This window comes from Paracraurococcus ruber (assembly GCF_004353985.1).
Taxonomy (GTDB): Bacteria; Pseudomonadota; Alphaproteobacteria; order Acetobacterales; family Acetobacteraceae; genus Paracraurococcus; species Paracraurococcus ruber.
Window position 1 is genome coordinate 1 of record NZ_SMOA01000024.1, and the last position, 45,896, is coordinate 45,896.

Annotated in this window: 39 protein-coding genes and 1 pseudogene; 31 read left to right on the forward strand and 9 right to left on the reverse strand. The window is 73.2% G+C overall.

Annotated elements, in window-relative coordinates:
* The 5 genes and pseudogenes from E2C05_RS32855 to E2C05_RS07210 all read left to right on the forward strand — a co-directional run.
* Positions 1–1,509, forward strand: a pseudogene (locus tag E2C05_RS32855) (hypothetical protein); the annotation flags it as partial.
* Between the two features lie 80 nt (positions 1,510–1,589).
* Positions 1,590–3,122 carry a L,D-transpeptidase family protein gene (locus tag E2C05_RS07195; RefSeq protein WP_133218936.1) on the forward strand — a complete coding sequence of 511 codons (1,533 nt, stop codon included), beginning with the start codon at positions 1,590–1,592 and terminating at the stop codon, positions 3,120–3,122.
* Position 3,123: 1 nt separating this feature from the next.
* Positions 3,124–3,696 (forward strand): DUF882 domain-containing protein, encoded by a 573-nt coding sequence (locus tag E2C05_RS07200; protein WP_240046625.1) that lies wholly within the window; start codon positions 3,124–3,126, stop codon positions 3,694–3,696.
* Between the two features lie 391 nt (positions 3,697–4,087).
* Positions 4,088–4,450, forward strand: a complete 363-nt coding sequence (locus tag E2C05_RS07205) for a surface-adhesin E family protein (protein WP_205082757.1) — start codon at positions 4,088–4,090, stop codon at positions 4,448–4,450.
* Positions 4,451–4,638: 188 nt separating this feature from the next.
* Positions 4,639–5,001 carry a response regulator gene (locus E2C05_RS07210; protein ID WP_133218939.1) on the forward strand — a complete coding sequence of 121 codons (363 nt, stop codon included), beginning with the start codon at positions 4,639–4,641 and terminating at the stop codon, positions 4,999–5,001.
* A 305-nt stretch (positions 5,002–5,306) separates the two neighbouring features.
* On the opposite strand, the gene E2C05_RS07215 is transcribed toward E2C05_RS07210, so the two are convergent.
* Both E2C05_RS07215 and E2C05_RS07220 read right to left on the reverse strand, forming a co-directional pair.
* A complete protein-coding gene (locus E2C05_RS07215; RefSeq protein ID WP_133218940.1) occupies positions 5,307–6,281 on the reverse strand; it encodes a Bug family tripartite tricarboxylate transporter substrate binding protein in 975 nt (324 codons plus the stop codon).
* Positions 6,282–6,525: 244 nt separating this feature from the next.
* Positions 6,526–7,752: a CaiB/BaiF CoA transferase family protein gene (locus E2C05_RS07220; RefSeq protein WP_133218941.1), complete on the reverse strand. Its 1,227-nt coding sequence runs from the start codon at positions 7,750–7,752 to the stop codon at positions 6,526–6,528.
* 256 nt (positions 7,753–8,008) lie between these two features.
* Here E2C05_RS07220 and E2C05_RS07225 point away from each other — a divergent pair, with 256 nt between their 5' ends.
* The 5 genes from E2C05_RS07225 (at position 8,009) to E2C05_RS07245 (ending at position 11,530) form a co-directional block, all read left to right on the forward strand.
* Positions 8,009–8,422 (forward strand): SWIB/MDM2 domain-containing protein, encoded by a 414-nt coding sequence (locus tag E2C05_RS07225; protein WP_133218942.1) that lies wholly within the window; start codon positions 8,009–8,011, stop codon positions 8,420–8,422.
* 82 nt (positions 8,423–8,504) lie between these two features.
* The gene (locus E2C05_RS07230) at positions 8,505–9,029 is read left to right on the forward strand and encodes a VOC family protein (RefSeq protein ID WP_200305292.1); all 525 of its coding nucleotides are present in this window, start codon (positions 8,505–8,507) and stop codon (positions 9,027–9,029) included.
* A gap of 10 nt (positions 9,030–9,039) precedes the next feature.
* Positions 9,040–10,002, forward strand: a complete 963-nt coding sequence (locus E2C05_RS07235) for an ABC transporter substrate-binding protein (protein ID WP_158291987.1) — start codon at positions 9,040–9,042, stop codon at positions 10,000–10,002.
* Entirely contained in the window at positions 10,002–10,796 is a 795-nt protein-coding gene (locus tag E2C05_RS07240; RefSeq protein ID WP_133218944.1) for an ABC transporter ATP-binding protein, read from the forward strand. The genes E2C05_RS07235 and E2C05_RS07240 overlap by 1 nt, the downstream gene beginning before the upstream one ends.
* Complete coding sequence (locus E2C05_RS07245; RefSeq protein WP_133218945.1) at positions 10,793–11,530, forward strand: ABC transporter permease; 738 nt, start codon at positions 10,793–10,795, stop codon at positions 11,528–11,530. The genes E2C05_RS07240 and E2C05_RS07245 overlap by 4 nt, the downstream gene beginning before the upstream one ends.
* A 25-nt stretch (positions 11,531–11,555) precedes the next feature.
* On the opposite strand, the gene E2C05_RS07250 is transcribed toward E2C05_RS07245, so the two are convergent.
* Positions 11,556–12,719: an FAD-dependent monooxygenase gene (locus E2C05_RS07250; protein ID WP_133218946.1), complete on the reverse strand. Its 1,164-nt coding sequence runs from the start codon at positions 12,717–12,719 to the stop codon at positions 11,556–11,558.
* Positions 12,720–12,784: 65 nt separating this feature from the next.
* Between E2C05_RS07250 and E2C05_RS07255 the strand changes: the two genes are divergently transcribed.
* Positions 12,785–13,648, forward strand: a complete 864-nt coding sequence (locus E2C05_RS07255) for an amidohydrolase family protein (RefSeq protein ID WP_133218947.1) — start codon at positions 12,785–12,787, stop codon at positions 13,646–13,648.
* A gap of 14 nt (positions 13,649–13,662) precedes the next feature.
* On the opposite strand, the gene E2C05_RS07260 is transcribed toward E2C05_RS07255, so the two are convergent.
* On the reverse strand, positions 13,663–14,586 hold the full coding sequence (locus tag E2C05_RS07260; protein ID WP_158291988.1) for an NAD-dependent epimerase/dehydratase family protein: 924 nt from the start codon (positions 14,584–14,586) through the stop codon (positions 13,663–13,665).
* 83 nt (positions 14,587–14,669) lie between these two features.
* On the opposite strand from E2C05_RS07260, the gene E2C05_RS07265 reads away from it, so the two are divergent.
* Complete coding sequence (locus E2C05_RS07265; RefSeq protein ID WP_240046626.1) at positions 14,670–16,175, forward strand: ABC transporter substrate-binding protein; 1,506 nt, start codon at positions 14,670–14,672, stop codon at positions 16,173–16,175.
* 12 nt (positions 16,176–16,187) lie between these two features.
* On the opposite strand, the gene E2C05_RS07270 is transcribed toward E2C05_RS07265, so the two are convergent.
* Positions 16,188–17,066: a TauD/TfdA dioxygenase family protein gene (locus E2C05_RS07270; protein WP_133218949.1), complete on the reverse strand. Its 879-nt coding sequence runs from the start codon at positions 17,064–17,066 to the stop codon at positions 16,188–16,190.
* A gap of 196 nt (positions 17,067–17,262) precedes the next feature.
* Between E2C05_RS07270 and E2C05_RS07275 the strand changes: the two genes are divergently transcribed.
* The 9 genes from E2C05_RS07275 (at position 17,263) to E2C05_RS07315 (ending at position 29,818) form a co-directional block, all read left to right on the forward strand.
* The gene (locus E2C05_RS07275; protein WP_240046627.1) at positions 17,263–19,707 is read left to right on the forward strand and encodes a glycogen/starch/alpha-glucan phosphorylase; all 2,445 of its coding nucleotides are present in this window, start codon (positions 17,263–17,265) and stop codon (positions 19,705–19,707) included.
* A 130-nt stretch (positions 19,708–19,837) separates the two neighbouring features.
* Complete coding sequence (glgC, locus tag E2C05_RS07280) at positions 19,838–21,109, forward strand: glucose-1-phosphate adenylyltransferase (protein WP_133218951.1); 1,272 nt, start codon at positions 19,838–19,840, stop codon at positions 21,107–21,109.
* A gap of 2 nt (positions 21,110–21,111) precedes the next feature.
* Positions 21,112–22,539 (forward strand): glycogen synthase GlgA, encoded by a 1,428-nt coding sequence (gene glgA, locus E2C05_RS07285; protein ID WP_133218973.1) that lies wholly within the window; start codon positions 21,112–21,114, stop codon positions 22,537–22,539.
* A complete protein-coding gene (glgX, locus tag E2C05_RS07290) occupies positions 22,532–24,556 on the forward strand; it encodes a glycogen debranching protein GlgX (protein ID WP_133218952.1) in 2,025 nt (674 codons plus the stop codon). Before glgA ends, glgX begins: the two co-directional genes overlap by 8 nt.
* A 118-nt stretch (positions 24,557–24,674) precedes the next feature.
* On the forward strand, positions 24,675–25,688 hold the full coding sequence (locus tag E2C05_RS07295) for an ABC transporter substrate-binding protein (protein ID WP_133218953.1): 1,014 nt from the start codon (positions 24,675–24,677) through the stop codon (positions 25,686–25,688).
* Entirely contained in the window at positions 25,685–26,452 is a 768-nt protein-coding gene (locus tag E2C05_RS07300) for an ABC transporter ATP-binding protein (RefSeq protein WP_133218954.1), read from the forward strand. The genes E2C05_RS07295 and E2C05_RS07300 overlap by 4 nt, the downstream gene beginning before the upstream one ends.
* A gap of 50 nt (positions 26,453–26,502) precedes the next feature.
* Entirely contained in the window at positions 26,503–27,297 is a 795-nt protein-coding gene (locus E2C05_RS07305) for an ABC transporter permease (RefSeq protein ID WP_408901612.1), read from the forward strand.
* Positions 27,294–28,646: a cytosine deaminase gene (locus E2C05_RS07310; protein WP_240046628.1), complete on the forward strand. Its 1,353-nt coding sequence runs from the start codon at positions 27,294–27,296 to the stop codon at positions 28,644–28,646. Before E2C05_RS07305 ends, E2C05_RS07310 begins: the two co-directional genes overlap by 4 nt.
* Positions 28,647–28,669: 23 nt before the next feature.
* Positions 28,670–29,818, forward strand: a complete 1,149-nt coding sequence (locus E2C05_RS07315) for an aminotransferase class V-fold PLP-dependent enzyme (RefSeq protein ID WP_133218956.1) — start codon at positions 28,670–28,672, stop codon at positions 29,816–29,818.
* Between the two features lie 98 nt (positions 29,819–29,916).
* Here the strand turns inward: E2C05_RS07315 and E2C05_RS07320 are convergent, their stop codons facing one another.
* The gene (locus E2C05_RS07320; protein WP_133218957.1) at positions 29,917–30,504 is read right to left on the reverse strand and encodes an NAD(P)H-dependent oxidoreductase; all 588 of its coding nucleotides are present in this window, start codon (positions 30,502–30,504) and stop codon (positions 29,917–29,919) included.
* A gap of 74 nt (positions 30,505–30,578) precedes the next feature.
* Between E2C05_RS07320 and E2C05_RS07325 the strand changes: the two genes are divergently transcribed.
* The 4 genes from E2C05_RS07325 to E2C05_RS07340 all read left to right on the forward strand — a co-directional run bounded on the left by E2C05_RS07325 (position 30,579) and on the right by E2C05_RS07340 (position 33,905).
* Positions 30,579–31,010 carry a cupin domain-containing protein gene (locus tag E2C05_RS07325; RefSeq protein WP_133218958.1) on the forward strand — a complete coding sequence of 144 codons (432 nt, stop codon included), beginning with the start codon at positions 30,579–30,581 and terminating at the stop codon, positions 31,008–31,010.
* A gap of 210 nt (positions 31,011–31,220) precedes the next feature.
* Positions 31,221–32,237, forward strand: coding sequence for an aromatic ring-hydroxylating oxygenase subunit alpha (locus E2C05_RS07330; protein WP_133218959.1), 1,017 nt, complete (start codon positions 31,221–31,223; stop codon positions 32,235–32,237).
* Between the two features lie 91 nt (positions 32,238–32,328).
* On the forward strand, positions 32,329–33,000 hold the full coding sequence (locus tag E2C05_RS07335) for a cyclase family protein (protein ID WP_133218960.1): 672 nt from the start codon (positions 32,329–32,331) through the stop codon (positions 32,998–33,000).
* Positions 33,000–33,905, forward strand: a complete 906-nt coding sequence (locus E2C05_RS07340) for an amidohydrolase family protein (RefSeq protein ID WP_133218961.1) — start codon at positions 33,000–33,002, stop codon at positions 33,903–33,905. The genes E2C05_RS07335 and E2C05_RS07340 overlap by 1 nt, the downstream gene beginning before the upstream one ends.
* Positions 33,906–33,971: 66 nt before the next feature.
* Here E2C05_RS07340 and E2C05_RS07345 read toward each other — a convergent pair whose 3' ends face one another.
* Positions 33,972–34,808 carry a TauD/TfdA dioxygenase family protein gene (locus tag E2C05_RS07345; RefSeq protein ID WP_133218962.1) on the reverse strand — a complete coding sequence of 279 codons (837 nt, stop codon included), beginning with the start codon at positions 34,806–34,808 and terminating at the stop codon, positions 33,972–33,974.
* A gap of 304 nt (positions 34,809–35,112) precedes the next feature.
* Between E2C05_RS07345 and E2C05_RS07350 the strand changes: the two genes are divergently transcribed.
* Positions 35,113–35,406 (forward strand): hypothetical protein, encoded by a 294-nt coding sequence (locus tag E2C05_RS07350; RefSeq protein WP_133218963.1) that lies wholly within the window; start codon positions 35,113–35,115, stop codon positions 35,404–35,406.
* Between the two features lie 83 nt (positions 35,407–35,489).
* On the opposite strand, the gene E2C05_RS07355 is transcribed toward E2C05_RS07350, so the two are convergent.
* Positions 35,490–36,602, reverse strand: a complete 1,113-nt coding sequence (locus tag E2C05_RS07355; protein ID WP_158291989.1) for a glycosyltransferase family 2 protein — start codon at positions 36,600–36,602, stop codon at positions 35,490–35,492.
* A 579-nt stretch (positions 36,603–37,181) separates the two neighbouring features.
* Between E2C05_RS07355 and E2C05_RS07360 the strand changes: the two genes are divergently transcribed.
* The 5 genes from E2C05_RS07360 (at position 37,182) to E2C05_RS07380 (ending at position 44,163) form a co-directional block, all read left to right on the forward strand.
* Positions 37,182–38,642, forward strand: coding sequence for a UbiA family prenyltransferase (locus tag E2C05_RS07360; RefSeq protein ID WP_133218965.1), 1,461 nt, complete (start codon positions 37,182–37,184; stop codon positions 38,640–38,642).
* A 7-nt stretch (positions 38,643–38,649) separates the two neighbouring features.
* Positions 38,650–40,032, forward strand: coding sequence for an FAD-binding oxidoreductase (locus tag E2C05_RS07365; protein WP_133218966.1), 1,383 nt, complete (start codon positions 38,650–38,652; stop codon positions 40,030–40,032).
* Between the two features lie 11 nt (positions 40,033–40,043).
* Complete coding sequence (locus E2C05_RS07370; protein WP_158291990.1) at positions 40,044–40,796, forward strand: SDR family NAD(P)-dependent oxidoreductase; 753 nt, start codon at positions 40,044–40,046, stop codon at positions 40,794–40,796.
* A gap of 148 nt (positions 40,797–40,944) precedes the next feature.
* Positions 40,945–42,798 (forward strand): bifunctional sugar phosphate isomerase/epimerase/4-hydroxyphenylpyruvate dioxygenase family protein, encoded by a 1,854-nt coding sequence (locus E2C05_RS07375; protein WP_133218968.1) that lies wholly within the window; start codon positions 40,945–40,947, stop codon positions 42,796–42,798.
* Between the two features lie 87 nt (positions 42,799–42,885).
* Positions 42,886–44,163 carry an MmgE/PrpD family protein gene (locus tag E2C05_RS07380; protein ID WP_158291991.1) on the forward strand — a complete coding sequence of 426 codons (1,278 nt, stop codon included), beginning with the start codon at positions 42,886–42,888 and terminating at the stop codon, positions 44,161–44,163.
* A gap of 269 nt (positions 44,164–44,432) precedes the next feature.
* Here the strand turns inward: E2C05_RS07380 and E2C05_RS07385 are convergent, their stop codons facing one another.
* Positions 44,433–45,413, reverse strand: a complete 981-nt coding sequence (locus E2C05_RS07385) for a Bug family tripartite tricarboxylate transporter substrate binding protein (protein WP_133218970.1) — start codon at positions 45,411–45,413, stop codon at positions 44,433–44,435.
* Positions 45,414–45,896 lie beyond the last annotated feature (483 nt).

Here is a 45,896-nt window from a genome sequence, read left to right on the forward strand (position 1 = left end):
GATCCGGCGACCGCCGGCACGGGCACCGCGCCGGCCGGCAGCGGCACCGCGGCGGCCGCGAGCACGCCGGCCAAGGCCGCCGCCGGCACCGTGACGGCGGTGTCCGAGACGCCCGGCGGCACCAAGGCGGAGGCTGGCACGACGCTGCCCGTCCCGAAGACCGACACCGCCGCGCTGCCGGCGACGACGACGGGGACCGACAAGGGCGCGGCGGTCCCGTCCGATGCGGGTGATGCCGGCCTCGGCCTCGCTACCGGCGTGCTGACGAAGGTGACGGACCTGTTGACCGGCCTCGCTACCGGCCTGGGCCTGCCCGGCAAGGCGACGGGCGTCGCCGAGGCCCCCGCGGGCGTTGCGGTCACGGGTGTCACGGGGACCTGGGCCGGCCTCGGCGCTGGCGCGGTGGACCCGCTGCACGCGGCGGTGGCGACCGCCACCGGCGGCCAGGGCGGCGCGGCGCAGCCGACCCCGGCGGCGGGGCAGGCGCCGGTCGCGACCACCGGCGCTGCGACGCCCGTGCCCCCGGCTGCCTCGACCACCCTGCCGGCACCGGCCAATGCAGCCACCACGGCGCCGACCCTGGCGACAGCGACGGACGCGCATGCGACGCCGGCGACCACGGCGCCGACCCCGGCGACCGTGACGGAGGCGCATCCGATCCCGGCGACCACGGCGCCGACGCCGGCCGTGCCGGCGGCGACGGCTGCGGCGCAGGCGCCGGCGGCGGGCCTTCCCGTCCAGCCTGTCGCCACGGCCGTGCCCGCCGAATCCCATGGCGTCCCAGCCGCGGCGACGGCGGAGGCGGCGGCACCCGCCCATGCCGTGCCGGTGCAGGCGGCCACCCCGGTGGCGACCGCCGAGATCCATGCCGGTCCGGCGACGGCGGAGGCACAGGCCCCGGCGGCTGCCGCGCCCCTGCAGGCCACTCTCCCGGCCGTGGCGGTGGCGGTGCTGGCCGTCGCGGCCACGCCGACCGCGGAGGCGCATGCGCCGGCAGTGACCGCGGAGGCGCATGCGGCGACCCCGGCGCCGGCGGCGGGCACCGGCACGCAGGTCGCCGCCGCATCGCTTCCGACCGCGGCTGCGGAAGCGCCCGGTTCCAGCCATGCCGCCCCCCTGGCGACCGATGCACCGGCCGCGGCCGGCCATGCCGCCACGGCCGCCGCCCAGGGCGGCCAGTCGCCGGGCGCGGTTGCCGTCGCGGCTGCCCCGGCGACCGATGCGGCGCATGCCGCGACCCCGCCCGCGAAGGCGCTGCCGGATGCCGCGCCCGCGGCGCATGCCCTGCCGGCCGATCCGGTGCTCGCCGCGCTCGATCCGACGCAGGCGGCGCTGTCGCTGACGCTGCACGACCCGGTGGCGGCACCGGCCGACCACCCGCCGGTGCTTGCGGCGGCGTCCCTGGAGCATCCGCTGCTCCAGGCCATGCCGGCGGCGCTGCCCGACCTGCATCCCGCCGAGCATGCGCTGGCGGCGGCGCTGCCGGTGCACGACGCGCTCTTCGCGTGACGCAGCGGCGGGGATGGCCGGCAGGCCATCCCCGCGCAACGCCCTTGGCGCGGCCGGCCCGCTGCCTGTATCACCGCCTTGTGCGATCTCTCCTGGCCCTGACCCTGACCGGCGCCGTCGCCCTGGCGGTGCCGGCCGCGCTGGCCGCGCCGCCGGCCGCGCATGGTGGCGTCCATGCCGCGGTGCAGGGGCCGGAAGCGCTCCTCCGCCTCGCCGACCGCCTGCGCCGCCTGGGGGAGGACGGGCTGGACCCGCGCGACTACGGCATCCCGGCCGATGCCCTGGCCGAGGCCGACCCCGTCGCCTGGCGGGCGGCGCTGCGGCAGGCGGCGACCGCCGCGCTGGCCGACCTGCTGCATGGACGCGTGCGGGACCTGCCGGGCCGGGTGGACCTGCGCCGCGACACCGGCGCGCTCCCGCTGGCGCCCTGGATGGCCGAGCTTGCCGCCACGCCGGAGCCCGCCGCCCTGCTCGACCGCGCCGCGCTGCTGCCCGGCGAGGCGGCGGCGCTGAAGCGTGCGCTGGCCGCCGCCCGGGCGCGCATCGCGGCGGGTGGCCTGCCGCAGGTGCCGCCGATGCCCGGGACGGAGGCGCTGGAACCCGGCATGGCCGACCCGGTGCGGGTGCCGGCCCTGCGCGCCCGCCTGGCCGCCACCGATCTGCTGGTCGCCACGCGGCAGCCCGAGGATCCGCTGGTCTATGACGAGGCGCTGGTCGCCGCCGTCCGCCGCTTCCAGGCGGCCGAGGCGCTGGAGGCCGATGGCCGCATCGGCCGGCTGACCTTCGCCGCGCTGAACCGCCCGGCCGAGGTCGCGGTGCGGCAACTGCGCGTCGCGCTCGACATGCGCCGCGCCGCCGCGCCGCCCGAGGCCGGGCGGCGGATCGAGGTGAACATCCCGCACCAGCGGCTGCAGGTGGTCGAGGCCGGGCGGGTGCTGCTGGACATGACCGTCATCGTCGGCCGGCCGGCGCGGGCCACGCCCATGCTGCGCACCCGGCTCGCCGCCGTGCAGTTCAACCCGCCCTGGGGCGTGCCGGAGCGCAATGCGCGCGAGGACCTGCTGCCGAAATTCCGGCAGAACCCGCGCGCCATGATGGAGAAGGGCTTCCGGGTCTACGGCTTCGCCGACGGCCAGCGGGTGGAGATCGACCCGACGACCATCGACTGGCGCAGCGTGAACCCGGAGCGCTTCCCGTATGTCATCCGCCAGGATGCGGGGGAGGCGAATGCCCTCGGCCGGATCAAGTTCGTGATCCCGAACACCGAGGACATCTTCATGCATGACACGCCCGACCGGCACCTGTTCCGCCGGGCGGAGCGTGCCTTCTCCTCCGGCTGCATCCGGCTGGAGAAGCCGATGGAGCTGCTCGACATCGTGCTGCAGGGCACCGCCGGCTGGGACCGCGCCAGGGTGGACAATGTGCTCGCCAGCCGGCAGACCGCCGCCATGCCGGTCGGGCGGCCGATTCCCGTCCGGCTGCACTACACGACGGTGGTGGTGGAGGGGCCCGAGGTGCGCATCCGGCAGGACCTGTATGGCCTGGACGAGGCCTATGCGCGGGCGCTGGACGCCCCGCGCCTGCCGCGCATGGCCGAGTTGCGGACGCGCTGAGGTGGCGGCCTGCCTGTGCTGCGCCGGCGTGTCGCGGCGCGGGTTGCTGCGCGGCTTTGCGGCTATCGGCACCGGCCTCGCCTGCGCCGCGGCGGGCGGCGGCCCGGCGCTGGCCCAGGCGACCGGCGGCGCGCCGCGCGCGCTCCGCATCCATCGCATGCAGACCGACGAGGTGTTCGACGGCACCTATTGGCGGGATGGCCGCTACGACCGGGAGTCGCTGAAGCAGCTCGACTGGCTGTTCCGCGACCCGGCGCGGGACGAGGCGACCCCGATGGACCCGCGGCTGTTCGACGTGATGCATGTGGTCGCGCAGGAGATGGACGCGCAGGAAGGCTTCCAGGTGATCAGCGGCTATCGCAGCCCGGAGACCAATGCGCAGCGGGCACGCGAATCCCGCCGGGTCTCCCGCGCCTCCCTGCACATGTCAGGCATGGCGGCGGATTGTCGGCTGCCGGGGCGGGACAGCCTGGCGCTGGCGCGGCTGGCGGCGGAGATGCAGATCGGCGGCGTCGGGCTCTACCGCCGTGACGGCTTCGTGCATCTGGATTGCGGCCCGGCACGTCGCTGGTAGGCGCGGCGCCGCCAACCCAGGGCCATGGCGTATCGCGGCCCGGCTTGAACCCGGCGAAGGCGGCCCCTGCGCGCCCCGGTGCCGGCCCCGCCCGCCGCCGGGGTCGCGCCGATTGCGGCACCGGCCGCGCGCCGCGGCGGTAGGCGCGTCGCCTGCCGCGGCGCTACCCTTCCGCATGGCGATCGAGTCGCGCGGCCGGGCGATGCGCCGGCCATCTTGCAGACCGGCTGGGGATCGCATCCCGGCCGCGGCGGCGGACAGGGTCGCGGCGTGGATGCCGGGACCGGCGTCGTGGCCGCGCCCCGCCGTGCTCGTGGCGCTCGCCCTGCTGGCCGGCTGCGCGCCGGCCGCCCTGCCTCCGGCGGCCCCGCCCGAGCCTGTCCCGCCCCGGGTGGATCTGGCGCCGCGCGCCGAATGGCGGCGTATCCCGCTCGAGCGGCGCGGTGCCTATGCCGCGGCCTATGCCGCTTCCGCCCCGGCCCTGTGGGGGGAGGGGCTGCGGCGGGTCTGGATCGTGCTCGACCTGGGCGAGCCGATCCGCCTGCCGGAAACCGGCGGCCACGCCCGCAGCGTCGCCTTCCTGGCGGATTACCGCTGCGAGGCGCGGTCCTGGCGGCCGATCGAGGGCACCTGGTACCGGCGGCCCGATGCGCGGGAGCCGGAGCTTGAGGAGCGCCCGCGCGACCCGGCGGAGCGGGCGGTGCAGCCCGGCACGCTGGTCGCGGTCTTCCTCGAGGCGGCCTGCCGGGCCTGACGCGCCCGGACTCCGGCCATCGGCCGCAGCGGCCGGCAGGCCGACGCCCGGGCTTTGGCCGGGCGCGCTGCAGCGCGCCGTGGGTCCCGCATCGCAAGCCGCCACGTCGCGCCCGGGCGCGGAGCCGGGCGCCGCGGCGGCGAACCCGGCCCTGTCCCAGGCGTTACGGTCTTGATGGGGGGACGGGCATGCGGGTTCTGTTGATCGAGGACGATGCGCTGGTCCGCAGCGTGCTGTCCGAGACGCTCGACGGCGACGGGTTCGAGGTGGACGGGCTGGCGAATGCCGAGGATGCGCTGATCCTTCTGGGTGCCGGCCAGGTGCCCGACGTGCTGGTGACGGATGTGAATCTGGGCCCCGGGCTGGACGGGTTCGACTTGGCCGACCTGGCGCGGCAGCGTCACCCGGATGTGGAGGTGATCCTGATCAGCGGCACGACGCCGGATCTGGCGCGCCGCGCCGCCCGGCGGCACGAGCATTTCCTGCAGAAGCCCTTCGCGCCGGAGCAGCTGGCGGCGAAGATCCGCGAGGCTGGACGCGAGATCGGCTGACGCGGCCGGGGCCGGGCGCGGGCGCGGTCGGCCGGCCTTTCGATGCGCGGCGGGCGCGCGGCGACGGGCAATGCCGCCGCGGCGAGACGGGGACGGGATACCATCACGCCGTCCCGAAGCGTCCCGGCGCGGGCCGGGACCCAGGGACCACGGCCGCGTCTCGCCCGGCCGGCGCGCCGGCCGATGCGGTCATCGCGGCCGGCGCGCCGTCGTCACGCCAGGGGGACGCGCCCTGTCGGCATGCGGCGCCGGGCCTCCGGCCGGCCTGACCCCGGTCCACCGGAGGATGGCGGCGGCATCCGGCCTCATTGGTCGATGCGGATGTCGTGGTCCCGGATCACCTTCCCCAGGCTTGCGGTATCCGCCCGCAGGCGGGCGCGGAAGGCGTCCGCCCCGTCGCTTCGCAGTTCGGCGCCAAGCTCCCCGACGCGGGCGCGGATCGCGGCCTCCTGCATCACCTCGCGGATCGCCGCCTCCAGCCGTGCGATGGTGGCCGGCGGGGTGCTGCCCTGGACCAGCACGCCCTGCCAAGTGCCGGCCTCCGCCTGCGGCCAGCCGAGCTCGGCGAAGGTCGGCAGGTCCGGCAGGGATGGCAGCCGCCGCGGGCCGGAGACGGCCAGGCCGCGCATCCGACCGCCGGTCACATGCGGCATGGACTGCGTGGCGCCCTGCATGGTCAGGTCCGCCTCCCCGCTGGCGACCGCCAGCAGGGCGGGCGCGCCGCCGCGATAGGGTACCTGCAGCATCTCCCCGCCCCAGGCCGCGGCCAGGGCCACCGCGACCAGGTGAGTCAGCGTGCCGGCGCCGGAATTGGCGAAATTCAGCTTTCCCGGATTGGCCTTGGCATAGGCCGCGAGGCCGGCGGCATCCTGTGCCGGCAGCCCGTTGCGGACCGCCAGGATATAGGGGGCGTAGATGAGCATGCTGACCGTCGCCAGGTCGCGTTCCACGTCGAAGGGCAGCCGGGCGAAGAGGAAGGGGTTGGTGGCCAGCACGCTGACATCCAGCAGCAGCAGCGTGGTGCCGTCGGGCGGGCTCTTCGCCACGTAGTCGGCGCCGATATTGCCGCCGGCGCCGGCGCGGTTCTCGACGATCACCGTCTGGCCCAGCTGGCGGCCGAGCGGGCCGGCGATGAGCCGGGCCAGGATGTCGCTGGTGCCGCCCGCCGCGTTCGGGACGATGATGCGGGTGGTGCCCTGGCCCTGGGCCCGGGCCAGGGACGGGGCCATCAGGAGGGGCGGGGCGGCCAGCGCCGCGGCGATCAGGTGGCGTCTGCGCATGCTGGTCTTTTCCTCCAACGCGCGGCCGGCCGGTCGCGGCGCCGCGCAGCTTGTCCTGGGGAAGGCATGGGGCTGCCGAGGGCCAGGCGCGATGGCCCCGGTAGCCCTGTCGCGGCGCGGCGTGACCGCCGCGCCGCGTGGCCCCGCTCCACGCGCCAGGGGCGACGGCGTTGCGCGTCCGGATGCGAAGGCGAGACGCCAAGGCGTCCATCCCCGCATCCCGCGGCGCCGGCCAGCCCGGCGGTCAGCCGCGGCGAATGGCGCGGCGGGATGCGAGATCCTCGATCTCGGCCGCGGTGTAGCCGAGCTCCGCCAGCACCTCCGCGGTATGCTCGCCGAGGCGGGGCGGGTGGCGGCGGATGGCGGCGGGTGTCGCGGCGAAGCGGGTGGGCGGCTTCGCCATGCGGAGCGTCCCTTCCGTCGGGTGCTGCATCGGCTGGAACATGCCGACCGCCGCGAGATGCGGATGCGAGGGCAGGTCGCCGATGGCGGAGAAGGCGGTGGCCGGGATGTCCAGCGTCTCGCACAGGGCCAGCCAGTCGGTGGTGCTGCGGCCGCGCGCGATGTCGGCGACCGCGGCATAGACGCGGTCGATCTGCGCGTTGCGCTTCACCGGGTCGTCCACCGAGAGCGCCTCGATCAGCTCCGGCCGGCCGGCGGCCTCGAAGAAGGCGCGCCAATGCGCCGCGGTATAGGGCAGCAGCGTCATCCATCCATCCTGCGTCGCCACCGGCTTGCGGTGGCGCAGGCGCTCATAGCCGGGCTCGCCCCGCGGCGGGTCGAAGGCATGGCCGCCCTGGTGCTCCACCGCGACGAAGGCCGTCAGCGTCTCCAGCATCGGCACCTCGACGAGCTGCGCCTCGCCGGTCCGCTCGCGGTGCAGCAGCGCCGCCAGCACGGCGGAGAGCAGCGCCATGCCGGTGATCTTGTCCGCGACCAGGGAAGGGACGAAGCGCGGCCGCCCTTCCTCCTCGCCCACGATGTCGGCGAGGCCGGAGGCGGCCTGGATCACTTCGTCGAAGGCCGGGCGGGCGCGGTGCGGCCCGTCCTGACCGAAGCCGGTGGCGACGGCGAAGACCATGCGCGGGTTCAGCGCCCGGCATTGCTCCGGCCCGAAGCCGAGCCGGGCCATGCCGGCAGGGCGGATATTGGTGACCAGCACGTCGGCGGTCGGGATCAGCCGCCGCAGCACCTCCGCCCCCTCCGGCGTCTTCAGGTCCAGCGACACCGACCGCTTGTTGCGATTCACCCCGAGGAAGACCGAGGCCATGCCGCGGTTGCGGAAGACGCCGGAGTTGCGGACCAGGTCGCCTGAGGGAGTCTCCACCTTGATCACCTCCGCACCCCAGTCGCCCAGGGTCTGGGTGGCGAATGGGCCGAGGACGACGGCGGTGAGGTCGAGCACGCGGATGCCGGCGAGCGGGCCCCCGGGTGAGGCGCCGTGCGGGCCGTCGGGCGTCGAGTCGGTCATGCCGCCCCGCCCCTGCGGGCGGCCGGATGCTGCGCCATGGACGCCTCCCTTCGTGGTTTTTCGGCGCAGGCAGCGCCGCAGTGTGAACGAATCCTAGCGGGCGCGCGCGGCGTGGGCTAGGCGATGGGGCGGAGGGCCGCGAAGGGCGCCGGCGCGGGACCGAGTCTGCACCCGAACCGGATGGCGTTCGCACACGTTCCCACCCTCGCGGCGGGGCGGCAACGCCCCCCAACACGACCAGATCCTGGAGGGACAGATGGCGACCGGAACGAAGGGCAAGGGGGCGAAGGCCCCGGCCAAGGCCGCCAAGGCGGCGGAGACCAAGGTGGCGAAGCCCGCCAAGGCCGCGCCCGCCAAGGCCGCGAAGGAAACCAAGACCGCGAAGGAGCCCAAGGCCAAGGCCGTGAAGGCGCCGAAGTCGGGCGACAAGCCGAATGCGCTGCAGCAGCCCCTGACCCCTTCGGCCGAGCTGGCCGCGGTGGTGGGCGCTGGCCCGATGGCCCGCGGCGAGGTGGTGAGCAAGGTCTGGGAATACATCAAGGCCGGCAACCTGCAGAACCCGCAGGACAAGCGCGAGATCCTGGCCGACGACAAGCTCAAGAAGATCTTCGGCAAGGACAAGGTGACGATGTTCGAGATGAACAAGCACCTCGCTGCCCATCTGAAGTAACGCCGGGATGCGGCGCCCCGTCGGGGCGCCCATCTGGCACGCGCATTGCTAGCCTTTCCGCAGAGTCCGGGGAGAGGCCAGCATGCCGGAGACATTGCCCGCCGAGCCGCCTGCCGAGCCGATGGTGGCGGGCCTGTTCCATGTCGCGGTCAAGACCAACGACCTGGACGCGACGGTCGCCTTCTACACGCGCATCCTGGGCCTGCGGAACGGCTTCCGGCCCGATTTCGGCTATCCCGGCGCCTGGCTGTACGTGCCCGTGGCCGGCGGCCCGGCCATCCTGCACATCTATGCCGGCGGCCCGGCGCTGCTGCCCGACGGCATCGCCCCGTCCGGCACCGCGGCGATCGACCATGTCTCGCTCGCCTGCCGCGGCTTCCAGGGCTATGTCGCGCGCTTCCGCGCGGCCGGGCTGGACTGGCGGGAATTCCTCGTCCCCGGCACCACGCTCTGGCAGTTGTTCGTCTACGACCCGTCCGGCGTACAGTGCGAGCTGACCTTCGAGGGCGCGGGGGAAAGCGGGCCGCCGCCCGACATGTCGCCCGGTCGCGCCTATGTCGCGGGCAGCAGCTTCTTCGACCCCGCCACCTATCCCAAGCTGCGCTGAGGAGGCCGCCATGCACCGCCGCGCGCTGCTGCTGGGCAGCCTCGCCAGCCCTTTCGTCATCGGCAGCGCCCGCGCCGCCGATGCGGTGAAGGTGGCGACCTTCGACGCCGCCTCCACGCTCCCCTATTTCGTCGCGCTGACGCGGGGCTTCTTCGCCGATGCCGGGATCGCGCCGCAGGGCACCCCGCTGGCGACCCATCCGCTGATCGTGCAGGCGCTGGTCAGCGGCGATGCCGAGGCCTGCACCAACCTGGTGACGCTGGAAGCGGCGAACATCAACAGCCGTCGCGCCAACACGGTTCTGTTCTTCTCGGTGAACGGGCAGAATGCCGAGCACCGCATGGAGCAGTTCGTGGTGAAGCCGGGCAGCAGCGCGAAGGCGCTGGCCGACCTGAAGGGGGCGCGCATCCTCTCGGCCCCGGGGCCGGGCAACATGGCGGCGGCGCGCGGCGTGCTCTCGGCGGCCGGGCTGCAGGAGGGACGGGACTACACGCTGGTGGAGCAGCCCATGGGCATGCATGTCGGCGCCATGCAGTCCGGCCAGTTCGACGCCGCCTATACGCTGGAACCCGTGGCGACCATCGGCGAGCGGGCCGGCGCCATGCAGCGGCTGGAGGCGGGGGTGATCGCCACGCATATGCTCGGCCGGCGGGACGCGAAGGCTTTCGCGAGTGGCGCCGGCTTCTCCGGCCGCTTCCTGGAGAGCCGGCCCGATGTGGCGCGGCGCTATGCAGAGGCCTGGGGGCGGGCGGTGCAGGCGATCCGTACCGATCCGACGACGCGGCAGGTGCTGACCAGCCACCTGAACACGCCGGCGGAGCTTGCCGCGGTGATGCCGCTGCAGGCCTTCACGCTGGTGAAGGAACTGACCGCGCAGGACCGCGCCGACATGCAGCGCTTCGTCGACCTGGCGGTGCAGCAGGGCGTGGTGCGCGAGCGGATCGAGGTGGACCGCTTCCTCCGGGCGCTGTGATGGACGGGCCGGGCGTCCCGCCACGGGACGCGGCGATGTCGGTGCGGGGGCTGCGGAAGGCCTTCGGCGGGCAGCCGGTCTATTCCGGCTTCGACCTGGATGTCCGGCGCGGCGACATCCTGGCGATCTTCGGCCCGAATGGCTGCGGCAAGTCCACGCTGATCAACATGGCGGCCGGGCTGCTGCCGCTGGATGGCGGCAGCATCCTGTACGACGGCCGGGAGGTGCGGGAGGTCCGCATCGGCTATGTCTTCCAGAACTACCGGGAGGCGCTGTTCCCCTGGCTGCGCGCCGCCGACAACATTCGTTACCCGCTGCGCCGGCTGGGCCTGCCGAAGCGGGAGATCGAGGCGCGGCTGGAGCGGCTGACGAGCGACTTCCGCATCCGCTTCGACCTGGCGCGCCACCCCTACGAACTCTCGGGCGGGCAGCAGCAATTGGTCTCGGTCATGCGGGCGCTGGCGGTCGAGCCGGAGGTGCTGTTCCTCGACGAGCCCTTCTCGGCGCTGGATTTCGAGACGACGCTGGACCTGCGGGCCCTGCTGCAGGATGTGCTGAAGCGGCTGCGGGTGACGACGCTGCTGGTCTCGCATGACCTGGAGGAATCGATCGCCCTGGCCGACCGGCTGCTGATGCTGACGCGGCGGCCGACCACCGTCGCCGACGACATGGCGGTGGAATTGCCCTGGCCGCGCACGAGCGCGACCTTGTCGGAGCCCGGCTTCGTCGCGCTGAAGCGGCGCTGCCTGGCGGTGTTCGAGGCCGCGGTCGCGGGGCGGCCGGTGGCGGCATGAGGGGGCTGCTGGGCGCCGCCGGCTTCATCGCGCTGTGGTGGCTGGCGGTGCTGCTGCGCCTGGCCGATCCGGTGCTGCTGCCGAGCCCGGCCGAGACCTTGCGGGAGACCTGGGCGGCGCTGCAGGGCGGGCCGCTGCTGCACGACCTGACGCGGACCGTCTGGCGGACGGTGCAGGCCTTCGTCATCGCCACGGCGGTCGGGGTGCCGCTCGGCATCGCGCTGGGGGCGAAGGAGGGCGTCTATCGCTCCGTCGAGTTCGTGGTGGATTTCTTCCGCTCGACCCCGGCTTCGGCGCTGTTCCCTCTGTTCCTCATCCTGTTCGGCGTGGGGGAGGGGACGAAGGTGGCGGTGGCCGCCTTCGGCGCGGCGCTGGTGATCCTGTTCAATGCCGCCTACGGCGTGATGAATGCGCGGCGGACGCGGGTGCTGGCGGCGCGGGTGATGGGCGCCGGCGAGGCGCGCATCCTCTGGGACGTGCTGCTGTGGGAGGCGCTGCCGCAGGTGCTGGTGGGCATGCGCGCCGGCGTGTCGCTGGCGCTGGTCATCGTGGTGGTGGCGGAGATGTTCATCGGCAGCACGGACGGCTTGGGCCAGCGGGTGATCGTGGCGCAGAGCCTGTTCGAGAGCGGGCTGATGTATGGCGTGATCTTCCTGGCCGGCGCCCTGGGCTACCTGCTGAACCTGACCTTCCTCGTGTTGGAGAAACGCTTCGTCCACTGGGCCGGGCGCTGACTCGAGGAGGGCAAGGCCCCCCTCGCTAGAGTCCCGGAATGTCGGTGTAGAGCCGCCGGAGCTTGCCGAGGAAATCGGCACCGGTCTTCGCCCGCGATCCCTCGACCGGATCGCCGCCGGGCAGCATGGTGTCGCTGGCCTCCAGGCTGAACGCCCGCACGAATTCCACCCTCGCATCGCGCAACGCGCCGATCTCCGTGACGCCGCCGCCGCGGCGCAGCACCAGGCCCGCGACGATGCCGTCCTCGATTGCCTGGGTGGCGCCCTGGCCGAGCGTGGGGACCATGGCATGCGCGGCATCGCCGAGGAACAGCACCCGGCCGTCGCAGGCGCCGCGCAGCAGCGGCGAGTCCTGCAGCCTGGCCCAGTGCAGGTCGGCGATCTGCCGACGGATGCGGTCCACCATCCAGGCGACGGCGGGGCAGGCGACGCGGTCCCGCGGCAGATAGAGCGCGGCCTGGTGCGCGGCGGATTTCACCGCCTCCGGCACCTCCGCCTCCGGCGCCGGAAGCGGCACGCTGCCCGCGATATAGGCGCCGCCGCCCGGCAGGCGGTAGGAGAGTAGCCGGGCGCGACCGTTGAACCACTGGCCGTAATCGTCGTAGGGGCAGTCGGCGGCGTCCGGCACCAGCAGCCGGGTGAGGGCGATGCCGTGGAAGCGCGGCGCCGGCACGCCGGCGGTCAGGGCCCGCAGGCGCGAATAGCGGCCATCGCCGGCGACCAGCAGGTCGAAGCCGCCGGGCCGGTGCAGCGCGCCCTCCGTGTCGCGCAGCACGGGGGCGAGGCGGCCGGCGGGATCCTCCTCCAGCGCTTCCAGCGCCAGGCCACGACGGGTGAAGGCGGCGACGGGTGCGCGAAGCGCGCGGTAGAGCTCCGACCAGCGGAGGCGGATGCCGGGTTCCTCGGCGACGTCCAGCAGGTCGAGGTCGAAGAGCCGCTCGCCCCAGGCGGCGTCGATGAACCAGCGGCGCCAGGGCAGGGAGGCGGCGCGCACGGCGGCGTGGCGCATGGGCAGGGCAAGCCGCAGCGCCTTCAGCGCATTCGGCCCCACATTCAGGCCGGTGCCGGCCTCGGCTGCCGCATCCTCCTGCAGCCGGTCGAAGGCTTCGATGGCGAGGCCGGGCGCATCCGCCAGCATCTCCGCGAGCACGCTGCCGGCGACGCCGGTACCGATGATGCCGATCCGCATGGCAGCCCGCCAAGCAACCGGCGCGCCAGCTTGCCGCGGCCGCCACGGCGCGGGAGCATGCCGGGATGCTGATCGACAGCCATATCCATCTCTGGCGTGCGGGGGAGGGGCCGGAGCCCTGGATCCGCCGCAAGCTCGCCGGGCTGGACCGGGACCGCACCCTGGCCGACTACCGCCGCGCCAGCGAAGGCCTGGCGGTGGATGGCGTGGTGCTGGTGCATGCGACCGAGGACCCGGCCGAGACGCCCTGGCTGCTGCGCCTGGCCGAGGCGGAGACGCAGGTGGCGGCGGTGATCGGCTGGGCCGATCTGGCCGACCCCGACACGCCGCGGCGTCTCGATGGCTGGATGGCGCTGTCGCCGAAGTTCCGCGGGCTGCGCGCCATGCCGGCCTTCGGCGAAGGCGCGGCGCTGGCGCCGGCGGCGCGGGACACGCTGCGGGCCATGGCGCGGCGTGGCCTGGTGCTGGACCTGCTGGCGGCACCGGCGCAGCTGCCGCTGGTTCTGCGACTGAAGGACGCGGTGCCGGACCTGTCGGTGATGCTGAACCATTGCGGCCGGCCGCTGACCGCGACGGGCGATCCCGGCGCCTGGGCGGATGCGCTGCGCGCCGTGGCGCGGGCGACGGATGTGCACTGCAAGCTGTCGAGCCTGGCGGAGCGGGCCGGCATGGACTGGACCGTCGCGCGGCTGCAGCCCTTCCTCGACGTGGTGCTGGAGAGCTTCGGGCCGCACCGCCTCGCCTTCGGCAGCAACTGGCCGGTGGTCGACATCGCCGCTTCCTGGGCCGGCTGGTGGGCGGCGCTGGAGGCGATGCTGCGGCCGCATGCGCTTGACGCGGCGGCGCGCGCAGCGATCCTCGGCGGCACCGCGGCGGGGTTCTACGGCATCGCGCCGCAGGCCGGCCTGCGGGATGGCGAACCGGCCTGATCCGGGGTGCGGCGTCAGGCCGGTTCGCGCGACAGCCAGTCCAGATAGGCGGCGAGGCCCGCCTCCGGCGTCACCTGCGGCGTCCAGCCCAGCGCCGCGCGCGCCGCTGCGATGCTGAAATCTCCCTGCCGGTATTCCGCCAGCCGATGCCCCGGCGTGAACCGGGCGCGCCAGCCCGGGCGCAGCGCCGTGATCCGCGCGGCGATCCCCGTGACCGGCAGGCTCGGGCCGCCGACGATGTTGCAGGCGAGGCCGGCGATGTCCGGCGCATCGAGCGCCGCCAGCAGGGCGGACACGGCGTCCTCCACGTGCAGCAACGGCACCGGGAAGCTGCCATCATGGTCCACCGCGGTCTCCGGCATGCCCCTGGCGGCGTCGCGCACCATGCGGGCGGTCAGGCTGGGCGTGGTCCGGCGCGGACCATAGACCCAGCCGAGGCGCAGCGCGCAGGCCGCCACGCCATGCTCCGCGGCATAGGCGCGCAGCGCTGCCTCCGCCGCCGCCTTGCTGGCGCCATAGGCGTCGCGCGCCAGCAGCGGCGCCGCCTCCGTGACCGGGTCCATGCCCGCCGGCGTGTCGCCATAGGCATGGACCGAGGAGCAGAAGACGAAGCGCGGCACGCGGAAGATCCGTGCGAGCTCGAGCAGCGTCACGGTGCCGGCGGCATTCGCGGCGAAGATGCCTGCGGGGTGGTCCTTCGCCAGCATCTGGCCGGAAATGCCGCCGCAATGCAGGATGGCCGCGACGCCGCGGGCGACCAGCGCGGCCAGTCGCGCGGTGTCGGTGAGCTCGGCGGGCACAACCTCGAAGGGCAGGCCCGGCGGGGCGATGCGGTCGGTGGCCAGGACCGGGCGGCCGGAGGCGAGCAGCCGTTCCGCCGCACGCCGGCCGATCAGGCCCGCCGCGCCGGTGACGAGGACCGCCCCTGATGCCGCCATCCGCGTCCCCCCTGGCTTGACATGCTGCGCTGCGGCGACGGTAAGCTTGCGCCCGACAGCGGACAAGGCGGGGAGAGCATCGCATGCGCGCATGGTTCGGCATGGCCGTGGCGGCTGCGCTCCTGGCGACCTCGCCGCTGCAGGCGCAGTCGCTGCGCATCGGCCTGCAGGAGGATCCGGACGCGCTGGACCCGATGCAGGGCACCACCTTCGTCGGCCGCATCGTCTTTGCGGCGCTCTGCGACAAGCTGGTGGACTTGGATGCGCGGCTGAACTACGTGCCGCAACTCGCCACCGCCTGGGAATGGGGCGAGGAAGGCCGCACCCTGACCCTGCGGCTGCGCCCCGGCGTGGTGTTCCATGACGGGGAACCGCTGGACGCCGAGGCGGTGAAGTTCAACCTGGACCGCTACCGCACCACCAGCGGGTCCCGCCGCTTGGCGGAATTGCGGCCGGTGCAGGCGGTGGAGGTGGTGGACCCGATGACGGTGCGGCTGCGCATGGCGCAGCCTTTCGCGCCGCTGCTGGGCGTGCTGTCGGACCGCGCCGGGATGATGCTGTCGCCCAAGGCGGTGCAGGCGGCCGGTGCGCGCGTCGCGGATGCGCCGGTCTGCTCCGGCCCCTTCCGCTTCACCCGGCGGGTGGCGCAGGACCGCATCGTGCTGGACCGGTTCGACCGCTACTGGAATGCGCAGGACATCCATATCCAGCAGGTGACCTACCTGCCGATCCCGGCGGCGAATGTGCGGCTGGCCAATCTGCGCGCCGGCGCGCTGGAGATGATGGAGCGCGTGGCGCCGACCGACCTGAAGGAGGCGCGGGCGCAGCGCAGCCTGCGCGTCGTCGAGAGCGTGGCGCTGGGCTACTACACGCTGTCCATCAACGTCGCGAACGGGCCGCGCGCCCGCGGGCCGCTCGGCAATCCCAAGGTGCGGGAGGCGCTGGAGGCGGCGATCGACCGCCGCGCCCTGAACCAGGTGGTGTTCGACGGCGAATTCGTCCCGAGCAACCAGGCCCAGGCGCCCGGCAGCACCTTCTACAATGCCGAAAGGCCGGTGCCGGCGCGCGACCTGGCCAAGGCCCGCCGCCTGCTGGCCGAGGCGGGCATGCCGAGGCCCGCCTTCACCCTGCTGGCGGTGAACACCCCGGTGGAGCAGCAGGTCGGCGAGGTGATCCAGGCCATGGCGGCTGAGGCCGGCTTCGAGATCCGCGTGCAGACGCTGGAGGCCGGTGCGCTGACGGCGGCCACCGACCGCGGCGAATATGACGCGGCGCTCGTCCTCTGGTCCGGGCGGGCCGACCCGGATGCCAATGTCAGCATCTGGCTGCAGAGCGACGGCTTCATCAACTGGGGGCGCTACAACAACCCGGAATTCGACCGGGCGCTGGCGCAGGCGCGGTCGGTGACGGACACCGCGGCGCGGCAGGGCTTCTACCGCCAGGCCAGCGCCATCTACCTGGACGACCGGCCGCACCTGTTCCTGTATCACTTCAAGCTGTTCTGGGGCATGACGGACCGGCTGACCGGCTTCCAGCCGCATCCAGACGGGCTGATCCGCCTGCAGGGCGTGCGGCTGGCGGGGCGCTGAGCGTGCTCCGCCTCAGAACGGCGTGTCGCCGCAGATCGTCACACGCTGCATGATGCGCGTTTCCGCCGGGTAGTCGTTGATCGCGAAATGCATGGTGCAGCGATTGTCCCAGAAGGCGACCGACCCGCTGTGCCAGCGGAAGCGGCAGGTGAACTCCGGGCGGGTGGCGTGCCGCATCAGGAAGTCGATCAGCGGCCGGCTCTCGGCCTCGGTCATGTCCTCGAAGCGGTGCAGGTGGCCGCCGACGAACAGCGCCTTGCGCCCGGTCTCGGGATGCGTGCGCACCAGCGGATGGGTGGAAATGGTCTGGGTGTTGCCGGGGTCGATCACCTTCATGCCGATCTTGTCGGCGTAGAATTCCCGCCGCGTCTTGCCGTCATGGCTGCTGAAATTGTCGCCGCGATAGACGCCCTTCAGCCCGTCCAGCATCCGCCGCATGCCGGGCGACAGGCTCTCATAGGCCAAGGCGAGGTTGGCCCAGAGCGTGTCGCCGCCGGCCGAGGGGATCTCCACGCCGTACAGGATGGTGCCCATGGCGGGCCGGGCGGTGAAGGCCTGGTCGGAATGCCAGGATCCGCCGAAATTGGTCTTGTCCGCCGGCGTCTTGCGGATCTCCAGGACCTCCGGCCACTCGTCCATCCCGGCCATGTAGGGGTGCAGGTGGATCTCGCCCCAGCGGCGGGCGAAGGCAAGCTGGGTGGGCGGGGTCAGCCGCTGGTCGCGGAAGAAGATCACCTGGTGGTCCAGCAGGGCCCGGCGGATCTCCGCCAGCACCGCCTCGGGCACCTCCTGCGAGAGGTCGACTCCGCCGATCTCGGCGCCCAGGGCGCCGGCGATGCGGCTGACCTCGATGTGGCGATACCCGTCGTTGCGCAGCGCATGTCCGTCCATGGCCGTCATTCCCTCCTGCCCGGGGATGCTCGCCGAAGCCCGGCGCCGGCGCAACGCCCGCATCCGAATGGCCGGCCGCCGCCGCCCGGCGGCGGCTTTCGCTTCATTCAGGCGCAACCATGGGGCAGATAGAGGATCGGGTCCGGGCGGTGCCGCCGCCTGGGCCTTTCCTGCGCGCGAACCGATGAAGGATGCCATGGCGAGTTCCGATGCGGCTGGCGATGCGGCTGCCCTGCGCGACGCGATCGTTCGCAAGCTGACCTACGACATGGGCAAGAGCCGGAGCGGCGCACGCGACCGCGACTGGTTCCTGGCCACCGCCCTGGCGGTGCGGGACCGGGTGATCGACCGCTGGATCGATGTCACCCGCGCCTCCTATGAGGGCGGGCGGAAGCAGGTCTACTATCTCAGCCTGGAATTCCTGGTCGGGCGGCTGCTGCGGGATGCGGTGTCCAATCTCGGCCTCGACGCCACGCTGCGGGACGCCCTGGCGCCGCTCGGCGTGGACTACGATGCCGTCCGGCTGGCGGAGCCGGATGCGGCGCTGGGCAATGGCGGCCTGGGGCGGCTGGCGGCCTGCTTCATGGAAAGCCTGTCCAGCCTTGCCATCCCCGCCTTCGGCTACGGCATCCGCTACGAGCACGGGCTGTTCCGGCAGATCCTGCGGGATGGCTGGCAGCACGAATACCCGGAGGACTGGCTGCAATTCGGCAACCCCTGGGAGTTCGCCCGGCCGGAGATCGCGCATGACATCGGCTTCGGCGGATCGGTCGAGGCGGTGCGCGTCTCGGAGACCGCGATCCGGCATGTGTGGCATCCGGGCGAGACGGTGCAGGCCGTGGCCTATGACACGCCGGTGGTGGGCTGGCGCGGCCAGCATGTGAACACGCTGCGGCTCTGGTCCGCCCGGGCGCTGGACCCGCTGAAGCTCGAGGCCTTCAATTTCGGCGACCATGTCGGGGCGCTGGCCGACCGCATGCGGCAGGAGGCGATCAGCAAGGTCCTCTACCCGTCGGACGAGACGCCGGCCGGGCAGGAATTGCGGCTGCGGCAGGAATACTTCTTCACCTCGGCGGCGCTGCAGGACCTGGTCCGGCGGCACCTGCGGGTCTACGGCGACCTGACCTCCCTGCCGGACCGGGTGGCGATCCAGCTCAACGACACCCATCCCGCGATCGCGGTGGCCGAGCTGATGCGGATCTGCGTCGACCTGCACGGCATGGGCTGGGAGGAAGCCTGGGCGGTCACCCGCGGGTCGATCAGCTACACCAACCACACCCTGCTGCCGGAGGCGCTGGAGAGCTGGGCGGTGCCGCTGATGGAGCGGCTGCTGCCGCGCCACATGCAGATCATCTACTTGATCAATGCCCACCACCTGGACGAGGTGCGGGCACGCCATCCCGGCGACGACCGGCTGCTGTCCAGCGTCTCGCTGATCGAGGAAGGGCATGGGAGGCGGGTCCGCATGGGGCACCTGGCCTTCGTCGGCTCGCACAAGGTCAACGGCGTCTCGGCGCTGCATTCCGACCTTCTGAAGAAGACCGTGTTCCGCGACTTCAACGCGCTGGCGCCGGACCGCATCGTCAACAAGACCAACGGCATCACCTTCCGCCGCTGGCTGCAGCAGGCCAACCCGGCGCTGACCCGGCTGGTCTCCGACGCGGTCGGCCCGGCCGTGCTGGACGATGCCGGGCGGCTGGAAGGCCTGATCCCGCTGGCCGAGGATGCCGGCTTCCGCGACCGCTTCGCGGCGGTGAAGCTGGCGAACAAGCAGGCCCTGGCCGAGATCATCCGCCAGCAGCTCGACCTGCGGGTCGACCCGGCCGCCATGTTCGACGTGCAGATCAAGCGCATCCACGAATACAAGCGCCAGCTGCTGAACATCCTGGAGACGGTGGCGCTGTACGACGCCATCCGCGCGCAGCCCCATCTCAACTGGGTGCCGCGGGTGAAGATCTTCGCCGGGAAGGCGGCGGCCAGCTACCACCGCGCCAAGCAGATCATCAAGCTGGCCTATGACGTGGGGCGGGTGGTGAACAGCGACCCGACGGTGCGGGACCTGCTGAAGGTCGCCTTCCTGCCCAACTACAACGTCTCCCTGGCCGAGATGATCGTCCCCGCCGCCGACCTGTCGGAGCAGATCAGCACGGCGGGCATGGAGGCGTCGGGCACCGGCAACATGAAGCTGGCGCTGAACGGCGCGCTGACCATCGGCACGCTGGACGGCGCCAATGTCGAGATCCGCGAGCGGGTGGGCGACCCCAACATCTTCATCTTCGGCCTGACGACCGAGGAGGTGGACGCCAAGCGGCGGGACGGCAGCCATGGCGCGGCCGCCGTCCAGGCCTCCCCCCGGCTGGGGGAGGTGCTGGAGGCGGTCGAGGGGGGCGTCTTCTCCCCGGACGACCGCGGCCGCTACCGCGACCTCATGGGCTCGATCCGCGGGCATGACTATTTTATGGTGGGCGCCGACTTCGACAGCTACTTCGAGGCGCAGCGCCGTGCCGATGCGCGCTGGGCGGACCCGACCGCCTGGTGGCGGAGCGCGGTGCTGAACACGGCGCAGGTCGGCTGGTTCTCCTCCGACCGCACCATCGCCGAGTATGCCGAGGAGATCTGGCGCGTGCCCCTCGGGCGCTGAGGGTTCGGGGAAGACGGCCCGGCGGCCTGCGCCGGAGCCTGACAAGCCCGGGGGGCCAACGGGCATTCTTGCGGAACCGCGATGGGTGCACACACTCTGGGGCGCGGGACGGGAAGGGGGGGAAAGGGACATGCCGCAGACAGGCCCGCGCAGCGAGGGGCCGCTGGCCCGCACGGCCATGGCCTTCGTCCTGGCGGGGGGCCGCGGCAGCCGGCTGATGGAGCTGACCGACAAGCGCGCCAAGCCGGCGGTCTATTTCGGCGGCAAGTCGCGGATCATCGACTTCGCCCTGTCCAATGCCCTGAATTCCGGCGTGCGCCGGGTGGCCGTGGCCACCCAGTACAAGGCGCACAGCCTGATCCGCCACCTGCAGCGCGGCTGGAACTTCCTGCGGCCGGAGCGGAACGAGAGCTTCGACATCCTGCCGGCCAGCCAGCGCGTCTCCGAGCACCTCTGGTACCTCGGCACCGCCGATGCGGTGTACCAGAACATCGACATCATCGAGGACCTGGCGCCGCGCCACATCGTCATCCTGGCCGGCGACCACGTGTACAAGATGGACTACGAGGTGATGCTGCAGCAGCACGTGGACAGCGGCGCCGGCGTCACCGTCAGCTGCCTGACCGTCCCGCGGGAGGAAGCGCGCGGCTTCGGCGTCATGGCCGTCGACGCCACCGGCCGCATCACCGAATTCCTGGAAAAACCGGCCAACCCGCCGCCAATGCCCGGCGACCCGACCCGCTCGCTCGCCAGCATGGGGATCTATGTCTTCGAGACGCGGCTGCTGATCGACCGGCTGCGGCAGGATGCGGCGGACCCCACCTCCTCGCATGATTTCGGCAAGGACATCATCCCGCGCATGGTCGCGGAAGGCCAGGCGCAGGCGCACCGGTTCGAGGCGAGCGTGGTCCGCTCCGCCGCCGAGACCAGCGCCTACTGGCGCGATGTCGGCACGGTGGATGCCTATTGGGAAGCGAATGTCGACCTGACCGACGTCGTCCCGCCGCTCGACATCTTCGACAAGGACTGGCCGATCTGGACCTATGCGGAAGTCGTTCCGCCTTGCAAATTCGTCCATGACCTGGACGGCAGGCGGGGGGAGGCCATCGCCTCCCTGGTGTCCGGCGGCTGCATCGTCTCCGGCGCCACCGCGCGCCGCTCCCTCCTCTTCACCGGCGTGCACCTGCATTCCTTTGCCCGGATCGAGGGCGCGGTGCTGCTGCCGCGGGTGGATGTCGGCCGCGGTGCCCGGCTGACGAATGTCGTGGTGGATCGCGGCGTGCGGATCCCCGAAGGCCTGGTGGTGGGGGAGGACCCGGTGGAGGACGCCAAGCGCTTCCGCCGGACCGGCAAGGGCATCTGCCTGATCACCCAGGCCATGCTGGACCGCGTCGCGGCATGAGCCTGCGGCTGCTGGCCGTGGCGTCGGAGGCGGTGCCGCTGGTCAAGACCGGTGGCCTCGCCGATGTGGTCGGCGCGCTGCCGGCCGCGCTGGCGGCGCAGGGCGTCGCCGTCACCACCCTGCTGCCCGGCTATCCCGCGGTGACGGAGGCGATCGGCGGGGCGCCGGTGGCGCTCGACCTGCCCGACCGCTTCGGCCCGGCCCGGCTGCGCGCGGCGCGGCGCGGCGCCATGGATCTACTGGTGCTGGAGGCACCGCAGCATTTCGGGCGGGCCGGCAACCCCTATTCCGCGCCCGGCGGCGCGCCGTGGGAGGACAACGGCATCCGCTTCGCCGCCCTGGGCTTCGCCGCGGCGGAAGCGGCGGTGGCGCTAGGCTTCGATGCGGTGCATGCGCATGACTGGCAGGCGGGGCTCGCCGGCGCCTATCTGGCCCATGGACGGCGGCGGGTGCCGTCGGTCTTCACCATCCACAACCTGGCCTTCCAGGGACAATTCCCCGCCGCGCTCTTCCCCGCGCTCGGCCTGCCGGAGGATGCCTTCGGCCTCGCGGGCCTCGAGTATTTCGGCGATGTCGGCTTCCTCAAGGCCGGCCTCTGGTATGCCGACCGCATCACCACCGTCTCCCCCACCTATGCCGAGGAGATCCGCACGCCGGCCGCCGGCATGGGTCTGGACGGGCTGCTGCGCGGCCGGGCCGGCGCCGTGTCCGGCATCCTGAACGGGCTGGACACGACGGAGTGGAACCCGGCGACGGATGCGGCGCTGGCGGCGCGCTTCTCGGCGGCCGACCCGGCGCCGCGCGCCGCCAACCGGGCGGCGCTGCAGGCGCGCTTCGGCCTGGCGCCGGATGACGCGGCGCCGCTCTTCGCCTTCGTCGGCCGCCTCGCCTGGCAGAAGGGCATGGACCTGGTGCTGGAGGCGGTGCCGGCCCTGCTGGAGGCCGGCGGGCAGCTGGCGGTGCTGGGCACCGGCGATGCGGCGCTGGAAGCCGCCTGCCGCGATGCGGCGGCGGCGCATCGCGGCCGGGTCGGCGCCGTCATCGGCTTCGACGAGGGCGCGGCGCGGCTGGCCTATGCCGGCGCCGACAGCGTCCTCGTCCCCTCCCGCTTCGAACCCTGCGGCCTCGCCCAGCTCTGCGCCCTGCGCTATGGCGCGCCGCCGCTGGTCGCACGGACCGGCGGCCTCGCGGACACCGTCATCGACGCCAACCCCATGGCCCTGGCGGCCGGCTGCGCGACCGGCATGCAATTCCCGCCCGGCGATGCCGCCATGCTGGGCGCCGCCCTGCAGCGCACCGCCGCGCTGATCCGCGACCGCGCCGGCTGGGCGCGCCTGCGCGCCAATGCCATGGGCTGCGACGTGTCCTGGGACCGCTCCGCCGCCAGCTATGCCGCACTGTTCCGGGAGATCGTGGCGGCGGATGCCTGACCTGCTGGAAGGCCGGTCGGAGCCGCTCGGCGTCGTCGCCGAGGGCGCCGGGGTGAATGTCGCCGTGGTGGCGCCGGATGCCTGGGCGGTGGATTTCTGCCTGTTCCACCCGGGCTCGGATGCGGAGATCGCCTGCCACCGCCTGCCGCTGCGCAGCGGCGATGTCTGGCATGGCTGGGTGCCCGGCGTCGGCCCGGGGGCGCATTACGGGCTGCGCGCGCATGGCCCCTGGGAGCCGGAGGCGGGCCATCGCTTCGACCCGGCCAAGCTGCTGCTCGACCCCTGGGCGACGCGCATCGACCGGCCCTTCCGGCTGGACGCCCGCATGTTCGGCCGCGGCGTGGACAGCGCGCCCTGCATGCCGAAGGCGGTGGTCCCCTTTCCCGCCATGCCCGCGCCGCCGATCCCGATCGCGCCCGGGCCGCGGGTGATCTACGAACTGCATGTGCGCGGCTTCACCCGCCTGCATCCGGAGATCCCCGAGGCGGTTCGCGGCACCTTCGCCGCGCTCGGCCACCCGGCCGCCATCGCGCATCTCCGCGCCCTGGGCGTCACCCATGTCGAGCTGATGCCGGTCGCCGCCGGCATCGACGAGCGGCACCTGCCGCCGCTCGGCCTCAACAACCACTGGAACTACAACCCGGTCGGCGTCCTCGCGCCAGATCCGCGGCTGGCGCCGGGCGGCATGGCGGAGATCCGCGCCGCCGTGGCCGCGCTGCGGGCCGCCGGCATCGGCGTCATCCTCGACGTCGTCTACAACCACAGCGGGGAGGGGGACGAGCATGGGCCGACCCTCTCCCTCCGGGGCCTGGCCAATGCCGCCTTCCATCGCATCGGGCCGGATGGCCGCTACGCCAATGATGCCGGCTGCGGCAACACCCTGGCGCTGGACCGGCCCTGGCCGCTGCGCCTCGCCATGGATGCCATGCGGCACTGGGTCCTGCAGGCGGGGGTGGAGGGGTTTCGGCTCGACCTCGCGCCCGTGCTCGGCCGGCGCGCCGATGGCTTCGACCCGGATGCGCCGCTGCTGCAGGCCATGCGGCAGGATCCCGTGCTGCGGGAAAGGCTGATCATCGCCGAGCCCTGGGACATCGGCTGGGGCGGCTACCGCCTGGGCGAGTTCCCGCCGGGCTGGGGCGAGTGGAACGACCGCTTCCGCGACACGGTCCGCCGCTTCTGGCGCGGCGATGCGGGGCAGGTGGCGGACCTTGCCACCCGGCTGGCCGGGTCGGCCGACCTGTTCGGCCCGGCGCGGCGGCGGGTGACGGACAGCGTCAACTACGTCACCGCGCATGACGGCTTCACCCTGGCCGACCTCGTGGCCTTCACCCGGAAGCGCAACGAGGGCAATGGCGAGCATGGCCACGATGGCCATAACGAGAACCATTCCTGGAATTGCGGGGTGGAGGGGCCGACGCGCGACCCGGCGGTGCTGGCCCGCCGGGCCGGCGATGTCCGCGCCCTGCTGGCGACCCTGCTGGCGGCGCGCGGCACGCCCATGCTCTCCATGGGCGACGAGTGCGGCCGGACCCAGGGCGGCAACAACAACGCCTATGCGCAGGACAACCCGGTCTCCTGGCTCGACTGGGCCGGGATGGACATGGACCTCATGGGGTTCGCCGCGCGGCTGGTGGCGGCGCGCCTCGCGCATCCGGCGCTGCATGGCGACGCGGCGCTGACCGGGCTGCCCCTGGACGACAGCGGCCTGCCGGATGTCGCCTGGCTGCGGCCGGATGGCGCGGCGATGGGGCCGGCCGACTGGGCGGATCCGGCCGGGTGCGCCCTGGTCATGGCCCTGTACGTGCCGGCCCGCGGCGTCCGACCGGCCGACCGCGTGCTGCTGGCGCTGAACGGCGCGGCCCATGCCGTGACCCTGGCGCCGCCTGCCGCCCGGCCCGGCTTCGCCTGGCGCATCCTGGCCGACAGCGCCGATCCCGCGGCGCAGGGGTCGGCGCCGGCCGCGCCGCGCCTGCCGCCGCGCAGCGTCCTGCTGCTGGCCGAGACCGCGGCTGCCTGACCCGCCGGGCCGGCCGCGGCTGCCGCTGCCGCAGCGGTTGTGGCACAGCCCTTGCGTGACCAGATCGTGAGCGAAGGCCCGCTGAAGGGTGGCCCGCCAACCGGGAATGGAGAGGGACATGCGGACCAGGTATCGGATCGAGCGACGGGCGCTGCTGACGGGCGGCACCGCGCTGGCGGTGGTGGCGGGCGCGCGGGTGCCGGTGGCGCAGAGCCTGGACAAGGTCTCCTTCCAGACCAACTGGCGCGCCCAGGCGGAGCATGGCGGCTACTACCAGGCGGTCGCCGCCGGCCTCTATCGCCGCCACGGGATCGACTGCGAGTTGCGCCAGGGCGGGCCGCAGCAGAACCCGGCGCAGCTCCTGCTCGCCGGGCGGGTGGACATGATCATGTCCTCCGGCTTCCAGGCGCTGAACTATGTGCGGGAGAACCTGCCCTTCCTCTGCATCGCCGCCATCATGCAGAAGGATCCGCAGGTGCTGATGAGCCATGAGGAGGCGGGCCTCGCCGGCTTCGAGGCGATGCGCGGCCGGCCGATCTTCGTCGGCGCCGCCGGTCGCGTGACCTACTGGCCCTTCCTGAAGGCGCGCTTCGGCTTCAGCGACGACCAGATCCGCCCCTACACCTTCAACATTCAGCCCTTCGTCGCCGACAGGTCGGCGATCATGCAGGGCTTCCTCTCCTCCGAGCCCTATTCGGCCATGCAGGCCGGGGCGCGGCCGCACGTCCACCTGATCGCCGATGCCGGCTACCCCAACTACCAGACCACCATCGACATCGCCCGCCGCATGACGGAGGAGAAGGCCGACCTCGTCCAGCGCTTCGTGGACGCGACGATCGAGGGCTGGGCGCAGTACATGCAGGGCCGCGACATCGGCGCCGCCAATGCCATGATCATGCGCGACAACCCGGAGATGACGCAGGACCGCATCGACTACGCGATCCGCGCGATGAACGAGCGGGGCATCGTGCTGTCCGGCGATGCCGAGGCGATGGGGATCGGCGCCATGACCGATGCGCGCTGGGCCAGCTTCTACACCACCATGCGCGATGCCGGCGTGGTGCCGGCGGGGCTCGACGTGACGCGGGCCTACAGCCTGCGCTTCGTGAACAAGCGGGTCGGCCTGGCTTGAGCGCGGCGTCCCTCGTCTCGCTGCGCGGCGTCGCCAAGCGCTATGCGACGGGCACGCTGGCGGTGCGGGGGATCGACCTCGACATCGCGCCGGGGGATTTCGTGGCCCTGCTCGGCCCCTCCGGCTGCGGCAAGTCGACGCTGCTGCGGATGGTGGCCGGGCTGGCCGAGCCGACCGGCGGCCGCATCGCCTGGCCCGGCGGCCAGCCCAGCGCGCGCGACATCGGCTTCGTCTTCCAGGAACCGACCCTGATGCCCTGGGCGACCGCGCAGGCCAATGTCGCCCTGCCGCTGGAACTGGCCGGGATGCCACGCGCGGAGGCAGCGTCGCGCGCCGCTTCGATGCTGGCCCGGGTCGGGCTGCAGGGCTTCGAGAAGGCCTATCCCCGCGCCCTGTCCGGCGGGATGAAGATGCGCGTGTCTCTCGCCCGCGCCCTGGTGACGAAGCCGCGGCTGCTGCTGATGGACGAGCCCTTCGCGGCGCTGGACGAGATCACCCGGTTCAGGCTGAACAACGACCTGCTGGAGCTTTGGACGGCGGAGCGCTTCACCGTGGTGTTCGTGACCCATTCCGTGTTCGAGAGCGTGTACCTGGCGCAGCGCATCGTCGTCATGGCGCCGCGCCCCGGCCGCATCCATGCCGAGCTGGCGGTGGACGCGCCGGCGCCGCGCGGGGAGGAGTTCCGTACCTCCGCTGACTATGCCGCGCATTGCCGGGAGGTCTCGCAGGCGCTGGCCGCCGCCATGGCGCCGGCTGCGGCATGAGCGAGGCGGTGGAAGGCGCGCCGTCCGAGGCGCCCCGCCCCGGCCTGGCCATGGCGCCGGAGGCCTGGCTGCGCGTGCTGGCGCCGGTGGTCATCGGCCTGCTGGTGCTGGGCGGCTGGGAATGGCTGGTGCGGGCGCGGGAGATCCCGCCCTACATCCTGCCCGGGCCCATCGCCATCGCGCAGGCGCTGGTGCGGGACTGGGGGACCCTCTCGGCCTCCCTGCTCGTCACCCTGAAGACCACCGGGCTGGCGCTGCTGGTCGCCGCCGCACTGGGCCTGCTGCTGGCGGTGGCCTTCGCGCAGTCGCGCATCGTCGAGCTGTCGCTGTTTCCCTATGCGGTGATCCTGCAGGTGACGCCGATCGTCGCCATCGCGCCGCTGATCATCATCTGGGTTAACGACGTCACGCTTTCCCTGCTGATCTGCGCCTGGATCGTGGCCTTCTTCCCCATCCTGTCCAACACCACGGTCGGGCTGAACAGCACGGACCACAATTTGCTAGACCTGTTCCGGCTGTACGGCGCCAGCCGCTGGCAGGTGCTGTGGCGGCTGCGCCTGCCGACCGCCATGCCCTTCTTCCTGGCCGGACTGCGGATCTCGGGCGGGCTGGCGCTGATCGGTGCCATCGTCGCGGAATTCGTGGCCGGCACCGGCGGCAACGCCTCGGGCCTTGCCTACCGGATCCTCGAGGCCGGCTACCAGCTGCAGATCCCGCGCATGTTCGCCGCGCTGGTCCTGGTCTCCGGCACCGGCATCGCCATCTTCCTCGCGCTCAGCCTGCTGTCGCACCTGCTGCTGCGCCGCTGGCATGAGAGCGCGATGGGGGGAGGCGAGCGGCGATGAGCGGCGCGATGGAGAAATTGCGGGCGGCGATCGCCGGCGGCGGCGGCGACTACTGGCTGCGCGACGCGCGCGCCCCGGCGGCGCTGCTGGCCGCCGATGCGCCCGGGCCGGTGGATGCCCAGGGCCTGACCCGTGTGGACCTGCTTGTGGCGCAGGGCCGCATCGCCGCCATCGCGCCCGCCGGCACCGCGACGGAGGGGCCGAGCCTGGAGGGCGGTCAGGTCTGGCCCGGGCCGGTCGATGGCCACACCCATCTCGACAAGGGCCATATCCTGCCGCGCCGGGCCAACCCGACGGGCGACTTCGCCGGCGCCATCAATGCCGCCGCCGCCGACCGCGCCGGCTGGACCGATGCCGATATCGAGGCGCGCTTCGAATGGAGCCTGCGCGCCGCGCATGCGCATGGCACGGTGGCGATCCGCACCCACCTGGAAAGCTATGCGCCGCGCGACCCCGCTTCCTGGCGGGTGTTCCGGACCCTGCGGGACCGCTGGGCCGGGCGGATCACGCTGCAGGCCAGTTCCATCGCCCCGCTGGACCGTTTCCAGGGCGAGGATGGCCAGATCCTGGCCGACCTGGTCGCCGACAGCGGCGCGGTGCTGGGCATGGTCACGCGCCTGACCGGCGGCGTGCACGACGCCATGCCGGCGGAATTCCAGCCCATGCTGGACCGCTTTTTCGCCCTGGCGGAGGCGCGCGGCCTCGATCTCGACCTGCATGTGGACGAGAGCGGGGAAGCCGGCGCCCGCGCCCTGCGCGAGATCGCCGCCACCGCGCTGCGCCGCGGCTTCAAGGGCCGCATCCAGTGCGGCCATTGCTGCTCGCTCTCCATCCAGCCGGAGGAATTCGCGCAGGAGACGATCAAGCTCTGCGCGGAGGCGGGCATCGCCATCATCGTCCTGCCCATGTGCAACATGTACCTGCAGGACCGCGTCGCCGGCCGCACCCCGCGCTGGCGCGGCGTCACCCTGGTGCATGAGATGCGGGCGGCGGGCATCCCGGTCTCCGTCGCTTCCGACAACACCCGCGATCCCTTCTACGCCTATGGGGACATGGACATGGTGGAGGTGTACCGGGAAGCGACGCGCATCCTGCACCTCGACCATCCATTCGCCGAGTGGCCGCGCGCCGCCACCGCCACGCCGGCCGCCGCGTTGGGCCTGAGCGATGCCGGCTGGCTGCGCGTGGGTGCGCCGGCCGACCTGCTGCTGTTCCGTGCCCGCGGCATGACGGAATTCCTCAGCCGGCCGCAGTCCGACCGCGTGGTGCTGCGGAACGGCCGGGTGCTGGCGGCGGAACTGCCCGACTGGCGGGACCTGGACGCGGTGCTGGGCACGGGTCCAGGCTAGGTCCTTCATCGGGAGGAACCGCCATGCTCGCCTGCCAGCGCGATGCCTTCGACATGCCGCGCGACATCGCCTACCTCAACGCCGCGTCCTGGAGCCCGCTGCCCAAGGCCGTCCAGGCGGCGGGGCATGAGGGCGTGGCGCGCAAGGGCCAGCCCTGGCGCTGGGGCGCGGCGGAGCAGGCGGCGCAGATCGCCCGCGCCCGCCAGGCCGCGGCGGCGCTGATCAATGCGGCGCCGGGGGACATCGCCCTCGTCTCCTCGGTCGGCTACGGCGTCGCCACCGCCGCCAAGGCGCTGCCCGTGCCGCGTGGCAGCCGCGTGCTGCTGCTGGCCGATGATCACAGCTCGCCCACGCTGGAATGGATGCAGCGCGCGCCGGAGGGCGGCTTCGCGATCGAGGCGGTGTCCTGCCCACCGGATGGCGACTGGACCGCGGCGCTTTTGGAGGCGATCGGGCGGCCCGGCGCGGCGCCGCTGGCGCTCGCCTCCATCTCCTCCGTCCACTGGTCGGATGGTGGGCTGGTGGACATGGCGGCGGTCGGCGCCGCCCTGCGCAAGCAGGGCGCGGCGCTGCTGGTGGATGCCACGCATCATGCCGGGGTGCTGCCGATCGACGTGCAGGCGCTGGACCCGGACTACCTGATCTTCCCGACCTACAAATGGGTGCTGGGGCCCTATGGCCGCGCCTTCCTGTACGTGGCGAAGCGCTGGCAGCAGGGCGTGCCGCTGGAACAGACCAGCTATGGCCGCAAGTCGGTGGCCGCCGAGCATGCGCCCTATTTCGCCGACCTCGCCTTTGCCGAGGGCGCGAAGCGCTTCGACATGGGGGAGCGGGACCATTTCATCTCGCTGGAGATGGCGGCGGTCGGGATGGAGATGATGGCCGCCTGGGGCCAGGCCGCCATCGCCGCGAGGCTTGCCTTGCTCAACGAGCGCATCGCCGCGGGGATGGAGGGGCTGCCGGTCACGGTCCCGGCGGCACGGGTGCGGGCGCCGCATGTGCTCAGCCTGGGCTTCCCGCGCGGCATGCCGGCGGGGCTGGTGGAGCGGCTGGCTGCGGAGAAGGTCTATGCCGCGCCGCGCCTCGGCCGGCTGCGGATCAGCCCGCATGTCTACAATGACGAGGCGGATGTGGAGGCGCTGGTCGGCGCGCTGCGGCGGTGCCTGGGCTAGATCGCGCCGCACCCTTGGCGGTTCTGCGGCGCGATCCAGCCGATGGTGTGCAGGTCGGACCCACGCCTCGGGGCCCGGCGGCCCTGCGGCGATCCGGCCTAGCCCCGCCAGCCCGCGAAGAACCCGCGCACGCGGCCGAGGAAGCGCTCAAGCTCCGGCCGCGTCCGGTGGTCCATGCGCGTCAGGTACAGCCAGTCCAGCCGGCAGCCCCGGGCGCAGAGCCGGCGAAGCCCGCGCCCCATCACCTTGCGGTCCGGCCAGCCGATATACCACAGCAGCCAGAGCGGCGAGCCATAGGTCGTCACCACCGCGATGCGGCGGATATTGGTCAGCATCGGCTCGATCGCGCCCTCGCCGATGCGGAAGGCGATGCCGGGCAGCCAGACGCGGTCGAACCAGCCCTTCAGCATGGCCGGCATGCCGTACCACCAGGTGGGGTAGACCAGCACCAGCGCCTCCGCCCAGCGCAGGTCGGCCGCCTCCGGTGCGACGAAGACCTCGTTCTCCCCCGGCGTGTTGGTCACGCGGTGCTCCGCGGCAGACATCACCGGGACGAAGCCCTCGGCATGCAGGTCGCGCAGCCGCACCTCATGCCCCGCCTGCGCCAGCGCATCGCGCGCGGCGTCGCGCAGCGCGGCGGAGAAACTGTCCGCCCGCGGATGGCAGGCGATCATCAGCACCTTCATGCGTGGCCCCGGCCCATTCGTTGCGCGCTGGATGCACGGGGCGGGGCCGTGCCGCAAGCAGGAGAATCGGATCCATGATGACCGCGCCGGTGATCGGCAAGCGCGCCGCCGAATTGCAGGGCTTCCGCATCGCGCCGGGCGATTCCAACTACTTCGCCTGCCTGCTGGACCCGCTGGCGGATGGCGTGTCCTTCACCCTGGTGGTGGAGATCTTCGAGCCCGGCGGCAAGACCCCGCCCAACACCCACCAGGCGGCGGAGGAGGCCTTCTTCGTCCTGCGTGGCCACGGCGTCGCGCGGGCCGATGGGCGGGAGGTTCCGATCGGCCCCGGCGACTGCTTCGTCCTGCGGCCGGGCACCGAGCATGTGGTGGAGAATTCCGGCCCCGGGAAGCTCTACTGCCTGACGCTGATGGCGCCGAACGAGGGCTTCGCTGAGCTGATCCGCCGCGGCACGCCCGTGGACCTGGCGCCCGACGACATCGCGGTGCTGACCGGCGCCGCCTAGGGCGGATCGCGGCGCGGCCTGGATGCGGCGGCGCGCGTCTCCGCGCTTTGGTGGACGGACCCGTGCGGATCGCCGCGTGGCGCGACGCCGGCGATCCTGCCGCCGTGCTGGGCGGACCCTGCCCAGGCCGCGGGCAGGCACGGCATGCCCCGGGCGAACCGCGCTGGTCCGTGGCTTGCAGCCCGAGGGGCAAGCCTGCCGGAGACCCCCATGCTCGTCACCCAGACGCCGCTGCTCGCCCGCTTCTGGTACCCCGCCATCCCGCTGGCGCATCTGGCGGAGGGACCGAGGCCGTTCCGCCTGCTCGGCCGCGACCTGGTGCTTTGGGTGGCGGGGGACGGCACGCCGGTGGCGATGGAGGATCGCTGCTGCCACCGCACCGCGAAGCTCTCCAAGGGCTTCTACACGGAAGGGCGGCTGGCCTGCGGCTACCATGGCTGGGAATTCGACGCGCAGGGCAAGGTCGCCCGCATCCCGCAGCGCCCGCCGGAACGCCAGGGCCCGATGCGCATGGGCACCCGCGCCTACCACGCTGCCGCGCGCTACGGCTATCTCTGGGTCGCGCTCGAGGATCCGGTCCACCCGCTGCCGGAATTCGAGGAGGAGGCGCAGGGCTTCCGCCGCATCGACGAGTTCTGCGAGACCTGGGCCTGCGCCGGCCTGCGCCTCATGGAGAACAGCTTCGACAACGCGCATTTCTCCTTCGTCCACCGCGCCAGCTTCGGCGACCAGGGCCACCCCGAACCGGCCAAGCTCGAGATCGAGGAGCACGCCGACGGCTTCATGATGCTCACCGAGGTGCCGGTGAAGAACCCGGAGATCCAGAAGAAGGTCCTGCGGATGGACAGCGACGAGACGGTGCGTCGCATGCGTGGCCGCTGGTACATGCCCTTCCTGCGCAAGCTGCAGATCACCTACCCCAACGGCCTAGTCCACAGCATCGTCACCGCCGCGACGCCGGTGGACGACCGTACCTCCCTGGTCGTGCAATTCGTCTTCAGGAACGACACCGAGGCCGATGCGAAGGCCGAGGACGTGATCGCCTTCGACCGCATCGTCACGAACGAGGACCGCGAGATCCTGGAAAGCACCGACTGGGACGTGCCGCTGCACCAGGAAGGGATCGAGTTCAACATGCCGTCCGACCGGCCGGGCGTGCTGATGCGGCGGATGCTGGCGGCGGCCATCGCGGCGGAGACGCCGAGCCTCGCCGCCTCCGGCGGATAGGTGGCCACGCGCCGGCCGGCTTTCCGGGCGGCCCGCGGATGGCCTAGGCTCACCGCAAGCCCGGCGCCGACCGGGCCGGGAGGAAGCCCGCATGCGCATCGTCGATCTCTCCATGCCGATCGCGCCGCATTTCCGCTGGCGCACGCAGGTCAGCATCACCGGCGACATCGCCGCCGGCGACCAGTTCCGCATCTCCCGGCTCGATGCCGCCTGCCACGGCTTCAGCCATGTGGATGCGCCGGCGCATATCCTGGCGGATGCCCCGACCATCGAGGCGACGCCGCTCGACCGCGTCGTCGGGCCCTGCCGCGTGCTGGATTTGCGCGACGCGCCGGACAACCGCGCGATCGACGCGGACCGGCTGGCGGCGGCCGATCCCGGCGGACCACCGGGGGAGATCCTGCTGCTCTCCGCCGGCTGGGACCGCCGGCGGGACCATAAGACGCCGGAATTCTGGCGGGAGGCGCCCTGGCTGACCCGCGATGCCGCGGAGTGGCTGCTGGCGCGGGACCCCAAGGCGGTGGCCTTCGACTTCCCGCAGGACTACCCGATCCGCCTGCTGCTGGACGGGCAGCAGGTGCCCTTCGACCAGCATGTCACGCATGACGTGCTGCTGCGCCGCGGCATCACGCTGATCGAATACCTCGTCAACACCGCTGCCCTGGCCGGGCCGCGCACCTTCCTCTGCGCCGCGCCGCTCTTGATCCCTGGCGCCGATGGCGCGCCGGCGCGGGTCTTCGCCCTCGAAGGCCTGCCCGCCTGATGCTGCCGATCATCGACGCGCACCACCATCTCTGGGACCTCGGCGCGAACCGGCATCCCTGGCTGCAGGAGGACCCGCCGCCTGCCTTCCGCTACGGCGACACGCGGCCGCTGCGGCGGAACTACCTGCCGGCAGACTACCGGCGCGACGCCGAAGGCCAGAACGTCGTCGGCACGGTCTACATGGAGGCCGAGCACGACCCCACCGACCCGCTGCGCGAGACGCGCTGGGTGCATCGCATCGCCGCTTCGCATGGCCTGCCGCAGGCCATGGCCGGCGCCGCCTTCCTCGACCGCTCCGATGCCGCCGCCGTCATCCGCGCCCAGGCCGCCATGCCGCTGGTGCGCAGCCTGCGGCACAAGCCGAAGGGCGTGGCGCGGCCGCAGGACTACGATCCGGCGCATCGCATCCCCGGATCCCTGCGCTGCCCCGCCTGGCGCGCCGGCTACCGCCACCTGGCCGATAGCGGGTTGCATTTCGAGTTGCAGACGCCCTGGTGGCACCTGCCGGATGCGCTGGAATTGGCGCGGGACTTCCCCGGCACGCTGGTGGTGCTGAACCATCTCGGCCTGCCGGCCGACCGCAGCGCGGCGGGACTCGCCGGCTGGCGGGACGCCATGGCGCGGCTGGCCGAGGCGCCGAACATCCGCGTGAAGCTCTCCGGCATCGGCGTGCCCGGGCAAGCCTGGACGCCCGATTCGCAGGCGCCGGTGGTGCTGGAGGCGGTGCGGCTGTTCGGCGCCGAACGCTGCATGGTCGCCAGCAATTTCCCGGTGGATGGGCTCGTCGCCGGCTTCGGCACCATCATGGGTGGGATGCGCGCCATCCTCGCTGCGCTGCCGGAGGCTGCGCAGCGCCGCATCCTGGCCGGCACCGCGACGGAGACCTACCGGATCAGCCTGTAGGCCTATGCCAGGTCGGTGCGCGGCGCGCCTCCGCCGCGCGGGCAGGGGCCGGCGGCGACGCCGCCTTCAGCCCGCCACCACCCAGGGCATGGCATCGCGCGCCGCGGCGACCGGCACGTCGCCCTCGATCCGCAGCGTCTCGAAGCCGCCGGCGCCGAAGGCGGTGTGCAGCATGCTGCGGTTGTCCCAGACCAGCACATCGCCGGCGCGCCAGGCATGCCGCCAGGTCACGGCCTCGGCCGTCGCGGCGGCCGCAGCCTGGTCCAGCAGGCGCCGGCTTTCCGCCGCCGGCAGGTTCAGGATGCGGGTGGCGAAGCCCGGGCTGGCATAGAGCGCCGCCTCGCCGGTCAGCGGATGTCGGCGGACCAGCGGATGCTCCGCGCGCGCGGCACGGTCGAGCGGCGAGGCATGCTCGGCCCGCAGCGCCTCCAGCCTGGCGCGGGCGGTGTCCGGCAGCAGCGCCAGGGCGCGGCGCTGATCGGCGAACAGGATCTCGCCGCCATTCGCCTCGGCCCGCACCAGGCAGGCCAGCGCCGGCTCGGCGGCGAAGCTGCGGTCGGCATGCCAGAAGGGTCCGGGCGCGCTGCCGGGGGGCGGCGCGTCCGGCACGGGCCCGATGGACAGCGGCAGGGCGGGCGCCGCCTGGTGCAGACCCTGGTCGAGCAGCGGCGCCTCCAGCGCCGCCAGGCCGCGCGCCAGCCCGGCGGGCAGCCCGGCCTGGCGGCGCAGCAGCAGCACGCCGTGCTCCAGCAGGGCGTCGTGGAGCACTTCCAGCAGGGGCAGGGGGACCGGGCCGCACAGGTCGAGCCCGGTGACCTCCGCGCCGAAGGCCGGGTGCAGCGGATGGAGGGCGATGCCGCCGGCGAGCGCGGCGGGCAGGGTACGGGGGGAGGTGATGCTCATGGCCAGCCACTCCGGTCGGTCCGGGACGGGCAAGGCGCGGCGCCGCGCCTTGTTCCACGCCGTTGCCTGGAGGATGGCTCATAAAATCCGAAGATCAAGTGTAAATTTCTGAAAGTACGATCCACCAGGGCTATTATGTGCCCATGGCGGGTGCCTGCCCAAGTGCAAATACAGCGAATGAAGGGCGTGAATTAACCCTTCGGGCCCGGCGCGGATCGCCGCCGGCCCCGTGGCGGCATGGCCACGCGCTTGCGTCGGACCGGCCACGCGCCGACGCTGCCCGGAAGGCTGGAGGAGACCGCGAATGACCGCCGAGGAGTTCCGGCTTGCCGCCCGCGCCGGACCCACCCCGCCGGAGGGGCTGGCCGGCCCGCTGGCGGCGCTGTGGTGGGACGCAAGGGGCGATTGGGACCGCGCCCATGGCGCCGCCCAGGCCGGGGAGGATGCCGCCAGCGCCTGGGTGCATGCCTATCTGCACCGCCGCGAAGGCGACCTGGCGAATGCCGATTACTGGTACCGCCGCGCCGGCCGCCGCCGCCCGGCCGACCCGCTGGAGGCGGAATGGGCGGCGATCGCCGTCGCCCTGCTGGCCGCCTGAACGCCGCGGGAGGCGCCCCGCCCGTCCGGTCCGGCTCTGTCGCGGCAGACAGCGATCTCAGGCCGGCCCGTCGGCCGGCCGGTTCAGCGTCCCGGCGGCCCGGGCGGCGCCGCCTCGCCGATCGCCCTGGCGTCGATGTCGAGCGCGGGGATGATGGGCGTGCCGTCGCGCCGGATCAGCGCCCGCAGCGCCCGGCCGGGCAGGCTGCGCTTCTTCTGCTCCCCCGCCAGCGCCATGCGAGTGAAGCCCTGCGCATAGGCCAACCGCCAGCGCAGCGGCAGCAGCCTTGTGCTGTCGCGCGGCAGCAGGCCGGTGACGGCGGTCAGCGCCTCCACCACCAGCCGTCGCGGCAATTCCCGCCACACGCTCTCCGGCGAACCCATCATGCGGCGCGTCGCCACGGTGGAGGCGCCCTGCCAGTACAGTCGGTTCAGCAGCCAGTCCGGGTTCAGCCGGCGGCCCTGGATCTGGTGCATCACCACCACGCGGCTGTCGTACCAGGCGGAATAGCCGCGGTCCTGCAGCGCCCAGCCGACCTGCACATCCTCGTCCGACAGCAGCAGGCCGCGCACCCGGCCCAGGCCGTCGGCGAAGCCCCCCATGTCCAGCAGCGGCTTTCGCTGCACGATCATGTTCACGCCATAGGGTTCCAACTTCGCCGGCACCGCCGGCGTGCGGTATTCCCCGCGGCCTTCCCATTCGATGATGGACAGCACGCCGCGCAGGGAAGCCGGCCACCATTCGGGCAGCGGTGCTTCCCACAGCGGCAGGACCCGGCCGCCCAACACGCCGGGCCAGGGGTCGAGCTCGGCGATCACCGCCTGGATCTGCTCGACCCAGTCGGGCATCGCCATCGCGTCGTCGTCGATATAGGCGACGAAATCGCCGGTTGCGTGCTCGGCGCCCAGGTTGCGGGCAGCGCTGGCGCCGGGCTGGTCCAGCCGCATCAGCCGCGCATTCGGCATCTCCGCCACCATGGCGCGCAGCAAATCGTGCGTTTCCGGCTGGCCGCAGCTATCGACGACGATGATGTCGAAAGTCTCAATCCCGACAGTTTGCGCCCGCAGGCTGTCGAGGCAGCTGCGGACGTAATGCGGGCGGTCATGCGTGGCGAGGCAAACCGTAACCTTTGGTACGCGGCGACCGCGAGGCCCCGGGCGTTCTTCTGCGACGGTCAGGTCTCGTGGCTGGATCATCGGCCAGCCTAGCGCTTCATGACCCATATCGTTTCTGTCACCACCCGGCTTTTCGGCGCGGACCTTAGGCAGCGCCAACCTCAGAGAGAAGGTGAAGAACGAAGGCCATCCCTCGGCGCCTGTCACGAGTGCTTGCGGTGTGTCTTGCACATGCCGCCGTGGTGCAGGGGTCACACTTGCCCGCGAGGCTTTGCCGACAGCGGTTGGAATCGCGCAGCACGCGCATCATGGGCGCGGGCAATTCCCTTCAGTGAGGATCTGATATCGGCGTGCGGCGACACCGGGCGCCTTCAGCGCGCATCGGCGGCCGCCGGGCCGCGCGCCGTCGCGCCTGGCATCGCGCGGGACTGTCCGACGCGGCGGCAATGCGCAGTCGCAGCAAACCTGAAACGCGCTCAGTGACGAAATTCTTCTCGCAATAGGTTCGCGCTGTGGTGTCTGGCGAATCGGCCGCGTCGATGCGCCCGCCGCTGCGCGCGCATCCCGCCGTCATGCCTGCGTGTCTCACGCCAATGGCACTACCTCCGGCGCGGTGCGGGTGGGAGTTTCCGGCCGATCCGAACCGGGACCGATAGGCTGATGCAGGACGTGCAAGTCGCGTCGGCGGCAGGAAGCGCGGCATCGCCGCTGCCCCTTGCCGTCGACCTCGACGGAACATTGCTGACGACGGATACGCTGCACGAAGGGCTGGTGGCCGCGCTGCTGCGCGACCCCGCGTCGGTGCCGGCATTGCTGGCGACGCTGCCGAAGGGCCGCGCCGCCTTCAAGCGCCGCGTCAGCCGGGCGGCGCCGGCCAATGCCGCCGTGCTGCCGCTGCGCCAGGATTTCGTCGAATGGCTGGAAGCGCAGCGCGCGGACGGCCGCCGGTTGCACCTCGTCACCGCCGCCGACCAGTCGGTCGCCGATGCGGTGGCCGCGCATCTCGACATCTTCGACAGCGCCACCGGCAGCGACGGCACCCGCAACCTGAAGGGGCCGGAAAAGGCCGCCTGGCTGCGCGAGCGCTTCCCCGCGGGCTTCGCCTATGCCGGCGACAGCCGCGCCGACCTCGATGTCTTCGCCGAGGCGGACGAGATCGTGCTGGTCGCGCCGAAGCCGGATGTGGCGGCGGCCGCGCGGCGGATCCCGGATGTCGAGATCCTGGCGGAATTCCCGCGTCACGCCTCGCCGATCCGGGACTGGATCGGCGCCATGCGCATCCACCAGTGGTCGAAGAACGCGCTGCTCTTCGTGCCGCTCATCCTCGGGCACAAGCTGGGCGACCCGTCGGCGATCCTCGATTGCGTGCTCGGCCTGCTGCTGATGGGCTTCACCGCCTCCGGCACCTATCTGCTGAACGACATCGCCGACCTGCCCAGCGACCGGCTGCACCGCAGCAAGCGCAACCGCGCCATCGCCGCCGGCCGCATCCCGCCGCTGCAGGGCCTGGCGGGGGCGATCGCGCTGATCCTCATGGGGCTGCTCGGCGGGCTCGTGCTCAGCCCCGCCTTCGCGCTCGGCCTGCTCGCCTATGTCGTGACCTCGCTGACCTATTCCGCCTATCTCAAGCGCATCCCGCTGGTCGATACGCTGACCATCGGCGGCCTGTTCACCCTGCGCCTCGCCCTCGGCGTCGAACTCGCCGGCGTGCCCTATTCGCCCTGGCTGATGGCCTTCGCCGGCTTCTTCTTCTTCTCCTGCGCCCTGGCCAAGCGGCATGGGGAGTTGCAGGAGGCGCGGATGCCCGGCGCCGGCCTGGCCCGCCGCGGCTACGAGACGGAGGACTGGCCGCTGACGCTGGCCTTCGGCGCCGCCGCGGCGCTCGCGGCGCTGCAGATCATGATCCTCTACGTGGCGAACGAGGCGGCGCCGTCGCGGCTCTACTCGCACCCCGCCTGGCTCTATGTCGCGCCCGCCGCGCTGTCCGCCTGGCTGGTGCGCATCTGGATGCTGGCGCATCGCCGCGTCCTGCGCGACGATCCGGTGGTCTTCGCGCTGCGCGATCCCTGGAGCTGGGCGATCGGCGCCGTCATCGCCGCCGCCATCATCGCCGCGCTCTGAGGTGACCATGCCGGACACGATCACCGACCCGCGCACGGCGCAGGCCGCCGCCGCCCGACCCGCCGCGGGCTGGAAGGAAACGGCGCTGCAGGGCTGGGGCCGCAGCAGCAGCGCCCCCTGCCTGGCGGCGCGGCCGGAGCGGATGCGCGAGCTGCTCGCCGCGCTGCAGCCGCCCGAGGGCCGCACCCTGCTGCCGCATGGCGGCGGCCGCAGCTATGGCGACCAGGCGCTGAACAGCGGCGGCGCCGCCATCCTCACCACCCGGCTCGACCGCATCCTGGCCTTCGACGAGGGCTCGGGCCTGGTGGTGGCGGAGCCGGGCGTGACCTTCGCCGACCTGCTCGAGGTCTTCCTGCCGCGCGGCTGGCTCGCCCCGACCTCCCCCGGCACCGCCTTCGCCACGTTGGGCGGCGCGGTCGCCAACGACGTCCACGGCAAGAACCACCACCGCGCCGGCAGCTTCGGCGACCATGTGCTGTGGCTGGACCTGCTGCTGCCGGATGGGCGCCTGCTGCGCATCTCGGACGAAGAGGAGGCGGCGCTGTTCCGCGCCACCATCGGCGGGATGGGCCTGACCGGCATCGTCACCGCCATCTGCTTCCGGATGCAGCGGGTGCCGTCCAACGCGCTGCGGGTGCACAGCCGCCGCGTGCCCGACCTGGAGGCCTTCCTGGCCGGCTTCGCCGAGGCGGCGGAGGCGACCTGGTCGGTCGGCTGGATCGATGCGCTGGCCGGTGGCCGCGCCCTCGGCCGGGGCGTGCTGGAGACGGCCGAGCCGAGCGAGTCCGGCCTGCCGCCGCCGAAGCTCAAGTCCCGGACCTTCCCGATGGATGCGCCACCCTGGCTGCTGAACCGGCTGACGGTGCGCGGCTTCAATGCGCTCTACTGGCGCCGCGCGCCGGTGGCGGGGCGGGAGCAGACGACGCATTACGGCAAATTCCTCTACCCGTTGGACGCCATCCTGCACTGGAACCGGATGTATGGCCGCCGCGGCTTCCACCAGTTCCAATGCGTGCTGCCCTTCGGCCCGGGCGAGGCGGCGCTGCGGCAGCTGCTGGAGACCATCTCGGCCGCCGGCGAGGCCTCCTTCCTTGCGGTGCTGAAGGTCATGGGGCGGCCGGGCCGCGGCCTGCTCTCCTTCGCGCTGCCCGGCTATTCCCTCGCCCTCGACATCCCGGCGCGGCCCGGCGCGGCCGAATTGCTGGCGGCGCTGGAGCGCATCACCCGCGATGCCGGCGGGCGCATCTACCTGGCGAAGGACAGCATGCTCTCGGCCGAGGGATTCTGGAGCATGTATCCGGAGGCGCGGCGCTTCATGGAGATCCGGGCCGAGATCGACCCCGAGGGCCGCCTGTCCTCCGACATGGCGCGGAGGTTGCACCTGGCATGAGCGATTCGGGCATGAGCGCAACCACGAACCCCACTTGGCTGATGCTCGGCGCCTCCTCCGCCGTGGCGCGCGCCTTCGCGCGGGAAGCGGCCTCGCATGGCGCCGGCATCCTGCTGGCCGGCCGCGACATGGACGACCTGGAGCGGCAGGCGGCCGACCTGGCGATCCGGCACGGCGTGCCGGCGGCGCCGGTGCCCTTCGACGCGCGCGACCTCGGGTCGCACCGCGCCTTCGCCGAGGATTGCGCGGCGCGCGCCGGAGGTCCGCTGAACGTCTTCCTCGCCTTCGGCGTCATGCCGGACCAGGCGGAGGCGGATGCCGACCCGGACGCCGCCGCCGCCATGGTGGAGGCGAATTTCACCGGCGCCGTCACCGTGCTCGCGGCCCTGGCGCCGGTGCTGGAGGCGCAGGGGCAGGGCACCGTGGTCGCGCTCGGCTCCGTCGCCGGCGATCGCGGCCGCAAGCGCAACTACACCTATGGCGCGACGAAGGCGGCGCTGCTGACCTACCTGCAGGGCTATGCCGCGCGGCTGTCCGGCGCCGGGGTGAAGGTGCTCTGCATCAAGGCCGGGCCGGTCGATACCGGCATGACCTGGCCGCTGCCGAAGCTGCCCTTCATGGCCAGCCCGCCTGCCTTCGCCCGCGCCGCCTGGGCCCGGGCGGCCAAGGGCGGCGGCGATGCCTACATCCCCGGGATCTGGTGGCCGGTGATGACCATCATCCGCCACATCCCGACGCGGGTCTTCAACCGCCTGAACATCTGACGGCGGCGGCCGCCCGGCGGCCGCCCGGCGGCCTGCCGCGCGCCGCGCGCCGCGTGCCGCGGGCGGGAGGGGCATTCGGGCTGGCCGCCATCGGGTGTAGAAGGGCGGTCCCGGCGCAGCGCCGTCGCGCCGGGCAGGACCCTTGCGCATGCCCTTGCCGAAATCCATCGCCACCGTCTGCCTCAGCGGTGCCCTGCCGGACAAGCTGGAAGCCGCCGCCCTGGTCGGCTTCCAGGGCGTCGAGATCTTCGAGAACGACCTCCTGACCTATGACGGCTCGCCGGAGGAGGTGGGGCGGCTCTGCCGCGACCTCGGCCTGGCCGTCACCATCTACCAGCCCTTCCGCGACTTCGAGGCGATGCCGGAGCCGCAGCGCCGGCGCAACCTGGACCGCGCCGAGCGGAAATTCGACACCATGCAGGCGCTGGGGACCGACCTGATCCTGGTCTGCAGCAACACCCAGCCCGCCACCTTGCCCGAGGCCGAGCGCGCCGCCGCCGACCTGCGCGAGATGGCCGAGCGCGCGGCGAAGCGCGGCCTGCGCGTGGGCTACGAGGCGCTGGCCTGGGGCCGGCAAGTCAGCCTCTGGCGCCAGGCCTGGGACATCGTCCGGCAGGCCGACCACCCGGCGCTCGGCCTGATCCTCGACAGCTTCCACACCCTCTCGCGCGGCGACGACCTGGCGGGGCTGGAAGCGGTGCCGGCGGAGAAGCTGTTCTTCCTGCAGCTGGCCGATGCGCCGAGGCTGTCCATGGATGTCCTGTCCTGGAGCCGGCATTTCCGCCTCTTCCCCGGCCAGGGGGAGTTGCCGGTCGCGGATTTCCTGCGGGACGTGCTGCGCGCCGGCTATGCCGGCCCCGTCTCGCTCGAGATCTTCAACGACGAATTCCGCGCCGCCCCGGTCCGCCGCATCGCCCGCGACGCGCTGCGCAGCCTGGTGCTGCTGGACGACCAGGTGCGCGGGGCCGTGCCGGTGCCGGCCTCCCCGCTGCCCGCCGCGCCCACCCTCGCCGGCATCGAATTCGTGGAATTCGCGGTGGACGATGCGGCGCGGGAGGCGCTGGGCGGCTTCCTCGGCACGCTCGGCTTCCGCCGCGCCGGGCTGCACCGCTCGAAGGCGGTGGAGCTGCAGCGGCAGGGCGGCGTGAACCTGGTGCTGAACAGCGAGCCGGACAGCGCGGCGGCGGAGCGCTTCGAGATGTTCGGCCCCGCCGTCTGCGCCATGGCGCTGCGGGTGGACGACCCGGACCGCGCGCTCGCCCGCGCCCGGGCGCTGCTCAGCCCGGCCTGGCAGGAGAGGGTGGGGCAGGGGGAGCAGCGCATCCCCGCCATCCGGGCGCCCGACGGCACGCTGGTCTACCTGGTGCGGACGGGCAGCGACATCTGGGCGGACGACTTCCAGCTGCTGCCGGGCGAGGGCGGCGCGCCGGCCTTCACCGGCATCGACCATGTCGTGCAGGCGCTGGCGCCCGGGCATCTCGACGGCTTCGTGCTGTTCTACCGCGCCGTCTTCGGGCTGGACGCGGAGCCGGTCTTCGAGCTGCCCGATCCCTTTGGCATCGTCCGCAGCCGCACCCTGTCCGCCGCCAACCGCACGGTCCGGCTGCCGCTGAACGTCTCGGAAAGCCGGCAGACCGGGACGGGGCGCTTCGTCTCCGCCTATGCCGGCGCCGGCGTGCACCACATCGCCTTCGCCGCGCCGGATGCCGCGGCGCTGGTCGCGGCGGCGCCGGACGCGCCGATGCTGGAGATCCCGGAGAACTACTACGACGACCTGGCGGCGCGCCTCGGGCTGGAGGATGCGCAGCTCGCGGCGCTGCAGCGCGCCCACCTGCTGTTCGACCAGGATGCGCAGGGCGGCCGCTTCACCCACGCCTATACCCAGGCCTTCCAGGACCGCTTCTTCTTCGAGGTCGTCGAGCGACGGGGCGGGTACGACCAGTACGGCGCGGCCAATGCGGCGGTGCGGATGGCGGCGCAGGCGCGACAGCAGAAAAAGTAAGGGGCGGGGGCAATGTATTCCCCCTGCAACCCCTTCCAATCTTTCCGAGTCTTGCGCGCGCCGCCTGCCAAGGTAAGCCTGACACTTATGCGCCCGATCCCCGACCATGTCCGCGACCATGCGGGCCTGATCCTCGCCGATACCCTGGCCGCCATCGTCGCCGGCCATCGGGAGGCCGAGGTGCGGGCCCTCGCCGCCCGCCATGCGACCGGCGGCGTGGCGCTGCTGGGCGCCGCCGCCGCCGCGCCGCCGCCCATGGCTGCCTTCCTCACCGGCCTCGCCGGCACCGCCGCCGAGCTGGACGAGGGGAACTATCCCGCCGGCGGCCACCCCGCCATCCATGCCATCGCCGCGGCGCTGGCCGAGGCGGCGGCGCGCGACTGCAGCGGCGCCGCGCTGCTCACCGCCTGCATCGAGGGATACGAGGCGGGGTCGCGCGTCGGCCACGCCATGCGCCTGCGCCCCGCCGCGCATCCGCACGGCACCTGGGGCGTCATCGGCGCCGCCGCCGCCGTCGCCAGCCTGCGCGGGCAGGACCCCGCCGCGACGCGGCGGGCGCTGGATCTCGCGGCGTCGCTCGGCCTCGCCACCAGCGCCTCCGCCTCGCTGCGCGGCGGCTCCGTCCGCAACGTCTATGCCGGCGCCGCGGCGCAGAACGGCCTGCTGGCCGTCGACCTGGCCGAGGCCGGCATCACCGGCGAGCCCGGCGGCATCCCCGTCGTCTTCGGCCAAGTGATCGGGGAGGGTTGGGACGCGGCGGCCTACGAGGCCGGCGCGTCCCGCTGGTTCATCCTGGAAAGCTTCCTCAAGCTCCATTCCTGCTGCCGCGAGACTCAGGGCGCGCTGGAGGCGATCGAGCTGCTGCTGGCCGAGGCGCCCATCGCGCCCGCGGCGGTCGAAGCCATCGAGGTCGAGACCTTCCACTCCGCCTCGCTGCTGTCGGAACGCGCGCCCGTGGCGCCGATCGCCGGCCGCTTCTCCATCCCGTTCACCGTGGCGACGCGCATCGTCTCCGGCGGCGCCTGGATCGAGGCCTTCGCGCCCGCCGCCATCGCCGACCCGGCGACGCGGGCGCTGGCCGCGAAGGTGACCGTGCGCCACGACCCGGCGCTCACCGCCCGGCAGCCGGCCGAGCGCGTCTGCCGCCTGCTGCTGCGCCTGGCCGACGGCACGGAGCGCCGGCGCGAGGTCATCGGCACCCCGGGCGACCCCGACCGCCCGCACCCGGAGGCCGCGCTGCGCGAGAAGTTCCGCCGCGCTGCGGAGCCGGGCTTCGGCACCCGCTGGGCGGAGCTTTGGGAGATGGCCCGGCACCCGGATCGCGTCGCCCAGGCCTCGGCGCTTTTCGCCGCCTTCCGGCCGTGAGGCCAGGCGGGCTATGGCGTGACGCCGGGACGCGGTGGGTGCTCGGCGCCGCACCTTCGCGGCGGCTGATGCAACGGCGCTGCACCGCCCCGCCGGACCGGCGACCCGTCTGAACCTGGGAAATAGCGCAATCGGGCGCGGCCTCAAACGGCGCGGTCCTGACCGATCCACCCGCGCGCCGGCCATCCTGATGCGGCGGAGCGCGGCGGTCCCGGGCCTGGGCAGCCGTCGCTGCCGCGCAGTCGGTCCTGGCGATGCGCGCCGCGGCGCTACTGCGGCTCGATGCCCGCCGCCTTGACCACCTGCGCCCAGCGCGCCACCTCGCCGCGGACCAGCGCGGCCAGCGCCTCCGGCCCCTGCTGCTCCGGCCCGGCGGGCAGCGAGCCGAGTTCCTCGATCCGCCGCCGCACCGCCGGGTCGGCCAAGGCCTCGCTCAGCGCCCGCGCCAGCCGGGCCTGCACCGCCGGCGGCGTGCCGCGCGGCGCGAAGATGGCGTTCCAGCCCTGGAACAGGAAATCCGGCACCCCCGCCTCCCGGCTCGTCGGCACGCCGGGGGCGCCGGCACTGCGCGCGGCACCCGCTATCAGCAGGCCGCGCATCGTGCCGGCCTGGATCTGCGGCACCGCCGCCGGCGCCAGCACGCAGGCGCTGTCCACCAACCCCGCGACGAGATCGTTCACGGCGGGGCCTTCGCCGCGATACGGAATTTCGTTCATCTTCAGGCCCGTCAGATGGCCGAACAGCGCGCAGGCCAGATGGTTGGTGGACCCGATGCCGGCATTGGCGTTCGACACCGTGCCCGGCTTGTCGCGCACCAGCGCCGCGAACTCGGCGTAGCTCTGCGCCGGGAAGCCATTGCGGATGACGAGGTAGAGCGGCGTGCCGGCGATCAGCCCGATCGGCGTCAGTTCCCGCGGGTCATAGGCGACGTTACGGTAGATGCTGGGCGCGGCGGAATGGCTGCCCAGGCTGCCGACCGTCAGCGTGTGGCCGTCCGGCGCGGCATTGGCCCCGCGCGCGCCGCCGATCGTGCCGCCAGCGCCGGTGACATTCTCGACCACCACCTGCTGGCCGAGGCTGCGGGACATGTGCGCCGCGACGATGCGCGCCAGCACGTCGGTCGCGCCGCCGGGCGCGAAGACGACAATCATACTGATCGGGCGGGCCGGGAATTCCTGCGCCCGCGGTGGTCCCCCCAGCGGCGCGGCCAGCAGCAGCAGCGCGCCGAGCGCTGCCAGAACATGATGCATCGAGACATCCCCCCGGCATCGGCCCTGGTCGCGGGCCGTTGCAGGAATGGTGCGGGAAGCGCGCGGCGCGGTCCAGGGCATGTGTGCAAAGCGCCCGCCGATGGATCGGCGCGGGCCGCTCCCGGCTTGCCGGGACGCCGGCGCCGCGCGGCATGCTCTGCACGGGTTGGGCGACCAGGATGCGAAAGGCCGGCCCGAACCATGCCCGCAAGGCGGTCGCGCCGCGCCGGGTCCGGCCGCCCGACGCATCGCGGCCCCTGGCGGGCAAGCCCTGACCCATCCCGGCAGGGGCGGGGATGGGCGGCCACGCCGGCTTTCCCGATCCGCCGGGCGGCGATGCGGTGGCAGGCCGGAGCCGACCCGCCGGTCCGCGACGGGAGGGAGCGGGCCATCGCGGCAGGACGGTCTGGGCGCCAGGCGGCCAGGCCGGCACCGCCGCCGCTGCGGACCGGGCGCGCCGCCGCGTCCCGGCCGGCCCGCCCG

Excerpts from the sequence above, each read along its gene's own strand:
- E2C05_RS07235 (WP_158291987.1), top strand. The coding sequence starts at position 9,040 with ATGCACCGCCGCGCGCTGCTGCTGGGCAGCCTCGCCAGCCCTTTCGTC.
- E2C05_RS07355 (WP_158291989.1), bottom strand. The coding sequence starts at position 36,602 with ATGATCCAGCCACGAGACCTGACCGTCGCAGAAGAACGCCCGGGGCCT.
- E2C05_RS07275 (WP_240046627.1), top strand. The coding sequence starts at position 17,263 with ATGGCGAGTTCCGATGCGGCTGGCGATGCGGCTGCCCTGCGCGACGCG.
- E2C05_RS07350 (WP_133218963.1), top strand. The coding sequence starts at position 35,113 with ATGACCGCCGAGGAGTTCCGGCTTGCCGCCCGCGCCGGACCCACCCCG.
- E2C05_RS07340 (WP_133218961.1), top strand. The coding sequence starts at position 33,000 with ATGCTGCCGATCATCGACGCGCACCACCATCTCTGGGACCTCGGCGCG.
- E2C05_RS07325 (WP_133218958.1), top strand. The coding sequence starts at position 30,579 with ATGATGACCGCGCCGGTGATCGGCAAGCGCGCCGCCGAATTGCAGGGC.
- E2C05_RS07255 (WP_133218947.1), top strand. The coding sequence starts at position 12,785 with ATGCTGATCGACAGCCATATCCATCTCTGGCGTGCGGGGGAGGGGCCG.
- E2C05_RS07385 (WP_133218970.1), bottom strand. The coding sequence starts at position 45,413 with ATGCATCATGTTCTGGCAGCGCTCGGCGCGCTGCTGCTGCTGGCCGCG.
- E2C05_RS07220 (WP_133218941.1), bottom strand. The coding sequence starts at position 7,752 with ATGACCGACTCGACGCCCGACGGCCCGCACGGCGCCTCACCCGGGGGC.
- E2C05_RS07225 (WP_133218942.1), top strand. The coding sequence starts at position 8,009 with ATGGCGACCGGAACGAAGGGCAAGGGGGCGAAGGCCCCGGCCAAGGCC.
- E2C05_RS07260 (WP_158291988.1), bottom strand. The coding sequence starts at position 14,586 with ATGGCGGCATCAGGGGCGGTCCTCGTCACCGGCGCGGCGGGCCTGATC.
- E2C05_RS07310 (WP_240046628.1), top strand. The coding sequence starts at position 27,294 with ATGAGCGGCGCGATGGAGAAATTGCGGGCGGCGATCGCCGGCGGCGGC.
- E2C05_RS07305 (WP_408901612.1), top strand. The coding sequence starts at position 26,503 with ATGGCGCCGGAGGCCTGGCTGCGCGTGCTGGCGCCGGTGGTCATCGGC.
- E2C05_RS07345 (WP_133218962.1), bottom strand. The coding sequence starts at position 34,808 with ATGAGCATCACCTCCCCCCGTACCCTGCCCGCCGCGCTCGCCGGCGGC.
- E2C05_RS07335 (WP_133218960.1), top strand. The coding sequence starts at position 32,329 with ATGCGCATCGTCGATCTCTCCATGCCGATCGCGCCGCATTTCCGCTGG.
- E2C05_RS07230 (WP_200305292.1), top strand. The coding sequence starts at position 8,505 with ATGCCGGAGACATTGCCCGCCGAGCCGCCTGCCGAGCCGATGGTGGCG.
- E2C05_RS07250 (WP_133218946.1), bottom strand. The coding sequence starts at position 12,719 with ATGCGGATCGGCATCATCGGTACCGGCGTCGCCGGCAGCGTGCTCGCG.
- E2C05_RS07210 (WP_133218939.1), top strand. The coding sequence starts at position 4,639 with ATGCGGGTTCTGTTGATCGAGGACGATGCGCTGGTCCGCAGCGTGCTG.
- glgC (WP_133218951.1), top strand. The coding sequence starts at position 19,838 with ATGCCGCAGACAGGCCCGCGCAGCGAGGGGCCGCTGGCCCGCACGGCC.
- E2C05_RS07380 (WP_158291991.1), top strand. The coding sequence starts at position 42,886 with ATGCGCCCGATCCCCGACCATGTCCGCGACCATGCGGGCCTGATCCTC.
- E2C05_RS07360 (WP_133218965.1), top strand. The coding sequence starts at position 37,182 with ATGCAGGACGTGCAAGTCGCGTCGGCGGCAGGAAGCGCGGCATCGCCG.
- E2C05_RS07370 (WP_158291990.1), top strand. The coding sequence starts at position 40,044 with ATGAGCGCAACCACGAACCCCACTTGGCTGATGCTCGGCGCCTCCTCC.
- E2C05_RS07215 (WP_133218940.1), bottom strand. The coding sequence starts at position 6,281 with ATGCGCAGACGCCACCTGATCGCCGCGGCGCTGGCCGCCCCGCCCCTC.
- E2C05_RS07365 (WP_133218966.1), top strand. The coding sequence starts at position 38,650 with ATGCCGGACACGATCACCGACCCGCGCACGGCGCAGGCCGCCGCCGCC.
- glgX (WP_133218952.1), top strand. The coding sequence starts at position 22,532 with ATGCCTGACCTGCTGGAAGGCCGGTCGGAGCCGCTCGGCGTCGTCGCC.
- E2C05_RS07375 (WP_133218968.1), top strand. The coding sequence starts at position 40,945 with ATGCCCTTGCCGAAATCCATCGCCACCGTCTGCCTCAGCGGTGCCCTG.
- E2C05_RS07315 (WP_133218956.1), top strand. The coding sequence starts at position 28,670 with ATGCTCGCCTGCCAGCGCGATGCCTTCGACATGCCGCGCGACATCGCC.
- E2C05_RS07330 (WP_133218959.1), top strand. The coding sequence starts at position 31,221 with ATGCTCGTCACCCAGACGCCGCTGCTCGCCCGCTTCTGGTACCCCGCC.
- E2C05_RS07265 (WP_240046626.1), top strand. The coding sequence starts at position 14,670 with ATGCGCGCATGGTTCGGCATGGCCGTGGCGGCTGCGCTCCTGGCGACC.
- E2C05_RS07295 (WP_133218953.1), top strand. The coding sequence starts at position 24,675 with ATGCGGACCAGGTATCGGATCGAGCGACGGGCGCTGCTGACGGGCGGC.
- E2C05_RS07270 (WP_133218949.1), bottom strand. The coding sequence starts at position 17,066 with ATGGACGGACATGCGCTGCGCAACGACGGGTATCGCCACATCGAGGTC.
- E2C05_RS07240 (WP_133218944.1), top strand. The coding sequence starts at position 10,002 with ATGGACGGGCCGGGCGTCCCGCCACGGGACGCGGCGATGTCGGTGCGG.
- E2C05_RS07320 (WP_133218957.1), bottom strand. The coding sequence starts at position 30,504 with ATGAAGGTGCTGATGATCGCCTGCCATCCGCGGGCGGACAGTTTCTCC.
- E2C05_RS07245 (WP_133218945.1), top strand. The coding sequence starts at position 10,793 with ATGAGGGGGCTGCTGGGCGCCGCCGGCTTCATCGCGCTGTGGTGGCTG.